This window comes from Streptomyces sp. NBC_00249 (genome assembly GCF_026342355.1).
Taxonomy (GTDB): Bacteria; Actinomycetota; Actinomycetes; order Streptomycetales; family Streptomycetaceae; genus Streptomyces.
Window position 1 is genome coordinate 1 of record NZ_JAPEMV010000009.1, and the last position, 57,671, is coordinate 57,671.

General features: G+C 73.3%; 27 protein-coding genes and 1 pseudogene (1 of these 28 running past the window's edge). 17 read left to right on the top strand and 11 right to left on the bottom strand.

What is annotated here, in order from left to right; translation table 11 throughout:
* Positions 1–73 precede the first annotated feature (73 nt).
* From OOK31_RS31935 to OOK31_RS31945, 3 genes are read left to right on the top strand one after another with little or no spacing between them, the layout of a single operon-like run.
* Complete coding sequence (locus tag OOK31_RS31935; RefSeq protein WP_323188283.1) at positions 74–12,949, top strand: SDR family NAD(P)-dependent oxidoreductase; 12,876 nt, start codon at positions 74–76, stop codon at positions 12,947–12,949.
* 60 nt (positions 12,950–13,009) lie between these two features.
* A complete protein-coding gene (locus tag OOK31_RS31940; RefSeq protein ID WP_267090882.1) occupies positions 13,010–23,659 on the top strand; it encodes a type I polyketide synthase in 10,650 nt (3,549 codons plus the stop codon).
* A 41-nt stretch (positions 23,660–23,700) separates the two neighbouring features.
* Positions 23,701–30,225, top strand: coding sequence for a type I polyketide synthase (locus tag OOK31_RS31945; RefSeq protein WP_267090883.1), 6,525 nt, complete (start codon positions 23,701–23,703; stop codon positions 30,223–30,225).
* An 84-nt stretch (positions 30,226–30,309) separates the two neighbouring features.
* Here the strand turns inward: OOK31_RS31945 and OOK31_RS31950 are convergent, their stop codons facing one another.
* Complete coding sequence (locus OOK31_RS31950; protein WP_267090884.1) at positions 30,310–31,962, bottom strand: FAD-binding oxidoreductase; 1,653 nt, start codon at positions 31,960–31,962, stop codon at positions 30,310–30,312.
* A 258-nt stretch (positions 31,963–32,220) separates the two neighbouring features.
* On the opposite strand from OOK31_RS31950, the gene OOK31_RS31955 reads away from it, so the two are divergent.
* Genes OOK31_RS31955 through OOK31_RS31965 form a run of 3 tightly spaced genes read left to right on the top strand, consistent with a single transcriptional unit; the run spans position 32,221 to position 36,922 of the window.
* Positions 32,221–33,990 carry a biotin carboxylase N-terminal domain-containing protein gene (locus tag OOK31_RS31955; RefSeq protein ID WP_267090885.1) on the top strand — a complete coding sequence of 590 codons (1,770 nt, stop codon included), beginning with the start codon at positions 32,221–32,223 and terminating at the stop codon, positions 33,988–33,990.
* A 3-nt stretch (positions 33,991–33,993) separates the two neighbouring features.
* Entirely contained in the window at positions 33,994–35,880 is a 1,887-nt protein-coding gene (locus OOK31_RS31960) for a 2-oxoacid:acceptor oxidoreductase subunit alpha (RefSeq protein WP_267090886.1), read from the top strand.
* Positions 35,870–36,922 carry a 2-oxoacid:ferredoxin oxidoreductase subunit beta gene (locus tag OOK31_RS31965; protein ID WP_267090887.1) on the top strand — a complete coding sequence of 351 codons (1,053 nt, stop codon included), beginning with the start codon at positions 35,870–35,872 and terminating at the stop codon, positions 36,920–36,922. Before OOK31_RS31960 ends, OOK31_RS31965 begins: the two co-directional genes overlap by 11 nt.
* 31 nt (positions 36,923–36,953) lie before the next feature.
* Here OOK31_RS31965 and OOK31_RS31970 read toward each other — a convergent pair whose 3' ends face one another.
* Entirely contained in the window at positions 36,954–37,343 is a 390-nt protein-coding gene (locus OOK31_RS31970) for a helix-turn-helix domain-containing protein (protein ID WP_267090888.1), read from the bottom strand.
* Between the two features lie 133 nt (positions 37,344–37,476).
* On the opposite strand from OOK31_RS31970, the gene OOK31_RS31975 reads away from it, so the two are divergent.
* The 4 genes from OOK31_RS31975 (at position 37,477) to OOK31_RS31990 (ending at position 41,495) form a co-directional block, all read left to right on the top strand.
* Positions 37,477–38,331: an SDR family oxidoreductase gene (locus OOK31_RS31975; RefSeq protein WP_267090889.1), complete on the top strand. Its 855-nt coding sequence runs from the start codon at positions 37,477–37,479 to the stop codon at positions 38,329–38,331.
* A gap of 168 nt (positions 38,332–38,499) precedes the next feature.
* Positions 38,500–39,480 carry an EamA family transporter RarD gene (gene rarD, locus OOK31_RS31980; RefSeq protein ID WP_267090890.1) on the top strand — a complete coding sequence of 327 codons (981 nt, stop codon included), beginning with the start codon at positions 38,500–38,502 and terminating at the stop codon, positions 39,478–39,480.
* Between the two features lie 213 nt (positions 39,481–39,693).
* Entirely contained in the window at positions 39,694–41,010 is a 1,317-nt protein-coding gene (locus tag OOK31_RS31985; protein WP_267090891.1) for a M28 family metallopeptidase, read from the top strand.
* A gap of 86 nt (positions 41,011–41,096) precedes the next feature.
* Positions 41,097–41,495: a hypothetical protein gene (locus OOK31_RS31990; RefSeq protein WP_267090892.1), complete on the top strand. Its 399-nt coding sequence runs from the start codon at positions 41,097–41,099 to the stop codon at positions 41,493–41,495.
* On the opposite strand, the gene OOK31_RS31995 is transcribed toward OOK31_RS31990, so the two are convergent.
* The 4 genes from OOK31_RS31995 to OOK31_RS32010 all read right to left on the bottom strand — a co-directional run bounded on the left by OOK31_RS31995 (position 41,469) and on the right by OOK31_RS32010 (position 44,661).
* The gene (locus OOK31_RS31995; RefSeq protein ID WP_267090893.1) at positions 41,469–41,885 is read right to left on the bottom strand and encodes a hypothetical protein; all 417 of its coding nucleotides are present in this window, start codon (positions 41,883–41,885) and stop codon (positions 41,469–41,471) included. The genes OOK31_RS31990 and OOK31_RS31995 overlap by 27 nt on opposite strands.
* Positions 41,882–42,085, bottom strand: a complete 204-nt coding sequence (locus OOK31_RS32000; RefSeq protein WP_267090894.1) for a hypothetical protein — start codon at positions 42,083–42,085, stop codon at positions 41,882–41,884. The genes OOK31_RS31995 and OOK31_RS32000 overlap by 4 nt, the downstream gene beginning before the upstream one ends.
* Before the next feature lie 116 nt (positions 42,086–42,201).
* Complete coding sequence (locus OOK31_RS32005; RefSeq protein WP_267090895.1) at positions 42,202–43,422, bottom strand: sigma-E factor regulatory protein RseB domain-containing protein; 1,221 nt, start codon at positions 43,420–43,422, stop codon at positions 42,202–42,204.
* Between the two features lie 228 nt (positions 43,423–43,650).
* Positions 43,651–44,661, bottom strand: coding sequence for a polyprenyl synthetase family protein (locus OOK31_RS32010; RefSeq protein WP_267090896.1), 1,011 nt, complete (start codon positions 44,659–44,661; stop codon positions 43,651–43,653).
* Between the two features lie 211 nt (positions 44,662–44,872).
* Here OOK31_RS32010 and OOK31_RS32015 point away from each other — a divergent pair, with 211 nt between their 5' ends.
* Together OOK31_RS32015 and OOK31_RS32020 are read left to right on the top strand one after the other, a co-directional pair.
* On the top strand, positions 44,873–46,384 hold the full coding sequence (locus tag OOK31_RS32015) for a peptide MFS transporter (protein ID WP_267091222.1): 1,512 nt from the start codon (positions 44,873–44,875) through the stop codon (positions 46,382–46,384).
* A 12-nt stretch (positions 46,385–46,396) separates the two neighbouring features.
* Entirely contained in the window at positions 46,397–48,403 is a 2,007-nt protein-coding gene (locus tag OOK31_RS32020) for a CocE/NonD family hydrolase (RefSeq protein WP_267090897.1), read from the top strand.
* An 81-nt stretch (positions 48,404–48,484) separates the two neighbouring features.
* Here the strand turns inward: OOK31_RS32020 and OOK31_RS32025 are convergent.
* Positions 48,485–48,667: pseudogene (locus OOK31_RS32025) on the bottom strand (XRE family transcriptional regulator); the annotation flags it as partial.
* Between OOK31_RS32025 and OOK31_RS32030 the strand changes: the two are divergent.
* Positions 48,644–48,769: a hypothetical protein gene (locus tag OOK31_RS32030; protein WP_267090898.1), complete on the top strand. Its 126-nt coding sequence runs from the start codon at positions 48,644–48,646 to the stop codon at positions 48,767–48,769. The pseudogene OOK31_RS32025 and the gene OOK31_RS32030 sit on opposite strands and share 24 nt — an antisense overlap.
* Before the next feature lie 118 nt (positions 48,770–48,887).
* Here the strand turns inward: OOK31_RS32030 and OOK31_RS32035 are convergent, their stop codons facing one another.
* Positions 48,888–49,856, bottom strand: coding sequence for a DUF5937 family protein (locus OOK31_RS32035; RefSeq protein ID WP_267090899.1), 969 nt, complete (start codon positions 49,854–49,856; stop codon positions 48,888–48,890).
* Between the two features lie 102 nt (positions 49,857–49,958).
* On the opposite strand from OOK31_RS32035, the gene OOK31_RS32040 reads away from it, so the two are divergent.
* A complete protein-coding gene (locus tag OOK31_RS32040) occupies positions 49,959–51,350 on the top strand; it encodes an MFS transporter (protein ID WP_267090900.1) in 1,392 nt (463 codons plus the stop codon).
* Here the strand turns inward: OOK31_RS32040 and OOK31_RS32045 are convergent.
* On the bottom strand, positions 51,347–52,153 hold the full coding sequence (locus OOK31_RS32045; protein ID WP_267090901.1) for a Cof-type HAD-IIB family hydrolase: 807 nt from the start codon (positions 52,151–52,153) through the stop codon (positions 51,347–51,349). The two genes, OOK31_RS32040 and OOK31_RS32045, sit on opposite strands and share 4 nt — an antisense overlap.
* 141 nt (positions 52,154–52,294) lie before the next feature.
* Between OOK31_RS32045 and fahA the strand changes: the two genes are divergently transcribed.
* Positions 52,295–53,521 carry a fumarylacetoacetase gene (fahA, locus tag OOK31_RS32050; RefSeq protein ID WP_267090902.1) on the top strand — a complete coding sequence of 409 codons (1,227 nt, stop codon included), beginning with the start codon at positions 52,295–52,297 and terminating at the stop codon, positions 53,519–53,521.
* Between the two features lie 152 nt (positions 53,522–53,673).
* Positions 53,674–54,264, top strand: a complete 591-nt coding sequence (locus OOK31_RS32055; protein WP_267090903.1) for a hypothetical protein — start codon at positions 53,674–53,676, stop codon at positions 54,262–54,264.
* Between the two features lie 118 nt (positions 54,265–54,382).
* Here OOK31_RS32055 and OOK31_RS32060 read toward each other — a convergent pair whose 3' ends face one another.
* Positions 54,383–56,362 (bottom strand): zinc ribbon domain-containing protein, encoded by a 1,980-nt coding sequence (locus OOK31_RS32060; protein WP_267090904.1) that lies wholly within the window; start codon positions 56,360–56,362, stop codon positions 54,383–54,385.
* Between the two features lie 159 nt (positions 56,363–56,521).
* On the opposite strand from OOK31_RS32060, the gene OOK31_RS32065 reads away from it, so the two are divergent.
* Positions 56,522–57,124, top strand: coding sequence for a hypothetical protein (locus OOK31_RS32065; RefSeq protein WP_267090905.1), 603 nt, complete (start codon positions 56,522–56,524; stop codon positions 57,122–57,124).
* A gap of 68 nt (positions 57,125–57,192) precedes the next feature.
* Here the strand turns inward: OOK31_RS32065 and nuoN are convergent, their stop codons facing one another.
* A protein-coding gene (gene nuoN / locus OOK31_RS32070) for an NADH-quinone oxidoreductase subunit NuoN (protein WP_267090906.1) crosses the window boundary here: on the bottom strand, positions 57,193–57,671 show its end. It continues 1,177 nt past the right edge of the window; 479 of the gene's 1,656 nt are visible here — the last part of the coding sequence; the start codon falls outside the window, past its right edge; the stop codon is at positions 57,193–57,195.

The following is a 57,671-nucleotide window of genomic DNA, read 5'->3' on the forward strand; positions in this document are numbered from 1 at the left end:
TGAGGGCGCCGGAGTCCTGGTCCTCAAGCCCCTGGAGCGGGCCCTCGCCGACGGCGACCGCGTCTACGGCGTCATCCGCGCCAGCGCCGTCAACAACGACGGCACCACCGCCGGCCTGACCGTGCCCAGCCCGGCCGCGCAGGAGCAGGTGCTGCGCCTGGCCCACGAGCGGGCCGCGCTCGGCCCCGCCGAGCGGGTCCAGTACGTGGAGCTCCACGGCACCGGCACGCCCGTCGGCGACCCCATCGAGGCCGCCGCCCTGGGCGCCGCGCTCGGCGCGGACCGGGCCGGGGAGGAGCCGCTGCGCGTGGGCTCCGTCAAGACGAACATCGGGCACCTGGAGGGCGCCGCGGGCATCGCGGGCCTGATCAAGACCCTGCTGGCGATCTCCCACCGCGAGCTGCCGGCGAGCCTCAACTTCGAGACCCCGAACCCGGCCATCCCGCTCGCCGAACTGGGTCTGGCTGTGCAGAGCGAGCACTCGGCGTGGCCGCACCCCGAGCGGCCGCTCGTCGCGGGCGTCAGCTCCTTCGGCATGGGCGGCACCAACGCCCACGTCGTGGTCTCCGAGGCCCCGGCGGCCGCGCCCGTCACGCCTTCGGAGGAGCCCGCCGTCCTGCCCTGGGCGCTGTCGGCCCGCTCCGACGAGGCGCTGCGCGCGCAGGCCGCCCGGCTGGCGGAGTTCGCCGCGGCGGAGGGCGCCCCGGGCCTGGCCGACACCGGCCTCGCGCTGGCGACCACCCGTACCGCCTTCGAGCGGCGCGCCGTCGTGATCGGCTCGGGCCGCGAGGCGCTGGTCGAGGGGCTGCGGGCGCTGGCCGAGGGCCGGCCGGGCGCCGGTGTGGTGCGCGGCGAGCCCGCCACCGGCACCACCGCGTTCCTGTTCACCGGCCAGGGCGCCCAGCGCCAGGGCATGGGCCAGGAGCTGTACGCCGCCTTCCCGGTGTTCGCGGAGGCCTTCGACGCCGTCGCCGCCGAGCTGGACCCGCTGCTGGAGCGCCCGCTGTGGGAGGTCATCGCCTCGGGCGAGGGCCTGGACGACACGGGCAACACGCAGCCCGCCCTGTTCGCCGTCGAGGTCGCCCTCTACCGGCTGGTCGAGTCCTGGGGGATCACCCCGGACCACGTGGCCGGGCACTCCATCGGTGAGCTGGCCGCCGCCCACGTCGCCGGGATCCTCGGCCTCGCCGACGCCGCCAGGCTGGTGGCGGCCCGGGCGAAGCTGATGCAGGCCCTGCCGACCGGCGGCGCCATGATCGCCGTACAGGCCACCGAGGAGGAAGTCCTCCCGCTCCTCGAAGGCCTGACGGACCGCCTGGCCATCGCCGCGATCAACGGCCCGACCTCCGTCGTCATCTCCGGCGACGAGGACGCGGCCGTCGACGTGGCGCTGCGGATCGCCGCGCTGGGCCGCAAGACCAAGCGCCTGAGCGTCTCGCACGCCTTCCACTCCCCCCACATGGACGGGATGCTGAAGGAGTTCCACAAGGTCGCCAAGGAGCTGACCTACGCCGAGCCGCGCATCCCCGTCGTCTCCACCCTCACGGGCAAGCCCGCCACCGGGGACGAACTGCGCACCCCCTGCTACTGGACCGACCAGGTCCGCGGCGCCGTCCGGTTCGCCGACGCCGCGAAGTCCCTGGCCGAGCTCGGCGCGACCGTCTTCCTGGAGATCGGCCCCGACGCCGTCCTCAGCGCCCTCACCGAAGGCACCCCCGCCCTGCGCGCGGGCCGCCCCGAGGTGCAGAGCCTGCTCACGGCCGTCGCCACCGCCTTCACGGCGGGCGCCGACCTCGGCTGGAGCGCCCTGTACCAGGGCCTCGGCCACGAGGGTTCCGGCGTACGGAGCGTCACCCTGCCCACGTACGCCTTCCAGCGCCGCCGGTACTGGTTCGACGCCGCCGCCCGCAAGGAGGCCCCGGCCCTGGCGGCCGCCGCCGACTCCGTGGACGCCCCGGACTCCCCGGCCGCCACCCCGCGCGGCGAGCTGGGCCGGCGTCTGGCGGGCCTGTCGCAGGCCGAGCGCCGGCGCGTGGTCTCGGAACTGGTGACCTCGCACGTCACCGCGATCCTGGAGTACGGGCCGGGCGAGGCGCTGGAGCAGCGCACCCCGTTCCAGAAGCTCGGCTTCAGCTCGATGATGACCACCGAGCTGCGCAAGGCGCTGGCCGAGGCGACGGGTCTGCGGCTGCCCGGCGGGCTGCTGTTCGACCACCCGACCCCGCAGGCGCTGACCGAGTTCGTGGAGGCCGAGCTGCTGGGCGCGGCCGAGGACGCCGAGGAGTTCACCCGGCGTCCCGGCGCCGACGCCGACGAGCCCATCGCGATCGTCGGCATGGCCTGTCGCTTCCCGGGCGGCATCTCCTCCCCCGCCGAGCTGTGGGACCTGGTCGCGGCGGGCGGTGACGCCGTCTCCGGCTTCCCCGAGAACCGCGGCTGGCCCGAGGACCTCTACGACGCCGACCCCGACCGGCCCGGCAAGTCCGCCGTGCGCCGCGGTGGCTTCCTGCACGACGCGGGCGAGTTCGACGCCGCCTTCTTCGGGATCTCCCCGCGCGAGGCCCTCGCCATGGACCCGCAGCAGCGGCTGCTGCTGGAGACCGCCTGGGAGGCCGTCGAGCGTTCCGGGATCCGCCCCGGGGACCTGCACGGCACCCGGACCGGCGTGTTCGTCGGCGCGACGGCCCTGGAGTACGGGCCGCGCATGTACGAGGCCCCGGAGAGCGTCCAGGGCTCGATCCTGACCGGCAGCACCACCAGCGTGATGTCGGGCCGGATCGCCTACCAGCTGGGCCTGCTCGGCCCGGCGGTGACCACCGACACGGCCTGCTCCTCGTCCCTCGTCGCCCTGCACCTGGCGATCCGCTCGCTGCGGTCGGGCGAGACCAACCTCGCGCTGGCGGGCGGGGCGACGGTCATGTCCTCCCCCGGCATGTTCGTCGAGTTCTCCCGTCAGCGCGGGCTCGCCCCCGACGGCCGCTGCAAGTCCTTCTCGGCGGACGCGGACGGCACCGGCTGGGCGGAGGGCGTCGGCCTGCTCCTCGTGGAGCGGCTCTCCGACGCCGAGCGCAACGGCCACCAGGTCCTCGCGGTACTGCGCGGCTCCGCCATCAACCAGGACGGCGCCTCCAACGGCCTGACCGCCCCCAGCGGCCTCGCCCAGCAGCGCGTCATCCGCCAGGCCCTCGCCGACTCCGGCCTGGACACCACCGAGGTCGACGCGGTCGAGGCGCACGGCACCGGCACCAAGCTGGGCGACCCGATCGAGGCCGAGGCCGTCATGGCCACCTACGGCAGCGCCCGCGAGGGCGGCTCCCCGGTCTTCCTCGGCTCCCTCAAGTCGAACATCGGGCACGCCCAGGCCGCCGCCGGCGTCGGCGGTGTCATCAAGATGGTCGAGGCGATCCGGCACGGGGTGCTGCCCCGCACCCTGCACGCCGAGCAGCCGTCCCCGCACATCGACTGGTCGGCGGGCTCCGTGGAGCTGCTGACCGAGGAGCGGTCCTGGCCCGAGACGGGCCGGCCGCGCCGCGCCGCCGTCTCCTCCTTCGGGATCAGCGGCACCAACGCCCACGTCGTCATCGAGCAGGCCCCCGAGCAGGCCGCCCCGGCCCCGGCCGAGGAACCGGCGGCCCCCGCGCTGCCCGCCCCCTGGCCGCTGTCGGCCCGTACCCCCGAGGCGCTGCGCGCCCAGGCCGGGCGGCTGCGGGAGCTGGCCGCGGACGCCGACCCGGCCGCCGTCGGGCGGGCGCTGGCCCGTACCCGTACCTCCTTCGAGGAGCGGGCCGTCGTCCTCGCGGAGGACCGGGCCGCGCTGCTGGCCGGGCTCGACGCGCTGGCCGCCGGTGCCGCCTCGCCGTCGGTGGTCACCGGCAGCGCCGCGGGAGCCGGGCGCACCGCGTTCCTCTTCACCGGCCAGGGCGCCCAGCGCCTGGGCATGGGCCGTGAGCTGTACGAGCGCCACCCCGTCTTCGCCGAGGCGCTCGACGCGGTGTTCGCCGCGCTCGACGCCCACCTGGAGCGGCCGCTGCGCGAGGTGGTCTTCGCCGCGGAGGGCAGCCCCGAGGCGGCCCTGCTGGACGAGACCACGTACACCCAGCCCGCGCTGTTCGCCGTCGAGGTGGCCCTCTTCCGGCTGCTGGAGCACCACGGGGTCACCCCGGACCTGCTGGCCGGGCACTCGATCGGCGAGCTGTCCGCCGCGCACGCGGCCGGGGTGCTGACCCTGGAGGACGCCGCCCGGCTGGTGGCCGCGCGCGGCCGGCTGATGCAGTCGGCCCGCTCCGGCGGCGCGATGATCGCCGTGCAGGGCACGGAGGCGGAGATCGCCGCCTCCCTCGCCGGCCACGAGGACGCGGTGTCGGTCGCGGCCGTCAACGGCCCGGCCTCCGTGGTGATCTCGGGCGACGAGTCCGTCGCCGAGGAGATCGCCGCGCACTGGCGGGAGCAGGGCCGCAAGACGAAGCGCCTCACCGTCTCGCACGCCTTCCACTCCCCGCACATGGCGGAGATCCTGGACGAGTTCCGCGAGGTCGCGGCCTCGCTGACCTTCTCGGCGCCCACGGTCCCGGTGGTCTCCACCGTCACCGGCAAGATCGCCACGGACGCCGAACTGACCTCCCCCGACTACTGGGCGGGCCAGATCCGGGCCGCCGTCCGCTTCCTCGACGCCACCCTGGAGCTGGCCGCGCAGGGCGCGACCGTCCTCGTCGAGGTCGGCCCCGACGCGGTGCTGACCGCGCTGGCCCAGGGCGCCCTGGAGGACGCGGCCGTCGTGGCCGTGCCGCTGCTGCGCGCCGGACGCCCCGAGGCGGAGACCTTCACCACGGGCCTCGCCCGCGCCCACACCGCCGGCGCCTCCCTGGACGCGGCGACGTTCTTCCCGGGCGCCGTCCCGGCCGAGCTTCCGACGTACGCCTTCCAGCGGGAGCTGTACTGGCTCTCGCCGACCGTCCCGACCGACGCCCGCAGCCTGGGCCTGGATGCCTCCGACCACCCGCTGCTGTCCACCACCGTGGAGTTCGCGGACCGCGAGGACGCCCTGTTCACCAGCCGGATCTCGGTCGGCGCCCACCCGTGGATGACCGACCACACCATCGGCACGACCGTGCTGGTGCCGGCCACCGGCTTCCTGGAGCTGGCCGTCGCCGCCGGCGACCACCTCGGCGCCACCCGCGTCGAGGAGCTGACCCTGGAGGCCCCGCTCGCCCTGACGGGCCGTGAGCCGGTCCGCGTGCAGGTGGCGGTGGGCGCCCCGGACGCCTCCGGTGTCCGCCCGTTCTCCATCCACGCCCGCCCCGACACCGGCGAGGACCAGGCGCAGCCGTGGACCCGGCACGCGACGGGCGCCCTCGCCGAGGCCACCGCCCCGGACGCGGACGGCGAGCTCACCGCCTGGCCGCCGGCCGGCGCGGAGGCCGAGCCGCTGGACGGCGTGTACGAGCGCCTCGCCGGGCTCGGGTACGCGTACGGCCCCGCCTTCCAGGGGCTGAGCGCACTGTGGCGCGACGGCCGCGACCTGTACGCCGAGGTCCGGCTGCCGGAGGAGCACCGCGAGAGCGCCGCCCGCTTCGGGGTGCACCCCGCGCTCTTCGACTCCGTCCTGCACCCGCTGGTGCTGGACGCCGCCGACCCGGCGGACGGCGACCGGATCCGGCTGCCGTTCGCCTGGGCGGGCATCTCCCTGCACGCGGCGGGCGCCGCCGAGCTGCGCGTACGGATCTCCCCGACCGGCACCGACACCTACCGGCTGACCCTGGCCGACGCGGCGGGCGCGCCCGTCGCGGAGGTCGAGGCGCTGACCCTGCGCCCCGTCGCCAAGGAGCAGCTCACCTCCGCCTCCGCCGCCGAGGGCGGGCACGACTCGCTGTACGCGGTGGACTGGACGGCCGTGGCCGCCGCCGAGGGCGCGGAAGCCGACTGGTCCGAGACGGCCGGGGACCTGGCCGCCGCCGAGGCCGGCAAGGACGTCCTCGTACGCCTGTCCGGTGCGGCCGGTTCCACCGTCGAGGGTGCGCACCTGACGACCCTGAAGGCGCTGGCCCTGGTCAAGGAGTGGCTGGCGGACGAGCGGTTCGCCGACTCCCGGCTGGTGTTCGTCACCACCGGCGCGGTGGCCGCGCGGGACGGCGAGGACGTCGCCGACCTGGACGCCGCCCCCGTCTGGGGTCTGGTGCGCTCGGTGCAGTCCGAGCACCCCGACCGGCTCGTGCTGGTCGACGCCGAGGACGGGACGCCCGACACGGTCCTGGCCGCCGCGCTCGCCTCCGGCGAGCCCCAGCTCGCGGTCCGCGCGGGCGAGCTGTACGCCCCCCGGCTCGCCCGCGCGGCCGCGGAACCCGCCCCGGCGGAGCCGGTCCTCGGCTCCGAGGGCACCGTCCTGGTCACCGGTGGTACCGGCGGCCTGGGCGCGCTGTTCGCCCGCCACCTGGTCACCCGGCACGGGGTGCGGCACCTGCTGCTCTCCAGCCGGCGCGGCCCGGCCACCCCGGGCGCGGACACCCTCGCCGCCGAACTCTCCGCCCTGGGCGCCGAGGTCCGCGTGGTCGCGGCCGACGCCGCCGACCGGGCGTCGGTGGCGGAGCTGCTGGCGGCCGTGGACCCGGCGCACCCGCTGACGGCCGTGGTGCACACGGCCGGCGTGCTGGACGACGCGACGGTGGAGTCCCTCACCCCGGAGCAGGTGTCCGCGGTGCTGCGCCCGAAGGTGGACGCGGCCTGGAACCTGCACGAGCTGACCCGTGCGCTGCCGCTGAAGGCCTTCGTGCTGTTCTCGTCGGTGTCCGGTCTCACCGGCACCGCCGGACAGGCCAACTACGCGGCCGCCAACACCTACCTGGACGCCCTCGCGGCCCACCGCCGCGCCTCCGGCCTGGCGGCGACCTCGCTGGCCTGGGGCCTGTGGGACAGCAGCCACGGCATGGGCGCCGGCCTCACCGAGGCCGACCTGGCCCGCTGGGACCGGGCGGGCATGACCCCGCTCACCCCGGAGCAGGGCCTGGCCCTGTTCGATGCGGCGGTGGAGGGCGTACGCCCGCTGCTGGTGCCGGTGGGGCTGAACCTCGCCCGGTTCCGCGGCGCGGCCGAACTGCCGCCCGCCCTCTACCGGGGCCTGGTCCGTACCCGTACCCGCCGCGCCGCACAGGCCGGCGCGGGCGCCGCCGGCGAGTCGGGCTGGATCCGGCAGATCGCCGGTCTCGCCGAGGACAAGCGCGGGGAAGCCGTACTGGACCTCGTACGCTCCACCGTGGCCTCGGTGCTCGGCCACGCGGGCGCCACCTCCATCGACCCGCAGCGGGCCTTCAGCGACATCGGCTTCGACTCGATGGCCGGCGTGGACCTGCGCAACCGGCTCGGCGCGGCCACCGGTCTGCGGCTCCCGGCGACGGCGGTCTTCGACCACCCGACCCCGGGCGCGCTGGCGGCGTACGTCCTGTCGAAGGTCTCCGCGGACGCGGGCGGCGCCCCGGCCAAGGCCGTCAAGGCGCGCGCCAAGGGCGCCACGGACGAGCCGATCGCCATCGTCGGCATGGCCTGCCGCTTCCCGGGCGGGGTCAGCTCCCCGCAGGACCTGTGGCGGCTCGTCGCCGACGGGGTCGACGCGGTGACCGGCTTCCCGGTCAACCGCGGCTGGGACCTGGACGGCCTCTACGACCCGGACCCGGAGCGCACGGGCACCTCGTACGTCCGTGAGGGCGGCTTCCTGCACGAGGCGGACCTCTTCGACCGGGAGTTCTTCGGGATCTCCCCGCGCGAGGCGACCGCGACCGACCCCCAGCAGCGCCTGCTGCTGGAGACGGCGTGGGAGACCTTCGAGAGCGCGGGCATCGACCCGGCGCTGGTGCGCGGCACCAACACCGGTGTGTTCACGGGCGCGATGTACGACGACTACGCGTCCCGGCTGAGCTCGACGCCGGAGGAGTTCGAGGGCTTCCTGCTCGCGGGCAACCTGTCCAGCGTCATCTCCGGCCGGCTGTCGTACACGTACGGCCTGGAGGGCCCGTCGCTCACCGTCGACACGGCCTGCTCCTCCTCTCTGGTGGCCATGCACCTCGCGGCGAACGCGCTGCGCTCCGGCGAGTGCGACCTCGCGCTCGCGGGCGGTGTCACGGTGATGAACAGCCCGCACACCTTCGTGGAGTTCTCCCGCCAGCGGGGCCTGTCCCCCGACGGCCGCTGCAAGTCCTTCTCGGCGAGCGCGGACGGCACCGGCTGGAGCGAGGGCGTCGGCCTGCTCCTCGTGGAGCGGCTCTCCGACGCCAAGCGCAACGGCCACCAGATCCTGGCCGTGATCCGGGGCACCGCCGTCAACCAGGACGGCGCCTCCAACGGCCTCACCGCCCCCAACGGCCCGGCCCAGGAGCGGGTCATCCGCCAGGCCCTGGCCAACGCCGGTCTGAACCCGGCGGACGTGGACGCGGTCGAGGCGCACGGCACCGGCACCACCCTCGGCGACCCCATCGAGGCGCAGGCCCTGCTGGCCACCTACGGCCAGGACCGGCCCGAGGACCAGCCCCTGTACCTGGGCTCCCTCAAGTCGAACATCGGGCACAGCCAGGCGGCGGCCGGTGTCGGCGGCGTCATCAAGATGATCGAGGCCATGCGCCACGGCACCCTGCCGCGCACCCTGCACGTGGACCGGCCGTCCCCGCACGTGGACTGGGACGCGGGCGCGCTGACGCTGCTGACCGAGGAGACCGCCTGGCCCGAGCAGGGCCGGCCGCGCCGTGCGGGCGTGTCCTCCTTCGGCATCAGCGGCACCAACGCCCACGTCATCCTCGAGCAGCCCCCGGCCGCCCCCGCCGCCCGCAAGCCCGCCCCCGAGGCGCAGCCCGCCGGTGCGGTGCTGCCGTGGCTGGTGTCCGGCAAGGACGAGAAGGCCGTCCAGGCCCAGGCGGCCCGGCTGCACCGGTTCGTCCTGGACAACCCGGCGCTGTCCGCGACCGACATCGGCTTCTCGCTGGCGACGGGCCGCGCGGTACTGGAGCACAGCGCGGCCGTCGTCGGCGGCGACCGGGAGTCCCTGATCCGGGGCCTGTCGTCGCTGGCGCACGGCGAGTCCGCGAGCAACGTCGTACGGGGCCGCTCGGCGCGGCCCGGCAAGACGGCGTTCCTCTTCACCGGGCAGGGCAGCCAGCGCCTGGGCATGGGCCGTGAGCTGTACGCCTCGAACCCGGTGTTCGCGAAGGCGCTGGACGAGATCTGCGCCCGCTTCGACGCCGAACTGGCCCGGCCGATCAAGGAGGTGCTGTTCGCCCCCGAGCACTCGGCGGACTCGGCGCTGATCGACCAGACCTCCTTCACGCAGGCCGCGCTGTTCGCCATCGAGGTGGCCCTGTACCGGCTGTTCGAGCACCACGGCTTCACCCCGGACTACCTGCTGGGCCACTCCATCGGCGAGGTCACCGCCGCCTACCTGGCGGGCGTCCTCGAACTGGGCGACGCCTGCTGCCTGGTCGCCGAGCGCGGCCGGCTGATGCAGGCCGCCCGTGAGGGCGGGGCGATGGCCGCGGTCCAGGCCACCGAGGAGGAGGTGCGCGCCGCGCTCGCCCCGTACGGCGACAAGGTCGCCATCGCCGGGGTCAACGGCCCCACCTCCATGGTGATCTCGGGTGACGCGGACGTCGTGGACGAGCTGTGCGACGCCTTCCGCGCGAAGGGTGCGCGCACCAAGCGGCTGCCGGTCTCGCACGCCTTCCACTCCCCGCACATGGACGAGGTGCTGGAGGAGTTCCGCGAGGTCGCCTCGGGTCTGAACTTCCGCGCACCGCGCATCCCGGTGGTCTCCAACGTCACCGGCACCCTGGCCACCGAGGAGCAGCTGACCTCGCCGGAGTACTGGGCCACCCACATCCGGGAGGCCGTGCGCTTCGCCGACGGGGTCCGCTACCTGGAGGCGCAGGGCGTCACCGACTTCCTGGAGCTGGGCCCGGACGGGGTCCTCACCGCCCTCGCCCAGGGTTCCCTGGAGCAGGAGGCGGGCGCGCTCGCCCCGGCCCTGCGCCGGGACCGGCCCGAGGCGGAGACGGTGGCCGGGGCGATGGCCGTACTGCGGATGCGCGGTGCCCGGCCGGACTTCGCCAAGCTGTTCCCGGGCGGGCGGACCGTCGCCCTGCCGACGTACGCCTTCCAGCACGAGCGGTACTGGCTGGAGGACCCGCGGACGCCGGCCGACGCGGCCGGGCTGGGTCTGGCGGCGACCGGTCACCCGCTGCTGGGTGCGGCGGTCGGTTCGGCGCACCGTGACGAGTACCTGTTCACGGGCCGCCTGTCGCGCCGTACGCACGCCTGGCTGACCGAGCACGCCGTGCACGGCACGGTGCTGGTGCCCGGTACCGGTCTGGTGGAGCTGGCGGCCCGGGCGGGCGAGCAGCTCGGCGTGGAGCGGGTCGAGGAGCTGATGCTGTCGGCGCCGCTGGTGCTGCCCGAGCAGGGCGGTGTCCAGGTCCAGGTGGTCGTCGGCGAGGCCGACGGCGCGGGCCGCCGCACCGTCGAGGTGTTCTCCCGGCCCGACGACGGGGACGTGGCCACCGACCGGCCGTGGACCCTGAACGCGAACGGTTCCCTCTCGCCCGCCGGTGAGCCCGGTGAGGCGCTGACGGTGTGGCCGCCGGCCGGGGCCACGGAGGTCTCCCTGGACGGGGCGTACGAGCGCCTGGAGCTGCAGGGCTACTCCTACGGGCCGGCCTTCCAGGGCCTGTCGCGGCTGTGGACGGTGGGCGAGGACGAGATCCTCGCCGAGGTGCGGCTGCCCGACGCCCAGCGCGCCGAGGCGGGCAGTTTCCTGCTGCACCCGGCGCTGCTGGACGCGGCCCTGCACCCGCTGCTGCCGGGCGTGGCCTTCGACTCGGGCCTGGCACGGCTGCCGTTCTCCTGGTCCGGGGTGAGCGTCCACGCGGTGGGCGCCCAGGTCCTGCGGGTGCGGCTCGCGCTGTCCGGGCGGGACTCGGACACCCTGCAGGCCGCGCTGACGGTGGCGGACGGCAGCGGCGCCCCGGTGGCGACCGTGGAGTCGCTGCTGCTGCGGCCGGTGTCGAAGGAGGCGCTGCGCGAGGCCGCGTCGACGGCCCGGGACGGCCTGTTCAAGGTCGCCTGGAACGCGCTGCCGACGGGCTCTTCGGTGACGGGTACGACTGTGGCGGGCTCCGGGTGGGCCGTCGTCGGGGACGTCACGGTTGAGGGCGGCCGTGCGTACGCCTCGCTGGAGGAGGTGGCCTCGGCGGAGAACGTGCCCGCCACGGTGGTGCTGGCTCCGGCCGCCGTCACCGGTGAGGTCGCCGGGGCCGCGCGGCAGGCGCTGCGCGAGGCCCTCGCGACGGCGCAGGCCTGGCTGGCCGACGAGCGCTTCGAGGACTCCACCCTCGTGGTGGTGACCCGGGGTGCCATCGCCACCGGCGGGGAGCCCGTCACCGACCTGGCGCACGCCGGTGTCTGGGGCCTGCTGCGCGTGGCGCAGACGGAGAACCCGGGCCGGATCGTCCTGGTCGACGTAGACGCCGACGGCGCCGCCACGCTGCCCGGCTCGGTCCTGGCCTCCGGCGAGCCGCAGCTCGCGGTGCGCGGCGGCGAGCTGCTGGTGCCGCGCCTGGCCCGCACCGCGCAGGACCCCGAGGCCCGCACGGCCCGCTGGGACCAGGGCACCACCCTGATCACCGGCGCGACCGGCGCACTGGGCGGCGTACTCGCCCGGCACCTGGTCACCGAACACGGCGCCAGGCACCTGCTGCTGCTCAGCCGCCGCGGCCTGGACGCCCCGGGTGCCGAGGAGCTGCGTGCGGAGCTCACGGCGCTCGGCGCGGCCGTGACCGTCGCCGCCTGCGACGTGACGGACCGGGAGTCCCTGGCCGGGGTGCTGGCGGCGATCCCCGCGGAGCAGCCGCTGACCGGGGTGGTCCACACGGCCGGTGTGCTGGACGACACCGTCCTGTCGGACCTGACGCCGGAGCGCCTGGAGCAGGTGCTGCTGCCGAAGGTGGACGCGGCCTGGAACCTGCACGAGCTCACCAAGGACCTGGACCTGTCGGCCTTCGTCCTCTACTCCTCGATCGCCGGTCTGATCGGCAACGCCGGCCAGGCCAACTACGCGGCGGGCAACACCTTCCTCGACGCCCTCGCCCAGTACCGCCAGGCGAACGGCCTCCCGGCCACCTCGCTCGCCTGGGGCCTGTGGGCGCAGGCCTCCACCATCAGCGGCTCGCTGGAGGAGGCGGACCTGCGCCGCCTGGCCCGGCTCGGCCTGCTGCCGCTGTCGTCGGCCGACGCGATGGACCTCTTCGACGCGGCCCCCGGCACCGGCGATGCGGTCCTGGCCGTCACCCGGCTCGCCGTGGAGGCCCTGCGCAAGCAGGGCGACCGGCTGCTGCCGCTGCTGCGGGACCTGGCTCCGGCCGGTCCGCGCCGGGCGGTCGCGGGCGGCGGCGCACAGTCCGGGGCGGACGGCCCCTCCTTCGCCGAGCGCCTCGGCGCCCTGCCGGAGGAGGAGCGCGTCGCGGCGCTGACGGACCTCGTACGGGCCCAGGTGGCCTCGGTGCTCGGTCACGCCGACCACAGCGGCATCGACGCCGACCGTGCCTTCCAGGAGCTGGGCTTCGACTCGCTGACCGCCGTGGAGCTGCGCAACCAGCTCAACGCCGCGACCGGTCTGCGACTGCCGAGCACCCTCGTCTTCGACTACCCGAACCCGGCCGCGCTCGCCGCGTACCTGCGCCAGCAGATCACGGTGGAGGACGTGTCGGCGGCGGCGCCGGTCCTGTCGGACCTCGACAAGCTGAAGTCCGCCATCCAGGCGGCCTCTTCGGACCGGGAGGCCTTCGACCAGATCACCGGCCGGCTGCGGGAGCTGCTGGACATCGCCGACACGGCGAGCGGTGCCAAGGCCGAGGACGGCAACGCCGACCTGGAAGAGGCGAGCGACGAGGAGCTGTTCGCGCTCCTCGACGACCTGGACTGACCTGTGCGAACCCTCCATTCATCAATACCCAGCCACATCACGTCGGGGAGCTGAGATCACGTGGCGAACGAGCAAGAACTCCGGGAGTACCTCAAGCGGGCCATCGCCGATGCCCGGGACGCGAAGAAGCGTCTGCGCGAGGTAGAGGACAAGGCACAGGAGCCCATCGCGATCGTCGGGATGGCGTGCCGGTACCCCGGCGGGGTCGCCACCCCCGAAGACCTCTGGCAGCTGGTCACCGACGGGGTGGACGCGGTCAGCGGCTTCCCCGTCAACCGTGGCTGGGACCTGGAGCGGCTGTACGACACCGACCCCGACGCGGCGGGCACCTCGTACACCGCCGAGGGCGGCTTCCTGCACGAGGCGGACCGTTTCGACCCCGAGTTCTTCGGGATGTCGCCGCGCGAGGCCCTCGCCGTGGACCCCCAGCAGCGACTGCTGCTGGAGACCACGTGGGAGGCCTTCGAGCGGGCCGGGATCGACCCGGCCTCGCTGCGCGGCAGCCGTACGGGTGTCTTCACCGGTCTGATGTACAACGACTACGGCTCCCGGTCGGGCCTGCCCGCCGAGGGCAACGAGGGCTACCTGTTCAGCGGCAGCGCCGGCTCCATCGCCTCGGGCCGTCTCGCGTACACCTTCGGTCTGGAGGGGCCGACGGTGACCGTGGACACGGCCTGTTCCTCCTCGCTGGTGGCCATGCACATGGCGGCGAACGCGCTGCGGGCCGGTGAGTGCGACCTCGCGCTCGCCGGCGGCGCGGCCGTCATGTCGACGCCGACCGCCTTCATCGAGTTCTCCCGGCTGCGCGGCCTGTCGGCCGACGGCCGCTGCAAGTCCTTCTCCGAGCACGCCGACGGCACGGGCTGGGCCGAGGGCGTGGGCCTGCTGCTGGTCGAGCGGCTCTCGGACGCCCGGCGCAACGGTCACCAGGTCCTCGCGGTGATCCGGGGCACCGCCGTCAACCAGGACGGTGCCTCCAACGGCCTGACCGCCCCGAACGGCCCCTCGCAGGAGCGGGTCATCCGCCAGGCGCTCGCCAACGCCGGTCTGACCACGGCCGATGTGGATCTGGTCGAGGCGCACGGCACCGGCACCTCGCTGGGCGACCCGATCGAGGCGCAGGCCCTGCTGGCGACCTACGGCCAGGACCGTCCGGCGGACCAGCCCCTGTACCTCGGCTCCCTCAAGTCGAACATCGGGCACAGCCAGGCCGCGGCGGGCGTCGGCGGCATCATCAAGATGGTGCAGGCGATCCGGCACGGGTTCATGCCGAAGACCCTGCACGCCGAGGAGCCCTCGACGCGGATCGACTGGGAGGCGGGCGCCGTCTCGCTGCTCCAGGAGGCCCGCCAGTGGCCCGAGACGGGGGCGCCGCGCCGTGCGGGCGTGTCCTCCTTCGGTTTCGGCGGCACCAACGCGCACGTGGTCATCGAGCAGGCCCCGGCCGCCGAGGAGCCCGAGGGCGAGGCCGCCGAGGCGGCCCCGGCCCCGGCGGCGGTGCCGTTCGTACCGTGGGTGCTGTCCGGGAAGACCCCGGAGGCCGTGACGGCGCAGGCCGCGCGGCTGCTGGCCTGGGCCGAGGACCGTGCGGACCTCGACCTGGCCGGGGTGGGCCGTGCGCTGGTCGGCCTGCGGGCGCTGTTCGACCACCGTGCGGTGGTGGCGGGCGGCGACCGGGACGCGCTGCTGGCGGGTCTGCGGGCGCTGGCCTCGGGCGAGGCCTCGCCGGCCGTGGCCCAGGGGGCGAAGACCGCCGGGAAGACGGCGTTCCTGTTCACCGGCCAGGGCGCGCAGCGCGCGGGGATGGGCGAGGAGCTGTACGCCGCCTTCCCCGCCTACGCCACCGCCTTCGACGCCGTCGCCGCCGAACTGGACAAGCACCTCGACCGGCCCATCCGCGAGGTCATCGCCTCCGGTGAGGGCCTCGACGACACGGGCAACACCCAGCCCGCGCTGTTCGCCGTCGAGGTCGCCCTCTACCGGCTCGTCGAATCCTGGGGCATCAAGCCCGACCAGCTCGCCGGACACTCCATCGGCGAACTCGCCGCCGCCCACGTCGCCGGAGTCCTCGACCTCGCCGACGCCGCCAAGCTCGTCGCGGCCCGCGCGAAGCTCATGCAGGCCCTCCCGGCCGGCGGCGCCATGATCGCCGTACAGGCCACCGAGGAGGAAGTCCTCCCGCTCCTCGACGGGCTGACGGACCGCCTGGCCATCGCCGCGATCAACGGCCCCAACTCGGTCGTCGTCTCCGGCGACGAGGACGCGGCCCTCGAGGTCGCCGCGAAGATCGCCGGACTGGGCCGCAAGACGAAGCGGCTCACCGTCTCGCACGCCTTCCACTCCCCCCACATGGACGGGATGCTGAAGGAGTTCACCGAGGTCGCGGCCGGTCTCACCTACCACGCCCCGAAGATCCCCGTCGTCTCCACCCTCACCGGCGAACTCGCCACCGGGGACGACCTGCGCACCGCGAAGTACTGGGCCGACCAGGTCCGCGGCGCCGTCCGCTTCACGCACGCCGTCCGCACCCTGGAGACCCTCGGCGCGAGCACCTTCACCGAGATCGGCCCGGACGCCGTCCTGACCGCGCTGGCCGCGGGCTCCGTCGAGGGCGCCGGAACCGCCCTCGCCACCCTGCGCGCGGGCCGGCCCGAAGTGCAGCAGGCCGTCCTCGCGGCCGGGCAGCTGCACGCCCGGACCGGGAAGGCCGACTGGGCGGCGTATTTCGGGGGCGGGGCCTTCGGCGGCCCGGCGGACTCCGCCGTGGACCTGCCGACGTATGCCTTCCAGCGCGAGCGGTACTGGCTGGACGTCGCGGAGGCCGCCGCCGACGCGACGGGCCTGGGCCTGAGCGCGACCGACCACCCGATCCTCGGCGCCACCCTGGACCTCGCCGACGGCGACCAGACCCTCTTCACCAGCCGGCTGTCGCTGCGCTCGCACCCCTGGCTCGCCGACCACGCCGTCCTCGGCACGGTCCTGCTGCCCGGTACCGGCTTCGTCGAGCTGGCCGTCCTCGCGGGCGGACAGCTGGGCTGCCCGCAGATCGAGGAGCTGACCCTGTCGGCGCCGCTGGTGCTGCCCGCGCAGGGCGGCGTCCAGCTCCAGCTGGTCGTCGGGGACGCCGACGGCTCGGGCCGGCGCAGCGTCGACGTGTACTCGCGCCACGACGGGGACGCGGCCGACGCGCCCGCCGAGGCCCGCCCGTGGACCCTCAACGCCAAGGGCGTCCTGGCCCCCGCCTCCGACACCGCCACCGGTGAGGCCCTGATGGTCTGGCCCCCGGCCGGGGCCACCGAGGTCTCCCTCGACGGGGTCTACGAGCGGCTCGCCGCCCAGGACTACGCGTACGGCCCGGCCTTCCAGGGCCTGCGCCGCGCCTGGAAGGGCAACGGCGAGATCTTCGCCGAACTGACCCTGCCCGACGCCCAGCGCGCCGACGCCGGCCGGTTCCAGCTGCACCCGGCGCTGCTGGACTCGGCGCTGCACCCGCTGCTGCCGGGCGTCGTCGACGACGACCGGGTGGCGCTGCTGCCGTTCTCCTGGTCCGGGGTGAGCGTGCACGCCACGGGCGCCGCCACGCTGCGCGTCCGGATCACGCTGACCGGCCCCGAGGTGGCCTCGCTGACGGTGGCGGACGGTACGGGAGCCCCGGTGGCGACCGTGGAGTCGCTGCTGCTGCGCCCGCTGTCGAAGGAGGCGCTGCGCGAGGCGAACTCCGCCGCCCGGGACGGCCTGTTCAAGGTGTCCTGGAACGCGTCGACCGCTTCGGGCTCCGCGGTGGACACCTCCGGGTGGGCCGTCGTCGGGGATCTCACCGTCGAGGGCGCCCGTGGCTACGCCTCGCTCGAGGCGGTGGCCTCGGCGCCGTCCGTGCCCGCCACCGTCCTGCTGGCCCTCGCCCCGACGGGTGCGGCGGACTCCGCCGAGGTGCCCGCCCTGACGCACGGCGCGGTCCGGGAGCTGCTGGGCACGGCCCAGTCCTGGCTGGCGGACGACCGGTTCGCCGACTCCACCCTCGTGGTGGTGACCCGGGGCGCCCTCGCCACCACCGTCGGCGCTCCCGTCACCGACCTGGCGCACGCCGCCGCCTGGGGTCTGCTGCGCGTCGCGCAGAGCGAGAACCCGGGCCGGATCGTCCTGGTCGACCTGGACGCCGACGGCGACGGCGCCCCGCCGGTCGCCGCCGTGGCCTCCGGCGAGCCGCAGGTCGCGGTGCGCGGCACCGAGCTGCTGGTGCCGCGCCTGGCCCGCACCGCGCAGGACCCCGAGGCCCGGACGGCCCGCTGGGACCAGGGCACCACCCTGATCACCGGCGCGACCGGCGCACTGGGCGGCGTACTCGCCCGGCACCTGGTCACCGAGCACGGCGCCAGGCACCTGCTGCTGCTCAGCCGCCGCGGCATCGAGGCGGCGGGCGCGGCCGAGCTGGAGGCGGAGCTGACCGGGCTCGGCGCCCAGGTCACCGTCGCCGCCTGTGACGTCGCCGACCGGGAGGCCCTCGCCGCGGTGCTGGCCGCGATCCCGGCGGAGCGCCCGCTCGGCGCGGTCGTGCACACGGCCGGCGTGCTGGACGACGGCCTGCTGTCCTCGCTGACCCCGGAGCGGCTGGAGAAGGTACTCCAGCCGAAGGTGGACGCGGCCTGGAACCTGCACGAGCTCACCAAGGACCTGGACCTGTCGGCCTTCGTCCTCTACTCGTCCATCGCGGGCCTCATCGGCAACGCCGGCCAGGCCAACTACGCGGCGGGCAACACCTTCCTCGACGCCCTCGCCCAGTACCGCCAGGCCAGTGGCCTGCCGGCCACCTCGCTGGCCTGGGGCCTGTGGGCGCAGGCCTCCACCATCAGCGGGCAGCTCGACGAGGCCGACCTCAAGCGCATCGAGCGCACCGGCCTGCTGCCGCTGTCCTCCGCCGACGCGATGGACCTGTTCGACGCGGCTCCCGGTACGGGCGAGGCGGTGCTCGCCGCGACCCGGCTGAACACGGCCGCGCTGCGCAAGCAGGCCGACGGCCCGCACCTGCTCTTCCGCGGGCTGGTCACGGCCGCCCCGCGCCGGGCGGCGGCCTCCGGCCAGGCGGGCGGCGGCTCCTCGCTGGCCGACCGGCTGGGCGGGCTGTCCCCGGCCGAGCGGGACCAGGCCCTGACGGACCTGGTGCGGGCGCAGGTGGCGGCGGTGCTCGGGCACTCCGACCACAGCAGCATCGACGCCGAACGCGCCTTCCAGGAGCTGGGCTTCGACTCGCTGACCGCGGTGGAGCTGCGCAACCAGCTCAACTCCACGACGGGCATGCGGCTGCCGAGCACGCTGGTCTTCGACTACCCGAACCCGGCCGCGCTGGCCGCACACCTGTCGTCCGAGCTGTTCGGCGCCGAGCAGGGCGCGGCGCCCGTGGTGGTGGCCGCCGACTCGGCGTCGCTGGAGCCGATCGCCATCGTCGGCATGGCCTGCCGCTACCCGGGCGGGGTCTCCTCGCCGGCGGACCTGTGGCGGCTGGTCTCCGAGGGCACGGACGCGATCACCCCGTTCCCGTCGAACCGCGGCTGGGACCTGGAGAACCTGTACCACCCGGACCCGGACCACACGGGCACCACGTACGCCCAGGGCGGCGGCTTCCTGCACGACGCGGACCTGTTCGACCCGGAGTTCTTCGGGATGTCCCCGCGCGAGGCGCTGGCCACCGACCCGCAGCAGCGGCTCCTGCTGGAGACCGCCTGGGAGACCGTGGAGAACGCGGGGCTGGTCCCGGCGGCGCTGCGCGGCAGCCGTACCGGTGTGTTCGCCGGTGTGATGTACCACGACTACGGCTCCGCCCTCACGACCATCCCCGAGGACCTGGAGGGTTACCTGGCCAGCGGCAACGCGGGCAGTGTGGCCTCGGGCCGGGTCTCGTACACCCTCGGTCTGGAGGGCCCGGCGGTCACCGTCGACACGGCCTGCTCCTCCTCGCTCGTCGCCCTGCACATGGCGGCGAACGCCCTGCGCTCCGGTGAGTGCGACCTGGCGCTGGCGGGCGGTGTCACGGTGATGTCGAGCCCGACCACCTTCGTGGAGTTCTCCCGGCAGCGCGGTCTGTCGCCCGACGGCCGCTGCAAGCCCTTCGCCGCCGGTTCCGACGGCACCGGCTGGTCGGAGGGTGTGGGCCTGCTGCTGGTGGAGCGGCTCTCGGACGCCGAGCGCAACGGGCACAACGTGCTCGCCGTGATCCGGGGTTCGGCCATCAACCAGGACGGTGCCTCCAACGGCCTGACCGCCCCGAACGGCCCTTCGCAGGAGCGGGTCATCCGCCAGGCCCTCGCCAACGCGGGCCTGAGCCCGGCCGATGTGGACGTGGTCGAGGCGCACGGCACCGGGACGACCCTCGGCGACCCGATCGAGGCGCAGGCGCTGCTGGCGACGTACGGGCAGAACCGTCCGGCGGACCGGCCGCTGTGGCTGGGCTCGCTGAAGTCGAACATCGGGCACACGCAGGCCGCCGCCGGCGTGGGCAGCGTCATCAAGATGATCGAGGCCATGCGCCACGAGGTGCTGCCGCAGACCCTGCACGTGGACGCGCCGTCCGGGCACGTCGACTGGGAGGCGGGCGCCGTCTCGCTGCTGACCGAGGCGCGCGGCTGGGAGGAGTACGGGCGTCCGCGTCGTGCGGGCGTGTCCTCCTTCGGCATCAGCGGGACCAACGCGCACGTGGTCATCGAGGCGCCCGCGGTCCGGCCCGAGCCGGCGCGGGAGCCGGCTGCGCCGCTGCCGGTGGTGCCGTGGGTGCTGTCCGGGAAGACCCCGCAGGCCGTGACGGCGCAGGCCGCGCGGCTGCTGGAGTCGGGTGCGGAGGCCGACCCGCGGGACCTGGGTCTGACGCTGGCCACGGGCCGTTCGCTGTTCGAGCACCGTGCGGTGGTGGCGGGCGGCGACCGGGACGCGCTGCTGGCGGGTCTGCAGGTACTGGCCTCGGGTGCTTCGGCGCCGAACGCGGTCCGTGACAGCCGTACGTCCGGGAAGACGGCGTTCCTGTTCACCGGCCAGGGCGCGCAGCGCGCCGGGATGGGCGAGGAGCTGTACGCCGCCTTCCCCGCCTACGCCACCGCCTTCGACGCCGTCGCCGCCGAACTGGACAAGCACCTCGACCGGCCCATCCGCGAGGTCATCGCCTCCGGTGAGGGCCTCGACGACACGGGCAACACCCAGCCCGCGCTGTTCGCCGTCGAGGTCGCCCTCTACCGGCTCGTCGAGTCCTGGGGCATCAAGCCCGACCAGCTCGCCGGACACTCCATCGGCGAACTCGCCGCCGCCCACGTGGCCGGGGTCCTCGACCTCGCCGACGCCGCCAAGCTCGTGGCCGCCCGCGCGAAGCTCATGCAGGCCCTCCCGGCCGGCGGCGCCATGATCGCCGTACAGGCCACCGAGGAGGAGGTCCTCCCGCTGCTGGCCGGGCGTGAGGGCGAGCTGGCCATCGCCGCGATCAACGGCCCCAACTCGGTGGTCGTCTCCGGCGACGAGGACACCGCGCTGCACGTGGCGGAGCGGTTCCAGGCGCAGGGCCGCAAGACGAAGCGGCTGACCGTCTCGCACGCCTTCCACTCTCCCCACATGGACGGGATGCTGAAGGAGTTCACGGCGGTCGCGGCCGGTCTCACCTACCACCAGCCGAAGATCCCGGTCGTCTCCACCCTCACCGGCCGGCCGGCCGCCGGGGACGACCTGGTCACCGCGGAGTACTGGGCCGACCAGGTCCGCGGCGCGGTCCGGTTCGCCGACGCGGTCGCCGCTCTCGAGGCCCTGGGCGTCACCACCGTGGCGGAGGTCGGCCCGGACGCCGTCCTGACGGCCCTCGCCCAGGACACCCTGTCCGCCGCGGCCGCCGTGCCGCTGGTGCGCCGGGGCCGGCCCGAGGGCGAGACGCTCGTCGCGGGCGTCGGCCGGCTGCACAGCCGGGGGGTGCGCGTCGACTGGGCGGCGTACTTCGCCGGTTCGGGCGCCCGTCCGGTGGCCCTGCCGACGTACGCCTTCCAGCACGAGGCCTTCTGGCTGAAGGGCTCGGGCGCCGCCGCGGACGCCGGGTACGGACTGAACCCGACCGGGCACCCGCTGCTCGGCGCCGCGGTCACCATCGCGGGCGCCGACCAGGTGCTCTTCACCAGCCGGCTGTCGGTGCGCACCCACCCGTGGCTCGCCGAGCACGCCGTCTTCGACTCGGCCGTACTGCCCGGCTCCGCCCTGGTGGAGCTGGCCGTACGGGCGGCCGACGAGCTGGGTCTGGCCGGGCTCGCCGAGCTGGACCTCGACAAGCCCGTGGTGCTGCCCGAGCAGGGCGCCGTCCAGCTCCAGCTGGGCGTGGGCCCGGCGGACGAGGCGGGCCGGCGGCCGTTCACGGTGCACACCCGCGCCGACGAGGCGGAGGCCCGCTGGACGGTGCACGCCGCCGGTGTCTTCGATACGCAGACAGCGCAGACCGCGCAGACCGCGCCCGCCGTCCTGGGCGGTGAGGCCGCCGAGCTCGCGCTGCCGGAGGAACTGCTGCCCGACGCCGCCGCGTACGAGCTGCACCCGGCGCTGCTGGAGGCGGCCGTGGCCGCCGCCGGGGGCACCGGGGCCGCGGGGACGACGCGGATCCCGGCGCGGTGGCAGGACGTACGGCTGCACGCGAGCGGGGCCACGGCGGTGCGGGTGCGGATCGCCCCGCTTGACGGGGACCCGGAGGGCGCCGTGACCGTACGGCTGTCCGACGCGCAGGACCAGGCCGTCGCCACGGTCGGCCGGCTCGTCTTCCGGGACGTGCCGGACACCGAGTTCACCGTGTCGCAGGGCGGCAGCCGGCCGCTGTTCCAGGTGGACTGGGTGGCCACCGCGCTGCCCGAGCCCGCCGAGCGGGTCCGCTGGGGCGTCCTCGGTGACGCCGCCGCCGGCTTCGACGGCCCGGCCTTCGAGGACGTGGCGGCCGTCGGGAAGGCGGCCGAGGCCGGGGCGGCCGTGGACGCCGTCCTGGTGTGGGCCGTCACGGACGGCGCCGCCGACGTGGTGGGCGCCTCCCACTCCGCCGCGCGCGGAGCGCTGGCCCTGCTCCAGGACTGGCTGGCCGACGACCGGCTGGAGGCCACCCGTCTGGTGGTCGTCACCCGGGGCGCGGTGGACGCCGGTCCGGCCGGTGTTCCCGAGCCCGCCTCGGCGACCGTGTGGGGGCTGCTGCGTTCGGCGCAGGCCGAGGCCCCGGACCGGATCGTACTCGTCGACCTGGACCACCCGGGCGACGGCCCCGTCCCGGCCGCGGCCCTGTCGGCGGTGCTCGCCTCCGGTGAGCCGCAGGCGGCGGTGCGCGGCGGTGAGGTGCTGCTGCCGAGGCTGCGCCGGCTCACCGAGGCCGACTCGGGCGAGCGGACCGTGGTCTGGGACCCCGAGGGCACGGTGCTGGTCACCGGCGGTACCGGCGCGCTGGGCAGCCTGTTCGCCCGGCACCTGGTCGCCGAGCACGGCGTACGCCACCTGGTGCTGGCCGGGCGTCGCGGCGACGCGGCCCCCGGGGCCGGGGAGCTGCGCGCCGAACTCACCGCGCTGGGCGCGGAGGTCACCCTCGCGGCCGTGGACGTGTCCGACCGGGAGGCCCTGGCGGCCGTCCTGGCGGCGATCCCGGCGGAGCACCCCCTGAAGGGTGTGGTGCACACGGCGGGCGTCCTCGACAACGGTCTGGTGGCGGCGCTGAGCCCGGACAGCCTGGACGCCGTACTGCGGCCGAAGGCGGACGCGGCCTGGCACCTGCACGAGCTGACGAAGGACCTGGAGCTGACGGCGTTCGTGCTGTTCTCCTCCAGCGTCGGTGTCATCGGCGGCCCCGGGCAGTCCAACTACGCGGCGGCCAACGCCTTCCTGGACGGGCTCGCCGCCCACCGGGCGGGCCTGGGTCTCGCGGCGACCTCCCTGGCCTGGGGCCTGTGGGGCCTGAGCTACGGGATCAACGCCGGTCTGGACGAGAACGACCTCAAGCGGTTCGGCCGCGAGGGCTTCAAGCCGGTCTCGCCGCAGGAGGGCACCGCGCTCTTCGACTCGGCGCTGGCGATGAGCACCTCGGCGGTCGTGGCGCTCCCGGTCGACCTGTCCGCGATGCGGGCGCACGGTCTGGTGCCGCCGGTGTTCCGCTCGCTGGTGCGGGCGGTGAACCGGCGCGCGGCGCAGTCCGGCGGGGGTTCCGTCGAACTGCTCGCGACGCGGCTGGCGGGGCTGTCCCCGCTGGAGCAGCAGCAGGCGGTGCTGGACCTCGTACGGGCCGAGGTGGCCACGGTCCTGGGCCACACCGGGCAGGACGCGGTGCAGGCCGACCGCGCCTTCCAGGAGATGGGCTTCGACTCGATGACGGCGGTGGAGCTGCGCAACCGGCTCAACGCCGCGACGGGGGTGCGGCTGTCCGCGACCGTGGTCTTCGACCACCCGAACCCGACGGCGCTGGCCGAGCACGTGCTCGGCGAGGTCGCGCCGGACGGTGCGGCGGCCGAGGAGCCGGCGCTCGCGGAGCTGGACCGGCTGGAGGCGGCGCTCGCCGCCCTCGCCGAGGACAGTCAGACGCGCTCCACCGTCTCTGTACGCCTGCAGACGATCCTGTCCCGGCTGAACGAGGCTGCGGGACCGGCCGGAGGACCGGACCTGGCCGAAACGATCGAATCCGCCTCTGCGGACGACCTCTTCGACTTCATCGACAACCAGCTCGGCCGTTCCGCGAACTGACGGTCCCGACGTACGCAGCTCTGAGGAGAAGTTGATCTCTCATGTCCAATGAGACCCAGCACAACGGACCGGCAGCGTCTTCGGATCCGGCCGCGTCCAAAGAACAGAAGATGGTCGAGTACCTGAAGTGGGTCACCACCGACCTGCAGAAGGCGCGCAAGCGGCTGGCGGAGCTGGAGGCCGGCAACGACGAGCCGGTCGCCATCGTCGGTATGGCCTGCCGCTTCCCGGGCGGGGTGACCTCGCCCGAGACCCTGTGGAAGCTCGTCACGGACGAGGCCGACGGGATCACCGAGTGGCCCGGCGACCGCGGCTGGGACATCGACGCCATCTACGACCCCGAGCGCGGCAAGCCCGGCAAGTCGTACACGAAGAAGGGCGGGTTCCTGGAGGGCGCGGCCCTCTTCGACCCCGGTTTCTTCGGCATCTCCCCGCGCGAGGCCCTCGCCATGGACCCGCAGCAGCGAGTGCTGCTGGAGACGGCCTGGGAGACCTTCGAGCAGGCCGGGATCGACCCGACCACGCTGCGCGGCACGCCGGTCGGTGTGTTCGCGGGTGTCGTGGAGCAGAGCTACCTGGGCCTGGAGGGCCCGGAGGAGCTCGAGGGTTACCTGATGACCAGCAAGCTCAGCGCGGTGGCCTCCGGCCGCATCTCGTACACCTTCGGTTTCGAGGGCCCGGCCGTGTCCGTGGACACGGCGTGCTCCTCGTCGCTGGTGGCGCTGCACCTGGCCGTGCAGTCGGTCCGCAAGGGCGAGTCCTCGATGGCGCTGGCCGGCGGGTCGACGGTCTCCGGCCACCCGAGCGGCTTCGTCGACTTCTCCCGGCAGAACGGCCTGGCCGAGGACGGCCGGATCAAGTCCTTCGCGGCGGCCGCCGACGGCACCGCCTGGTCGGAGGGCGTGGGCCTGCTCCTCGTCGAGAAGCTGTCGGACGCCCGGCGCAACGGCCACGAGGTGCTCGCGGTGATCCGCGGCAGCGCCGTCAACCAGGACGGCGCCTCCAACGGCCTGACCGCCCCCAACGGCCCCTCCCAGGAGCGGGTCATCCACCAGGCGCTGGCCAGCGCCAAGCTGTTCGCCTCCGACGTGGACGTGGTCGAGGCGCACGGCACCGGCACCCGGCTCGGCGACCCGATCGAGGCGCAGGCGCTGCTGGCGACGTACGGGCAGAACCGTCCGGCCGACCAGCCGCTGTACCTCGGCTCGCTGAAGTCGAACATCGGGCACAGCGTCGCGGCGGCCGGTGCGGGCGGCGTGATCAAGATGATCATGTCGATGCGGCACGGGGTGCTGCCCAAGACCCTGAACATCGACGAGCCCACCCCCATGGTCGACTGGGAGTCGGGCGCGGTCTCGCTGCTCACCGAGGCCCGCGAGTGGCCCTCGTACGGGCACCCGCGCCGGGCGGGCATCTCCGCCTTCGGCGTCAGCGGCACCAACGCGCACGTGATCCTCGAGGAGCCGCCGGCCCTGGAGGCCCCGGAGGGTGCCGAGGCGCCGGAGGGCGCCGAGGACGGTCCCGCGCACGTGCTGCCCGTACTGCCCTGGGCGCTGTCGGCGAAGACCCCCGACGCCCTCGCCGGGCAGGCGGCGCGGCTGCTGGAGCGCGTCGAGGCCGAGCCGTCCACCTCCCCGCTGGACGTGGCGTTCTCGCTGGCCACCGGCCGCGCGGCGCTGGAGCAGCGCGCGGTGGTCGTCGGCGCGGACCGTGACGCGCTGCTGGAGGGCCTGCGTTCGCTGGCCGCCGGCGAGCCCGCCGCCGGGATCGTGCGCGGGACGAAGGCGGGCGGCCACAACGCCTTCGTCTTCACCGGGCAGGGCGCGCAGCGCACCGGGATGGGCGAGGAGCTGTACGCCGCCTTCCCCGTGTACGCGGAGGCCTTCGACGCGGTCGCGGCCGAGCTGGACAAGCACCTGGAGCGCCCGATCCGTGAGGTCATCGCCTCCGGCGAGGGCCTGGACGAGACGGCGTACACCCAGCCCGCGCTGTTCGCGGTCGAGGTGGCGCTGTACCGGCTCGTGGAGTCCTGGGGCATCAAGCCCGACCACCTGGCGGGCCACTCCATCGGCGAGCTGACGGCCGCCCACATCGCGGGCGTCCTGGACCTCGCGGACACGGCGAAGCTGGTCGCGGCCCGCGCGAAGCTGATGCAGGCGCTGCCCAAGGGCGGCGCGATGATCTCCCTCCAGGCCACCGAGGAGGAGGTCCTCCCCCTCATCGCGGGTCTGGAGGACCGGCTCGCGATCGCCGCGGTCAACGGCCCGACCTCGGTGGTCGTGTCCGGGGACGAGGAGGCGGCCCTGTCCGTCGCCGCGAAGATCACCGACCTGGGCCGCAAGACGAAGCGCCTGACCGTCTCGCACGCCTTCCACTCCCCCCACATGAACCCGATGCTGGAGGAGTTCCGGCAGGTCGCGGCCACGCTCACCTACAACAAGCCGCAGCTGCCGGTCATCTCCACCCTCACCGGCAAGCTCGCCACCGGCGACGACCTGCGCACCCCGGCCTACTGGACCGACCAGGTCCGCGGCGCCGTCCGCTTCACGGACGCGGTGCGCACCATGGAGGGCTTCGGCGCCACCACCTTCACCGAGATCGGCCCGGACGCGGTCCTGTCGACGCTGGTCCGCGACACCCTCTCCGATGTGGCGGCCGTCCCGCTGCTGCGCCGGGGCCGGCCGGACGCCGAGACCCTGGTGAGCGCGCTCAGCCTGCTGCACGCCTCGGGCGTCGCGGTCCGCTGGGACGCCTTCTACGCCGGTACGGGCGCCGCCCGCACCGACCTGCCCACGTACGCCTTCCAGCACGAGCGCTACTGGGTCGAGCAGACCGGGATCTTCGCGGACGCCTCCGACCTGGGCCTGGAGTCGGCGGACCACCCGCTGCTCGGTGCCTCGGTCACCATCGCGGGCGCCGACCAGGTGCTGTTCACCAGCCGGCTGTCGGTGCGCACGCACCCGTGGCTCGCCGACCACGTCGTCCTCGACCAGACCCTGGTGCCGGCCACCGCCCTGGTGGAGATGGCCATCCGGGCCGGCGACGAGCTGGGCCTGAACGTCCTGGACGACCTGTCGATCCTGGGCCCGCTCGCGCTGCCCGCGAAGGGCGGCGTGCACGTCCAGGTCAGCGTGGGCTCCCCGGACGGCTCCGGCCGCCGTGAGGTCGCCGTCTACTCGCGGCCCGACAACGCCGACGTGCCGTGGACCCTCAACGCCCGCGGCCACCTCAGCTTCCAGGGCGCCGAGGAGCCGTTCGAGCTGACCGAGTGGCCGCCGGCCGGCGCGCAGGAGGTCCCGCTCGGGGACGCGTACGAGAAGCTCGCGACGCAGGGCTACGTGTACGGCCCGGTCTACAAGGGCCTGGACGCCGTCTGGTCCGTCGGCGACTCCGAGGTGTACGCGGAGGTCAGCCTGCCCGAGGGCTCCCGTACGGGCCCGGCGGGCTTCGGACTGCACCCGGCCCTGCTGGAGGTCGCCCTCGCGGCGTCCTGCCTGGCCAGCTACGGGACCGTGCCGGAGGGCGCGGTCTGGATCTCCACCGACTGGAAGGGCGTACGGCTCCACGCGACCGGCGCCTCCAAGCTGCGGGTGCGGCTGTCCGTCGACGCCGACGGCGCGCTGAAGGTGCAGCTGGCCGACCGGACGGGGCAGCCCGTCGCCACGGTCGGCGCGGTGGCCTGCCGCGCGATCGCGGTCGGCGAGGTCTCCAACGCCCTGGCCCGCAACCGTGACTCCCTCTTCCACGTGGACTGGGCCCCGTACCCGGTCGTGGCCGCCGGGGACACCACGCACTGGGCGACCCTGGGCAAGGACGGCTTCGGCGACCGCCGCTTCACCGACGTGGCGCGGGCCGCGCGGGTGGTCGGCTCGGGCGAGCGCGTGGACGTGGTGCTGGCCCGGCAGGAGACCCCGGACACCGGGGACGCGGCCGCCGACGTGCACACGGCGGCGCACACCGCCCTGGCGCTCGTCCAGAACTGGCTGGCCGAGGAGCGGCTGACCGACACCCGGCTGGTGTTCCTCACCCGGGGCGGCGTCGCCGTCTCCGACGAGGACGTCACCGACCTGGGCGCGGCCACCGTCTGGGGTCTGCTGCGCTCCGCGCAGTCGGAGAACCCGGGCCGGATCATGCTCGTCGACCACGACCTCGACCTGGACGACCCGGCCGCCGACCCGTTCGCGGTGCTGGCCCAGGTCGTCGCCTCGGGCGAGCCGCAGTCGGCGGTACGGGCGGGGCGGGTGCTGATCCCGCGCCTGGGCCGGATCTCCGACACGGACGCGGAGCCGACCGGGACCTGGAACCCGGAGGGCACCGTCCTGATCACGGGCGGCACCGGCAGCCTGGGCGGCCTGTTCGCCCGGCACCTGGTCGCCGAGCACGGCGTGCGGAACCTGCTGCTCACCAGCCGGCGCGGGCTCGCCGCGGACGGCGCGGGCGAGCTGGCCGCCGAACTGACGGCCCTCGGTGCGCGGGTGACGATAGCGGCCTGCGACGTCTCCGACCGGGAGGCGCTCGCCGCCGTCCTGGCGGAGATCCCGGAGCAGCACCCGCTGACCGGCGTCCTGCACACCGCCGGTGTGCTCGACGACGGCCTGATCGGCTCGCAGACCCCGGAGCGGCTCTCGGCGGTGCTGCGGCCCAAGGTCGACGCCTCGTGGAACCTGCACGAGCTGACGAAGGACCTGGACCTGTCCGCCTTCGTGCTGTTCTCCTCGATCGCGGCGGTCGTCGGCGGCCCCGGCCAGTCGACGTACTCGGCGGCCAACCACTACCTCGACGGTCTGGCCCAGCACCGCCGGGCCCACGGCCTGGCGGCGACCTCGCTCGCCTGGGGCCTGTGGTCGCAGACCAGCGGCATGACCGGCCACCTCGACCAGGCGGACCTGCAGCGCATCGCCCGGAGCGGTTTCCGCCCGGTCGAGTCGGAGCAGGGCCCGGCCCTGCTGGACATCGCGCTGACCATCGGTCACGCGGCCCTGGTCGCCACCCCGATGGACCTGTCGACCCTGCGCGAGCAGGTGCAGGTGCCGGTGCTGCTGAGCAAGCTGGTGCGTACGCCGGTCCGCAGGGCCGCGCAGAACACCGAGGCGAGCACGGAGAGCCTGGCCGACCGGCTCGCCGGGCTGGAGCCCGAGGAGCAGGAGCGGGCGGTCCTGGAGGTCGTCCTCGCGCAGGTCGCGGCGGTCCTCGGACACGCGGACACCTCGGGGATCGTCGTCGACCAGGCCTTCTCGGCCCTCGGCTTCGACTCGCTGACCTCGGTGGAGCTCCGCAACCAGCTGGGCACGGCCACCGGGCTGAAGCTGCCGCCGACGCTGGTCTTCGACCACCCGACGCCGGTCGCGCTCGCCGCGTTCCTGCACGGGGAGGTGGCCAGCTCCTCCACCGGCCGCAAGGGCACCGACTTCGCGGCGGAGGTCCACCTCGCGGACGACATCCAGCCGGCGGCGGAGGTGGTCCTGACGGCCTCCGACCCGAAGGAGATCCTGCTGACGGGGGCCAGCGGCTTCCTCGGCGCGTTCCTCCTGCGCGACCTGATGCGCACGACCACGGGCCGGGTGCACACCCTGGTCCGCGGTGAGGACGAGGCGAGCGCGCTGGAGCGGCTGAAGGCCAACGCCCAGTGGTACCGGGTGTGGGACGAGATCGACGAGGACCGGCTCACGATCGTCCTCGGCGACCTGGCGGAGCCCCGCCTGGGCCTGACCGAGGAGGCCTTCGACCAGCTCGCCCGGACCGTCGACGTGGTCTACCACAACGGCGCCCGCGTGCACTGGCTGCACCCGTACGAGACCCTCAAGGCCTCGAACGTCACGGGCACCGAGGAGGTGCTGCGGCTCGCCGCGCGCCACCGTACGGTCCCGGTGCACTACGTCTCGACCGTCGGTGTCTTCGACGGGGTGCGCGAGCCCGGCGTCCCGCTGAAGGTGACGGACCCGACGGGTCCGGCGGAGAACCTGCCGAGCGGCTACCTGCGCTCGAAGTGGGTCGCGGAGCAGATCATCGGACTGGCCCGGGACCGCGGTCTGCCGGTGTCGGTGTACCGCGTCGACGTGATCTCCGGCGACCAGGTGAACGGCGCCTGCCAGACCCGCGACTTCGTCTGGCTGACCCTCAAGGGGCTGGTGCAGTCCCGCAGCGTGCCCAAGGGCACCGAGGGCCGTTTCCACCTGCTGCCGGTCGACTACGTCAGCGCGGCCATCACCGGCATCTCGCGCCGGCCGAACACGGTCGGACGTACCTTCCACCTCTTCAACCAGAGCTCGCTCTCGCTCAGCCAGTGCGCGGAGTTCCTGCGCGGCGTCGGCTACGAGCTGGACGAGGTGGACCGGGACACGTGGGACGCCACGGTCAAGGCGGGCGACAACGCCCTGCTGCCGCTGCTGGACGCCTTCGAGATGATGACGTCGGACACCGACGGCTTCTACCCGCCGATCGACACCACGGAGACGGCGGCGGCGCTCCAGGGCACGGGCATCGAGATCCCGGTGCTGACGAAGGAACTGTTCGAGCTGTACGTCGGCTTCTTCGTCCAGGAAGGCCACTTCCCGGCGGCCCCGTGACGGGGGCGGCCATGAGAAAGCCCCGCCGGCCCGGAAGGGCCGGCGGGGCTTTCCCCTTGTCCTGAGCGCCGTGCGGCGCGCCCGTTACGGGAGCTGGATGCTCAGGCGGTGCGAGAAGACGTTCCTGGGGTCCCAGCGGGACTTGACCTGCTGCAGGCGCGGGTAGTTGCCCTTGAAGTACAGCTGGTGCCAGGGGATGCCGGAGGTGTTGAAGGACGGGTCGGCGATGTCGGCGTCGGCGTAGTTGATGTAGCAGCCGTCGTTGACGCCGCCGGTGCGCGGGACGCCGCCGGTGGAGGCGTAGACGTCGGCGTAGGCCTCGCGGACCCAGCGCTTGTTGGCCTCGTCCTGCGTCGGGTCGGTCCACAGCGCGCAGTAGAGCATCTTGGCGACGGAGTCGCGCTGGGCGGTGGCGGTGTCCGAGGTGCCCACCTCGTTGATCTTGCCGCCGAAGCTGACGATGGCGGCCATCCCGTACGGGCCGGCGTAGTCGTCGCGGGTCAGCTGCCGGTACAGGGCGCTGAGCTGGTCCTGCGGCATGGTCCTGCGGACGTACGCCGCCTTGGACTTCCAGCGCGGGACGGCGGCCTCGACGAAGCCGGACCACTCGGTGACGGCGTACATCCACGGCGCGCGGTAGCGGTCGCCGACGGTGTAGCGGACGCCGGTGCCCTCGGAGACGGCGGCGAGGAAGCCGTCGAGCAGGCCCTCGGGGTCCGGGGCGCCGGCGTCGACCTGGGTGCTCATCCGGAAGTAGCCGGCGGCCTTGTGCATGGCCTTGAACTGGCTGTAGAGGAAGCGGCCCGGGGAGTCGGGGGCCGAGTTGGCCTCGTGCCAGGCGGTGAAGTTGCGGGCGAGGCGGGTGAAGGAGGCCTCGTTCAGGTCGGCCCAGGACCAGCTGACGTCCGAGAGGAGCACCTCGGAGGGGGCCTTCGGCAGCAGCTTCGAGGGGTCGTCGCCGGTGGCGCCCGGCGAGCGGAGCCAGTAGCGGGTGACGACGCCGAAGTTGCCGCCGCCCGCGCCGGTGTGGGCCCACCACAGGTCGCGGTTGGGGTCGTTGGCCTCGCGGGTGGCGACCACCTTGCGGGCCCGGCCGGCGCGGTCGACGTGCACGACCTCGACGGCGTACAGGTGGTCGACGGTCAGGCCGCGGGAGCGGGACAGGGCGCCGTAGCCGCCGCCCTGGATGTGGCCGCCGGCGCCGACGGTGGGGCAGGTGCCGCCGGGCAGGACGACGCCCCAGCGCTTGTAGAGGGTGCGGTAGACGGTGCCGAGGAGGGCGCCGGGCTCGACGGAGATGGCGCGGCGCTCGGCGTCGTAGGCGATGTTGTTGAGGCCGGACATCTCGATGACGACCTTCACCTCGGAGTTCGTGGTGAAGTCCTCGTCGCAGTGGCCGCCGCTGCGGACGACGACCTTGAGGCCCTTGTCGACGGCCTCCTGCACGGCGCGCACGACCTGGTCGGTGGAGCTGACGATGCGCACGTAGTCGGGGGTGCCGACCCAGCGCTGGTTGGAGCCCGATATGAGCCCCTTGTAGCGGGGGTCGGCGGGGGTGACGGTGATCGGGGCGGCGACCGCGCGGGCCGCGGCGTCCGCCGCGACCTCCTCGGTGCCTTCGACGACGGCCGCCTGGGCGGTGCCGGCAGCCGAAGCGACGCCGAGCGCGGGCAGGGCGAGGGCCCCGCCGGTCAGCGCGGCGCCTTTCATGAGACCCCGACGGGACACATCGGTCATGACCGCTTACCTCCATGAGACGCGAACGAAGAGCCGTAGAGAAACCCAGGGCCGGGCCACCCGATCACGGCCCGGTCACCAGGCGTTCTCTGGCGGTCCTCGTCCGCTGATTACCTGCCGGTGGACCGCTCGCGGGGATCCGGCGTTACGTTCTGTCCGTCGATGGTTCGAATGTGGCGACGGAGGATCCGGCTGGATCCCGTCGGTCGGACCGGGTCCGGAGAAACGGTTCTGTCAACCGAGTTGAGGAGAGCGTTCGTGCGTAAGGTGCTCATTGCGAACCGCGGCGAGATCGCTGTCCGCGTTGCTCGGGCCTGCCGGGATGCCGGGATCGCGAGCGTAGCCGTCTACGCCGATCCGGACCGGGACGCCCTGCACGTCCGCGCGGCAGACGAAGCTTTCGCGTTGGGCGGTGACACCCCGGCAGCCAGCTACCTCGACATCGGCAAGGTCCTCCAGGCAGCGGCCGACTCCGGAGCCGACGCCATCCACCCCGGATACGGATTCCTGTCCGAGAACGCCGACTTCGCCCAGGCCGTCCTCGACGCCGGCCTCACCTGGATCGGCCCGCCCCCGCAGGCCATCCGCGACCTCGGCGACAAGGTCGCCGCCCGCCACATCGCCCAGCGGGCCGGCGCACCCCTCGTCGCGGGCACCCCCGACCCCGTCTCCGGGGCCGACGAGGTCGTCGCCTTCGCCAAGGAACACGGCCTGCCCATCGCCATCAAGGCAGCCTTCGGCGGCGGCGGCCGCGGCCTCAAGGTCGCCCGCACCCTCGAAGAAGTCCCCGAGCTCTACGACTCCGCCGTCCGCGAAGCCGTCGCCGCCTTCGGCCGCGGCGAATGCTTCGTCGAGCGCTACCTCGACAAGCCCCGCCACGTCGAGACCCAGTGCCTCGCCGACAGCCACGGCAACGTCGTCGTCGTCTCCACCCGCGACTGCTCCCTCCAGCGCCGCCACCAGAAACTGGTGGAGGAAGCCCCCGCGCCCTTCCTGACCCAGGCCCAGAACGAGGAGCTCTACGCCGCCTCCAAGGCCATCCTCAAGGAAGCCGGATACGTAGGCGCCGGCACCGTCGAGTTCCTCGTCTCCGCCGACGGCCTCATCTCCTTCCTCGAGGTCAACACCCGCCTCCAGGTCGAACACCCCGTCACCGAGGAGGTCGCCGGAATCGACCTCGTCCGCGAGATGTTCCGCATCGCCGACGGCGAGGAACTCGGCTACGGCGACCCCGTCCTGCGCGGCCACTCCATCGAGTTCCGCATCAACGGCGAAGACCCCGGCCGCGGCTTCCTCCCCGCCCCCGGCACCGTCACCAGGTTCAGCCCGCCCACCGGCCCGGGCGTCCGCCTCGACGCCGGCGTCGAGTCCGGCTCCGTCATCGGACCCGCCTGGGACTCCCTCCTCGCCAAGCTCATCGTCACCGGCGCCACCCGCGAACAGGCCCTCCAGCGCGCCGCCCGCGCCCTGGACGAGTTCGAGATCGAAGGCATGGCCACCGCCATCCCCTTCCACCGCGCCGTCGTCACCGACCCCGCCTTCGCCCCCACCGACGGCACCCCCTTCACCGTCTTCACCCGCTGGATCGAGACCGAGTTCGTCAACGACATCAAGGCCTTCAACGCGCCCGGCGCCGCGGAGGACGCCGAGGACGAGGCGGGCCGCGAATCGCTGGTGGTGGAGGTCGGCGGCCGTCGCCTGGAGGTGACGCTCCCGTCGTCGCTGGGCGCGCTGGCCAAGGGCGCGCCGGCCGGTGGCGGCTCGGGCCCCAAGGCGAAGCGCCGGAACAAGAAGAACGTCAAGCTCGTCTCCGGCGACACCCTCGCGTCCCCGATGCAGGGCACGATCGTCAAGATCGCGGTCGAGGAGGGCCAGCAGGTCAACGAGGGCGACCTGATCGTCGTCCTGGAGGCCATGAAGATGGAGCAGCCGCTCAACGCGCACCGCTCCGGCACGATCACCGGGCTCAAGGCGGAGGTCGGTGCCTCCCTCACCTCGGGCGCCACCATCTGCGAGATCAAGGCCTGAGCCATGACCGAAGTAGCCCTGCCGCCCACGGGCGAGAAGGAAGTCCGTCGCGTCGATCATGTGATCATCCGCTTCGCGGGTGACTCGGGTGACGGTATGCAGCTGACGGGTGACCGTTTCACTTCGGAGACGGCCTCCTTCGGCAACGACCTCTCGACGCTGCCGAACTTCCCGGCCGAGATCCGCGCCCCCGCCGGCACCCTGCCGGGCGTGTCCTCGTTCCAGCTGCACTTCGCGGACCACGACATCCTCACCCCGGGCGACGCCCCGGACGTGCTGGTCGCGATGAACCCGGCCGCGCTGAAGGCGAACATCGCCGACGTGCCGCGCGGCGCGGAGATCATCGTGAACACGGACGAGTTCACGAAGCGCCCGATGGCCAAGGTGGGCTATGCGACGTCGCCGCTGGAGGACGGCTCGCTGGACGCCTACCGGGTCCACGGGGTGCCGCTGACCACCCTCACGGTGGAGGCCCTGAAGGACTTCGACCTCTCCCGCAAGGAGGCCGAGCGCAGCAAGAACATGTTCGCGCTCGGCCTGCTCTCCTGGATGTACCACCGTCCGACGGAGGGTACGGAGAGCTTCCTGCGGCAGAAGTTCGCGAAGAAGCCCACGATCGCCGAGGCGAACATCGTCGCCTTCCGGGCCGGCTGGAACTTCGGCGAGACCACGGAGGACTTCGCCGTCTCCTACGAGGTGGCACCGGCCTCCAGCGCGTTCCCCAACGGGGTCTACCGCAACATCTCGGGGAACCTGGCCCTGTCGTACGGGCTGATCGCGGCCGCCCAGCAGGCGGAGCTGCCGCTCTACCTGGGCTCGTACCCGATCACCCCCGCCTCGGACATCCTGCACGAGCTGTCGAAGCACAAGAACTTCGGCGTCCGCACCTTCCAGGCCGAGGACGAGATCGCCGGGATCGGCGCCGCGCTCGGCGCGGCCTTCGGCGGGGCGCTGGGGGTGACGACCACTTCCGGGCCGGGTGTGGCGCTGAAGTCGGAGACGATCGGCCTGGCCGTCTCCCTCGAACTCCCGCTGCTGATCGTGGACATCCAGCGCGGCGGCCCGTCGACGGGTCTGCCGACGAAGACGGAGCAGGCGGACCTGCTCCAGGCCATGTACGGCCGCAACGGCGAGGCCCCGGTGCCGATCGTCGCGCCGAGGACGGCGGCGGACTGCTTCGACGCCGCCATCGACGCCGCTCGGATCGCCCTCACCTACCGCACCCCGGTGTTCCTGCTCTCCGACGGCTACCTCGCCAACGGCTCCGAGCCCTGGAAGGTCCCGGACGTGGCCGGCCTGCCGGATCTGCGCACCCGCTTCGCCACCGGCCCGAACCACGAGCTGGCCGACGGCACCGAGGTCTTCTGGCCGTACAAGCGCGACCCGGAAACCCTCGCCCGCCCGTGGGCGGTGCCCGGCACGCCCGGCCTCGAACACCGCATCGGCGGCATCGAGAAGCAGGACGGCACCGGCAACATCTCCTACGACCCCGCGAACCACGAGTTCATGGTCCGCACCCGCCAGGCCAAGATCGACGGCATCCAGGTCCCCGACCTCGACGTCGACGACCCCGACGGCGCCACCACCCTGGTCATCGGCTGGGGCTCGACGTACGGCCCGATCACCGCCGCCGTCCGCCGGCTGCGCGCCTCCGGCTTCCCGGTCGCGCAGGCCCACCTGCGCCACCTCAACCCCTTCCCGGGCAATCTGGGCGAGGTGCTGGGGCAGTACGACACGGTGGTGCTGCCGGAGATGAACCTCGGGCAGCTGGCGACCCTGCTGCGGGCGAAGTACCTGACGAACATCCATTCCGTCACCCAGGTCAACGGAATGCCCTTCAAGGCCGAGCAGCTGGCCGAGGCCGTCCAGGAGGCAAGCCGTGCCCACTGAAGCCCTGTCACTCGTCCCGAAGGCGGAGGCCGTCCAGGCGGCCAAGGACTTCAAGTCGGACCAGGAGGTCCGCTGGTGCCCCGGCTGCGGTGACTACGCCGTCCTCGCCGCCGTCCAGGGCTTCATGCCCGAACTCGGCCTGGCGAAGGAGAACATCGTCTTCGTCTCCGGCATCGGCTGCTCCTCCCGCTTCCCGTACTACATGAACACCTACGGGATGCACTCCATCCACGGCCGCGCCCCCGCCATCGCCACCGGACTCGCCTCCTCCCGCCGCGACCTCTCCGTCTGGGTCGTCACCGGCGACGGCGACGCCCTCTCCATCGGCGGCAACCACCTCATCCACGCCCTCCGCCGCAACGTCAACCTCAAGATCCTCCTCTTCAACAACAGGATCTACGGCCTTACCAAGGGCCAGTACTCCCCCACCTCAGAGGTCGGCAAGATCACCAAGTCGACCCCGATGGGATCGCTGGACGCGCCCTTCAACCCGGTCTCCCTCGCCCTCGGCGCCGAAGCATCCTTCGTCGCCCGGACCGTGGACTCCGACCGCAAGCACCTCACCGAGGTCCTGCGCCAGGCCGCCGACCACCCCGGCACCGCCCTCGTCGAGATCTACCAGAACTGCAACATCTTCAACGACGGCGCCTTCGAGGTCCTCAAGGACAAGGACCAGGCCCTCGAAGCCGTCATCCGCCTCGAGCACGGCCGGCCCATCCGCTTCGGCGCCGACGACGCCAAGGGCGTCGTGCGCAACCCGGCCACCGGGGACCTGGAGGTCGTGACGGTGACCCCGGAGAACGAGTCGGCCGTCGTCGTCCACGACGCGAACGCCGCCTCGCCCACCACCGCGTTCGCCCTCTCGCGGCTGGCCGACCCCGACACCCTGCACCACACGCCCATCGGCGTCTTCCGCAGCATCGAGCGGCCGGTCTACGACACCCTCATGGCCGACCAGCTCGACACCGCCGTCGAGCAGCAGGGCAAGGCCGATCTGGCGGCCCTGCTCGCCGGCAGCGACACGTGGACGGTCGTCGGCTAGGTCATCTCTTCCCAGGGCCCGGATTCCGTCCTTACGGGGTCCGGGCCCCGTCGTACGCGGCGCGGGCGCTCTGCACCTCGCCCGTGCGGCGTTCCGTCCAGCGGGCCAGGGCCCACACCTGTTCGGCGGCCTCCCGGCCGAGGTCGGTCAGGGAGTAGTCGACGTGCGGCGGGATCACGGGGTGCGCGTGGCGCAGGACGAAGCCGTCGCGTTCCAGGGTCTGGAGGGTCTGGGCGAGCATCTTCTCGCTGACGCCCCCCACCTCCCGGCGCAGTTCGCTGAACCGGTAGGAGCGCTCGACCAGGGTGGCGAGGACCAGGACGCCCCAGCGGCTGGTGACGTGCTCCAGGATGCCGCGCGAGGGGCACATGGGGGCTTTGACGTTCGGGGCTTGGACGCTCGGTTCGACACTTACTTCCATACCAGTACCTTACTCCAAAGTAGGTACTTACGATTAGTTAGCGCTTTCCATAAGCTGGTGTCAACGAACAGCGAGCAGCAGCAGTCAGCACTCAGCACTCAGCACTCAGCACCGAACTGGAGCGTGAACCGTCATGAGCATCGTCGTCACCGGAGCCACCGGAGCCCTCGGCCGTCTCGTCGTCGAAGAGCTGCTGGCCAAGGTGCCCGCCACCGAGGTGGCCGTGGTCGTCCGCAACAAGGAGAAGGCCGCCGGCCTCGCCGCGCAGGGTGTCGACGTACGCATCGCCGACTACAGCGACCCGGCGAGCCTCGCCGACGTCTTCCGGGCCGGCGACCGGGTCCTGCTGATCTCCGGCAGCGAGGTCGGGCAGCGCGTCCCGCAGCACCTCGCCGTGGTCAAGGCGGCGGAGGCCGCCGGCGTGGCCCAGCTCGCCTACACCGGGATCCTCGGCGGCCCCGAGGCCGACTTCGACCTGGCGGCCGAGCACAAGGCCACCGAGCAGGCGATCCTCGACTCCGGCCTGCCGCACACCTTCCTGCGCAACGGCTGGTACCACGAGAACTACACCGGCAAGCTCGCCGGCGTCCTGGCGCACGGCGCGGTCGTCGGCAGTGCGGGCGAGGGCCGGATCGCCTCGGCGTCGCGGGCCGACTACGCGGCGGCCGCCGCGGCGGTGCTGACCGGCGAGGGCCACCTCAACCAGGTCTACGAGCTGTCCGGGGACACCGCCTGGAGCCTGGCCGAGTACGCCGCCGAGGTGGCGCGGCAGTCGGGGCGCGAGGTCTCGTACGCGGCCGTTCCGGCGGACGCGCACCTGACCGTGCTGACCGGCGCCGGGGTTCCCGAGGGCTTCGCGACGCTCCTCGTCGACGTGGACGCGGCGATCTCGCGCGGCCGGCTGGCCGGGACCAGCGGTGACCTGGCCCGCCTGATCGGGCGGCCGACGACCCCGGTGTCCGAGGCCATCGCGGCCGCCCTGGTCTGAGCGGCCGGGGCCCGGGGCGCCTGAGCGCCGCTGGAGCACGGCCGGACCTTCACCGGAGCGTCTCGCAGGTGTCATGAGTATCTCCCCGTTACGGGCATGACAGCACCCCCTGTGCGGCGCTACGGTCGTGAGGTTGTGAATTTGGCCGGAAGTCGCACTGGAGGCCCCGTGAAGGCACAGACCGAGCAGCGCACGGGTCTGCTCTACGGATTCGGCGCGTACGGGATGTGGGGGCTCGTCCCCCTCTTCTGGCCGCTGCTCAAGCCCTCCGGAGCCGTCGAGATCCTCGCGCACCGCATGGTGTGGTCGCTGGCCGTCGTCGGGATCGCACTGCTCGCGCTGCGCCGCTGGAGCTGGATGGGCGAGCTGCTGCGCCAGCCGCGCAAGCTCGCGCTGACGGCCCTCGCCGCGACCGTGATCAGCGTGAACTGGGGCCTGTACATCTGGTCGGTCAACAACGGCCAGGTGGTGGAGGCCAGCCTCGGCTACTTCATCAACCCCCTCGTGACCATCGCGATCGGCGTGCTGGTCCTCAAGGAGCGGCTGCGGCGGGCGCAGTGGGCGGCCGTGGGGATCGGTTTCGCCGCGGTGGTGGTGCTGGCCGTCGGGTACGGGCGGCCGCCGTGGATCTCGCTGGTGCTGGCCTTCTCCTTCGCGACGTACGGGCTGATCAAGAAGAAGCTGGACATGGGCGGCCTGGAGTCGCTGACCGCCGAGACGGCCCTGCTCTTCCTGCCCGCCCTCGGCTACCTGCTGTGGCTGGGCGCGCGGGGGCAGTCCACCTTCACCTCGGAGGGCCTCGGGCACTCCTCGCTGCTCGCCACGACCGGTCTGGTGACCGCGATCCCGCTGGTGTGCTTCGGGGCGGCCGCGATCCGGGTGCCGCTGTCCACGCTGGGGCTGCTCCAGTACCTGGCGCCGGTGTTCCAGTTCGCCATCGGGATCCTGTACTTCCACGAGGCGATGCCGCCCGAGCGCTGGGCCGGCTTCTCCCTGGTGTGGGCCGCGCTGGCCATCCTGACCTGGGACGCGCTGCGGACCTCGCGGCGCTCCCGGGCCCGGCTCGCCGCCGCCTCGGCGGCTGCCGCGCTCACCCCGCCGACGGGCGCCCCGGCCGCGCCCGCGGCTCCGGCGCGCGAGCCGGCGTAGGACGGCCCCGGCAGCCTCCCCGCTCCCACGATCCCCGGTACGGACCATCCGTACCGGGGATCGTCCGTTTTTCGAACACCCCTGACCGAATTATGGTCTTGACGCATAGTCATACTCTCGCTGAACATCAGGCTCGCACTGACGCGCTATCGCTCACCTGCTGTATCCCCGCACGTTCCGTCGCATCCCCATACGGAATCCCGGAGCCCCCACATGAGCCTGTCCGTCTCCCGGCGCCTCGCCGCCGCGACCGCTATCGCGGTCGCGGGGCTGTTGTCCGCCACTTCTCCCGCTGCGCTGGCCGCACCCACGGCGGTCACCGCCGCGCCGACGCCGCCCGACATCCCGCTGGCCAACGTCAAGGCCCACCTCTCGCAGCTCTCCTCCATCGCCGCCGCCAACGGCGGCAACCGCGCCCACGGGCGGACCGGTTACAAGGCATCGATCGACTACGTGAAGGGCAAGCTGGACGCGGCCGGTTTCACCACCACGCTCCAGACCTTCACCAGCAGCGGCGCCACCGGCTACAACCTGATCGCCGACTGGCCGGGCGGTGACCCCAACTCGGTGCTGATGTCCGGCTCGCACCTGGACTCGGTGACCTCCGGCGCCGGCATCAACGACAACGGTTCGGGCTCGGCGGCCGTCCTGGAGACCGCCCTCGCCGTGTCCCGCGCCAACCTCCAGCCGACGAAGCACCTGCGCTTCGGCTGGTGGGGCGCGGAGGAGCTGGGCCTGATCGGCTCGAAGTACTACGTCAACAGCCTGCCGGCCGCCGAGAAGGCGAAGATCTCCGGCTACCTGAACTTCGACATGATCGGCTCGCCGAACCCGGGCTACTTCGTCTACGACGACGACCCGACGATCGAGCAGACCTTCAAGAACTACTACGCGGGCCTCGGCATCTCCACGGAGATCGAGACCGAGGGCGACGGCCGTTCGGACCACGCGCCCTTCAAGAACGCGGGCATCCCGGTCGGCGGCCTGTTCTCGGGCGCCGACTACACCAAGACGGCGGCCCAGGCCCAGAAGTGGGGCGGCACCTCCGGTCAGGCCTTCGACCGCTGCTACCACTCCTCGTGCGACAGCCTGACGAACATCAACGACACCGCCCTGGACCGCAACTCGGACGCCATCGCGTACGCGATCTGGAACCTCGGGGCGGCCACCCCGGTCCCGCCGGGCCCGTCCTTCGAGAACACGGCGGACGTCACGATCCCGGACTCCCCCGCCGCCGCGGTGACCTCGCCGATCACGGTGTCGGGCGTCACGGGCAACGCGCCGGCCACCACCAAGGTCGACGTGAACATCGTCCACACCTACCGCGGTGACCTGGTGATCAACCTGATCGCCCCGGACGGCACGGCGTACCTGCTGAAGAACTCCGGCTCGGACTCCGCCGACAACGTGATCGCCAGCTACACGGTGAACGCGTCGAGCGAGGTCGCCAACGGGGTCTGGAAGCTCCAGGTCAAGGACGTGGCGGCGCAGGACGTCGGCTACATCAACAGCTGGAAGATCACCTTCTGACAGATCTGACAGGTCTGACAGCTCTGATCGGCGAAAAACGCCTAGTGGTCTAGACCTCTAGGGCTCCGGCGTGGTCTGATCGGATCATGCCGGAGCTCATCGCCGCCCTGTTCACCCTGCTCGCGCAGGCCGCCGCCGCCGTCAACCCCGCACTCCTGGTGCGCAGACGGCGGCGGCTGCGGCGTCTCGCGGACCACGCGCAGGGCCGCGCCGTGCACGTCCCGTGCGACCTGCGGGACCGGGAACTCACCGCCGGCCAGTGGCGCGAGGGGCACCTCGCACTCCCCCCGGGCGGGGCGGGCGGGCCGGTCCGCTGGCAGGCGAAGGACACGCAGGCGGGCGGGGAGACGGACTTCCCGCCCCTGGAGCCCGTCTCCGCCGACGAGATCAGCGTCGCCTTCCGCTCCGAGGACGGCGCGACCGAGCTGCGCCTGCACCCCGACGAGGCCCCGATGGTCCTACGCGTCCTCGCCGGCCGTGCGTAGCGAGGCGGGCAGCGGGTCCTGGATCCGGGCCCGGAGTTCCCGCGCGACCGCCGCGACGTCCGCGCGGCCCAGCTTCGCGGCCTCCACCAGATCGCCGAGCTCCTCGGGCGAGGGCAGTTGCTTCGCCCCGGCCACCCGCAGGTACGAGCGGGTGGCGGCGGCCGCGTAGAACTCGTTCATCGGGGATTCCAGCGCCGGGCAGACGGCGAGCGTGTGCAGGAAGGCCGCGGCCCGCCAGGCGGTGTCGGGGGCGGGCTGCTCGGGCACGAGCACCAGGTCGTTCTGGTGCCGGGCGACGGCGGCGGCCACCCCGGAGGGGTCCCATACGGCGGGATCCGACGGCAGGTGGTGGGCGAGGGCGGTCCAGGCCCATTCCATGGTGATCTTCAATTGCCGAACCGCTCCTGGAAGTAGCTCCAGTGGTCGGCGAACTCCTCGATGCCGGACAGGAACCGCTTGCGGTCCTCGTCCAGTTCGCGTTCCGTGACCTCGGTGATCAGCGCGGTGACCGTCGTACCCAGGGCCGCCGCGCGCGCCTTGAGGCGTTCGTGGAACTCTTCGTCCAGGCGGATGGTGACGTGTCTCGACATGGCTTTCACGGTACAGCGGCCGTGCTGTACGCAGGAGGGGAACGGCAGAAGGGTGGCCCGGGACACAGGTCCCGGGCCACCCTTCGCGGTGGCGCCGCTACTTCACGCAGCCGCCGTCACTTCGCGGCGTCGGCCGTCTTGACCAGCTGGTCCTTGGTGACCGCGCCAACGTAGACCTTGCCGTCGTCCGTGATCAGGGCGTTGACCAGGCGGGTCGAGAAGACCCGCCCCTCGCCGAACTTGCCGGTGACCTTGTCCCCGAGGGAGTTCAGGAACTGCTTGGCCTCCTTCGGGGCGTTCTTGTCGTTCTCCAGGTCCTTCAGGCTCTTGCCCGAGGCGCCCGCACCGGTGTCGATGCGCGCGACCGTGGCCCAGCCCTCGCCCAGGATCTTCGTGTCGCCCTTGCCGTTTGCCCCGCCGGTCAGCGCGTCCAGGCCGGGGAAGGACTCGAGCGCCTTGAACTCCTTGCCGTGCTCCTTGGCCTTGCCCTCCGCGCCTTCGGTGCCCTCGGTGACCTTGGCACCCTTCGGCGGGGTGAAGGTGAAGGCGTCGGCGGCGGGCTTGGCGAAGTCGACCTGGGTGAAGCCCGCGTCGACGATCGGCTTGCCACCCTGGCTGGACAGCAGCTGGACCCGCAGCGGCACGCCGTTCTTGGCGTCCACCGCGATCTGCACCGAGCCGACCGTGGAGCCGGACTGCTTCGGCTTCAGCACCAGCTGGTAGGCGTCGCGTCCGGCGACCTGCGCGGTGTCGCCGACGCTGACGTCGGTGGTCGGGCCGGCGGCCTTGAGGATGTCCTGGGCGATCTGCTGCGGGGAGGTGGCGAGGCGGTCGGCGGTCTTCTTGTGGTCGCCGCCCTTCTCGCCGCCGCGCTCGGCGTCCTTCTCGTGGAAGACCTCGTTGGACTTGGAGTCGTAGCCCCACACGTCGGCGCCGTTGTGGACGAGGGTGTACTCGTCCTTCCCGTCGAGGAAGGTCAGCTTCTGGCGGTCCGGGCCGTCGGCCGCGACCCGGAAGGTGTGCGTGCCGTTGGCCAGCTGCGCGATCTTGTCCTCGGGGTTGGCCGAGCCGCCGGCCACACCGCCGCCGCCCAGCAGGCCGGTGGCCAGCTTGGGCAGGCCGAGGTCGGTGGTGAGCTTGGCGGTGCCGGAGAGCTGCTGCGCGTCGGACGCCGCGACCTTCTCGATGAGCTGCTGCGCCGTCACCTTGGGCAGGTCCGGGCCCCCGGCGTTGGCGAAGGCCGGAACCATCGCCACGGTTGCGGCGGCGACACCCGCCACCGCCACCGGTACGGCGTACCGTGCGGCCTTGCGCGAGGTCTTCGTGTTCGCTGCCATGTCAGTGCCCTGCCCTCTGTGTCGTCAATGGCGGCGGCCCCCGTGGCGCCGCGCTCACCCGATCCGGTGGGGTTGATGACTCCATCTGACCAAATTCGGGCGCACCGGGCGTCAGTCCCCGGAATCAACTCCGCGTACGACCGTGGGATGACACGGAAAGGGCCCTCCTCCCCCGACCCGTAAGGGTCGCGGGGGCAGCAGGGCCCTGTCCTGGGAAGTTCGGCCTGGTCAGCCCGCGCGGTGCACCACCGCGTCGCACAGCTCCTCCAGCGCGGACTTCGCGAAGCACTCCGGCAGCGGGGCGAGCATGGCGCGCGCGTCCTCGGCGTACTGGATGGTGTCGCGGCGCGCCAGCTCCAGCGCGGGGTGCACCCGCAGCCGGGCCAGGACCTCGGCGTGCAGGGCGTCGTCCGTGAGGTCGCCGTCCAGCATCTTCACGAGTTCCAGGTCCTCGGGGCGGCCGCCCTGGTCCGCGATCTCCCGCAGCCGCAGCACGGGCAGCGTCGGGATGCCCTCGCGGAGGTCGGTGCCGGGGGTCTTGCCGGACTCGTGGGAGTCGGAGGCGATGTCGAGGACGTCGTCGGCGAGCTGGAAGGCGGTGCCGAGGCGCTCGCCGTACTGGGTGAGGATGTCGACGACGGACTCGTCGGCGCCGGACATCAGCGCGCCGAAGCGGCCGGAGACCGCGATGAGCGAGCCGGTCTTGCCGGCGATGACGTCGAGGTAGTGGGCGACGGGGTCGCGGCCGTCGCGCGGACCGGCCGTCTCCAGGATCTGGCCCGTCACGAGCCGCTCGAAGGCCTCCGCCTGGATGCGTACGGCTTCCGGCCCGAGGTCCGCCAGGATGTGCGAGGCGCGGGCGAACAGGAAGTCACCCGTCAGGACGGCCACGGAGTTGCCCCAGCGGGCGTTGGCGCTCTCCACCCCGCGGCGGACGTCCGCCTCGTCCATGACGTCGTCGTGGTAGAGCGTGGCCAGGTGCGTGAGCTCGACGACCACCGCGGACGGCACGATGCCGGGCGCGTAGGGGTCGCCGAAGCGGGACGCGAGCATCACCAGCAGCGGGCGGAACCGCTTGCCTCCGGCCCGCACGAGGTGCTGTGCGGCCTCGGTGATGAAGGGGACTTCGCTCTTGGTGGCTTCCAGCAGACCCGCCTCGACGGCGGCCAGTCCGGCCTGGACATCGGTTTCAAGAGCCTGGTCCCGCACGCTCAGTCCGAACGGCCCGACGACGGTCACGAGGGGTACTCCTGTCTGCTGACGATCACCTTGACGATCACATGGATTGTCGATGTGTCGCTGCCATCACTCAAGCCAGCGTATCCGGTCTGTTTTCGATCACCCAGGGCGCCTTCCCGGCCGCCACGCGCGCATCGCCCGAAGCGCACCGGTATGTTCGGTGGAAGCCGAAACAACCGGAGAATACGTTTTGTCCAGATCTTCGACCGCCATAGACGAACCCAGGGATCCGGAGGCGGACCAGCCGCCGCCCGGGGACGACCACGCCTTCCTCGGGCACCCCAGGGGTCTCGCCACGCTCTCCGGGCTGGAGGTGTGGGAGCGGTTCTCCTTCCTGGGCATGCAGGCCATCCTCGTCCTCTACTTCGCGGACACCGTTGCACACGGCGGCCTGGGCATGTCCCCGGGCACCGCCGCCTCCGTGGCGGCGGCCTACGGGACCATGGTCTACCTCGTCTCGGTCGCCGGCGGATGGCTCGCCGACCGGATGCTCGGCTCGTACCGCGCCGTCCTCTTCGGCGGCATCCTCATCGCCTGCGGCCACTACGCCATGGCCGTGCCCACCGCCGCCATGACCTGGGCGGGCCTCGGCCTGATCAGCGCCGGCACCGGCCTGCTCAAGCCCAACGTGGCCAGCATGGTGGGCAAGCTGTACCGCACCGACGACGAGCGGCGCGACGCCGGCTTCGCCCTGTACTACATGGGCATCAACATCGGCGCCTTCGCCGGACCCCTGATCACCGGCTGGCTCGGCGAGCACAAGGGCTGGCACTGGGGCTTCTCCGCCGCCGCCGTCGGCATGACCGCCGGCCTGGTCCAGTACGTGCTGGGACGCCGCCACCTGGCCGGGCGCAAGCATTCGGCCACATCTGTAAATCAACCCGGCGCGCTGGCGCCCGAGGCGATGCGTTCCGCCGTCTGGAAGATCGTCGGCGGGTGTCTCCTCTTCGCCGTACTCGCCACCCTCCTGGCTGCCATCGGCTGGTTGACGATGGCCCGTTTCGTCGACCTGCTGACCCTCGTGTCGGTGATCGCGCCGGTCGTCTACTTCGCGCTGATGTTCCGCAGCCCGCGCGTCACGGACGAGGAACGCGGACGGCTGCGCCCGTACGTGGTGCTCTTCCTGGCGTCGGTGGCCTTCAACTTCATCCTCTTCCAGGCCTACTCGACGATGATGCTGCTGGCCTCGACGAACGCCCGCACCGAGATCCTCGGCTTCCACTTCCCCTCCAGCTGGTACGCCTCCGCGCTCGGCGCCTTCGAGGTGCTGCTCGCGCCGGTCGTGGCCGCGCTGTGGGTCCGGATGGGCCGCCGCCAGCCGCACGCCTCGAACAAGATCGCCATCGGGGTGATCCTGGGCGGCCTGTCCTTCCTGCTGATGGTGATCCCTACCTCCGGGCACGCGGACGACACCTATCAGATGGCCGCCTGGTGGATCGTCGGCTCGTACCTGCTGCTGGGGCTCGGCGACGTCCTGCTGGAGACCTCCGGCATGTCGGCCACCACCAAGCTCGCCCCCAAGGCGTACGCCAGCCAGACCATGGCCCTGTGGTTCCTCTCGCTGGCGCTCGCCAACGGAATCCAGGCACAGGTCGTCAAGCTCTACGGCCACGTCTCCAACCCGGCGTACTTCGGCGTCAACGGCGCCCTCGCGATCGGCGTCGGCCTGGCCGTGATCGCCCTGGCGCCCTGGCTGCGCCGCACGATGCACCCCGTTCACTGAGATGGATGCCGCATGATCATCCGCACCGAGTTCCCGTACACCGCCACCCACGAGGATGTCCGGATCCCGATGCCCGACGGCGTCGAGCTGTACGCCCGGATCTGGCGCCCGGTCACCGACGAGAAGGTCCCGGCGCTGCTGGAGTACCTCCCGTACCGGCTGACCGACTGGACCGCGCCGCGCGACTGGCAGCGCCACCCCTGGTACGCCGGGCACGGCTACGCCTCCGTACGCGTCGACGTACGCGGCCACGGCAACAGCGGGGGCCGCCCCGGCGACGAGTACGACGCCCGGGAACTCGCCGACGGGGTCGCGGTGGTGAAGTGGCTCGCGGCGCAGCCGTGGTGCACGGGCGCGGTGGGGATGTTCGGGATCTCCTGGGGCGGCTTCAACAGCCTCCAGATCGCCGCGCTCGCACCGGAGGCGCTGAAGGCGGTCGTCACGGTCTGCTCGACGGACGACCGCTACGACAACGACGTGCACTACATGGGCGGCTCGGTCCTGGCCGTGGACATGCACGCCTGGGCGGCGACCATGCTGGCCTTCGCCTCCCGCCCCCCGGACCCCCTGTACGCGGGCGAGGGCTGGCGTAAGCAATGGCTGGACCGGCTGGAGGGCGTGGAGCCGCTGATCCACACCTGGCTCTCGCACCAGACCCGCGACGCCTACTGGCGCCACGGCAGCGTCTGCGAGGACTACGGGGCGATCCGTGCGGCCGTCCTCGCGGTCGGCGGCTGGCACGACCCGTACCGGGACACCGTGCTCCGGCTGACCGCCGCGCTGCCCGCGTCCCGGGTGCGGGGGCTGATCGGGCCCTGGTCGCACCAGTACCCCGACCGGGGGCTGCCGCCGGGCCCGGCCATCGGCTTCCTCCAGGAAACCCTGCGCTGGTGGGACCACTGGCTCAAGGGCGAGGACGACGGGGTCATGGAGGAGCCGCTGCTGCGCGCCTGGATCAGCGAGTCGCACCCGCCGGCCACCGTGTACGAGCGGCTGGAGGGCCGCTGGGTCGGCGAGCGCGCGTGGCCGTCGCCGGCGGTGGTGCCGGTGTCGTACGGACTCCAGGGCCTGCCGGTGGCGGTGGCCTCGCCGCAGCACACCGGGCTCGACGCCGGGCGCTTCTTCCCCTTCGGCAACGACGCCGACCTGCCGCCGGACCAGCGGGAGGAGGACGCCAAGTCGGCGTGCTTCGAGTTCCCCGTGCCGGACGGGGAGCCCGTGGAGATCCTCGGCAGGCCCTCGGTGACGCTGCGGCTGCGGATGGACGTCCCGTACGGGCAGGTCGTGGCCCGGCTGTGCGACGTCGCCCCCGACGGGGCCTCGACGCTGATCACGCGGGGCGCGCTGAACCTGTCGGCGCGCCAGGGGCGGGAGCGGGCCGTGCCGTGGACGCCGGGCGCGGAGGAGGACGTCACCTTCGAGCTGAACGGCATCGGGCACGCCTTCCCGCCCGGGCACCGGATCCGGCTCGCGGTGTCCTCCGCGTACTGGCCGTGGATCTGGCCGCGGGCCGGCTCGGAAGCCGGCTGGACCCTGGACCCGGCGGGCAGCACCCTCGAACTCCCGGTCCGCTCCGGCTCCCCCGCCGCCGACGCGGGCATCGTCTTCGAGGCGCCCGAGCAGTCGGCACCGCTGGGGGTCGTGTACCCGGAGACCCTGGACGAGCCGCGGCCGGAGCGGGTCGTCGTACGGGACGTCGCGCGCGGGGCCTGGCGGCTGGAGGTGGACCCGCGGTACGGGGGCACCCGGATCTACCCGGACGGACTGGAGTTCAGCGAGGACGCGCAGGAGGTCTACGAGATCCGCGATGGCGACGCCCTGTCCGCGCGGACGCGGTCGGAGTGGCGGATCCGGCTGCACCGGCCGGAACTGGGCTGGGACGCGCGGGTGGAAACCCGCTCGGAGATCACGTGCGACGAGGGCGGCTTCCTCACCTCGAACGAGGTCGTCTGCCGCGAGGGCGACGAGGTCGTCTTCCACCGCACCTGGGAACGCCGCCTCCCCCGCGCGGCGGGCTAGGCCGTCCCCGTGATGCCGCTCCCCGCCCCGCCCTTCCGCCGTTCCCCGGGCTCCGCCCGGACCCGGGGTGCGACGGCCGGTTCAGGCGCCGGCGGGGCCGACCGGCACCCCGCGCTCCCACAACTCCTCGGCGTGGTCGGCGAACCTGTCGAACATCCCGCCGTCACCCTGCCGCCGCAGGTGGAGCATCGGGGAGTCGTGGCCGATCACCCGCGCGAGGTGCGGCGTCACGAGCGCGTCGTGATCGAACCGGAAGACCGACAGACGGCGTCGGACTCGGAGCTGTGGCGGCCGGCCGACCCCATGGAGCGGCTGCGGGCCGAATTCGCCCGGCGGAACGCCCTGAGCGCGGAGGGGTTGCTGTGACGCCGTCGCCGTGACCCTCGGGGCGGTCGCCTGGACCTGCTGCGTGGGGGCCGTCGCCGCCCGGGGGTGGGTCGCTGAGGCCCGTACCCGGGGTCCGAGGGGGGCCTGCCGGCCAGGGCTACCGGCCGGCTCCCGTGACGAGTTCCTCCGACACCCGTGTCCGCGCGTAGAGCACGACCCGGCCCGCCCGGTGCGCCGACACGAGGCCGGCCGCCCGCAGGGCGCCGAGGTGCTGGGACACCCCGCCGGGGGTGAGGCCGGTGCGCCGGGCCAGTTCGGTGGTCGTCGCCGGTGCGGTGAGTTCCGCGAGGAGCTGCGCCCGGGACCGTCCGAGCACTCCGGACAGGGCCTCGGAGGCCGATCCCGGCGAGGCCTCCCACAGGGCGCCGATGCCGCGCGGCGGATAGCGCAGTGTGGGCTGGTACGCCGCGTCCGTCGTCAAGAACACCCGCGGCCACACGAACGCCGACGGCACGAGGAGCAGCCCCCGTCCGTCCAGTCTGCGCACGCCCCGCAGGAAACGGTGGTCGACCTTCAAGGTCCCCGATGCCCACGCCACTTGGGGTTCGAGGTCCGCGAACAGGCTCCGCGTGCCGTCCTCGGCGAAGCGGCGGGCCCGGTAGTGGATGTCGGCTTCCAGATGCGTCTGGAAGCGGGGCCAGTACGGGGCCATCGCCAGTTCCCAGAAGGCCGCGATGAGATCGGCGAGCCTCCCGAGCCCGCGCCCGGGATCCGCCAGGAGCGCGTCGACGCCGGCCCGCGCCTCGGGCGCGGAGGCCCGCAGCCGCTCGGGCGGGGTGGCCCGCAGCGCGGCAAGCTCTACGGTGAGCGACGGGCCGGACGTGCTCGGCGGCGGGCACAGGAAGCCCGGGACGGAGGGCGCCGTCACCGGTACCAGCGCGGTCAGCGGGGTCAGATCGAGCCGTGCGGCCGCGATCCGGGCGCGTACCTGTCCGGCCCACCGCCGGTGCAGCCCCTGTTCGTCGGCGCCGTACAGCACCCGCACCCCGGCCACGACCTCCCAGAGCGGCGAGATGGCGAAGCGGGTCCGCGCGACGTCCTCGGCCGAGAACTCGATCTCCAGCACCGGGCGGCCTCCCTGGAATCCCACGGCAGCCGACCGCTCACCGGGATTTAGAAGAGGCTAAAACAATGGCCCGGAGCTGTGATGACCGGCACCGTACCGGGCATGCCCACACGCCTCCCCACCACCACCGGCACGCGGTCCCCGTGGCGATCGAGCGGTTTCCGCGTGCTCTTCTTCGCATCCACCCTGAGCGTTCTCGGTACGAACGTCTCCTACGTCGCCGTCCCGCTGGTCGCCGTGCTGGCCCTGGACGCGGGCCCCGGCCAGGTCGGGTTGCTCGCCTCCCTGAGCACGGCGGCCTTCCTGCTCATCGGCCTGCCGGCGGGGGCGTGGGTCGACCGGCTGAGGCCCGGTACGGTCCTGGCCGTCGCGGACCTGCTGCGTGGCGGACTGCTCGCCTGGGTCCCGCTGGCCTGGTGGTTCGACGTCCTGACCTTCGAAGGGCTCTGCGTCGCGGTGTTCCTGAGCGGGGTCGCCACCGTCTTCTTCGACGTGGCCTCGCAGAGCGCCCTGCCCCAGCTGGTCGGACCCGAGTCGCTGGTACCGGCCAACTCCGCCATGGTGAGCCTGATGGCCGCGGGCAACGTGGCCGGGCGGGGTGCGGGCGGCGCCCTCGTCCAGCTCGTCGGCGCGCCGGCAGCGGTGGTGTGCGCGGCGGTGGGGTACCTGGGTTCGGGACTGCGGTTGGTCCGAACGGCGCGGAGCGGTGCCCGTGGAACCACCGCGGCGCCGGGAGGCGCCGGCCGGGGCCCGGATCTGCGCGCCCTGATCTCCGAGGGCCTGCGGCACGTCCTGCGCCACGGAGAACTGCGCGCCCTCGCCCTCACCGGCGCACTGGGCAACCTCGGGACGGTCATGGTGAACACGATGCTGCCCGTGGTGTTCAGCCGCGAACTCGGCCTGTCCGCGGGTGCTCTGGGCCTGTTCTGGGCAGTCGGAGGAGTCGGCCTGTTCCTCGGGGCCCGCTGCGCCCGCCGCCTCGCCGACCGGTTCGGCCATGGGCGGGGGCTCGTCCTCGCCGACGTCTGCCTCGCCCCGACGGGCCTCTTGGTACCCCTGATGGACCGGGGGGTCTGGCTGTGGGCGGCAGGTGCCGGATGGCTCCTCTTCGCCGTCAGGACGGGGACGTCCAACGTCCTCGGAGTGAGCCTTCGCCAGCGCCTCACCCCGGGCACCCTGCTCGGCCGGATGAACGCCACCTTCCGGTTCCTCCTCACCGGGGCGATGGCCCTCGGCGCCGGCCTGGCCGGAGCCATGGGTGCGTACGCGTCCCCACGCGCGGCCCTCTGGGCGGGCGGGGCCCTGCTCTGCCTGAGCTTCGTCCCGACACTCGCCTCCCCGCTGCGCGGGCGCCGCGCGCTCCCGCCCGCAGGGACCGAAGGGAGCGCCGACCTCGCCCCCCGGCCGCCGGACGACGGAACGCAGCGTCGGGCCTCCGCGGAGCCCCTGCCCCCCGGAGGCCCGACGCGGTCCCGGCGGGACCCGGACGCCTAGGCGTAGAGCCGTTCCAGGACCACCGCGATGCCGTCCGCCTCGTTCGACAGGGTCACCTCGTCGGCGACGGCCAGCAGCTCGCGGTGCGCGGCCTCCATCGCCACCCCCCAGGCGGCCCAGCGGAACATCGGGATGTCGTTCGGCATGTCACCGAAGGCGATCGTCGAGGAGCCCGTCACCCCCAGCGCCTCCGCGGCCCGCGCCAGGCCGACGCCCTTGTCGATGCCGGGCGGCTGGAGTTCCACCGTGTGCTCCCCCGCCATCGTGACGTTCACCAGGTCCCCGACGACCGCGCGCGCCGCCCGCGTCAGTTCGTCGTCGTCCAGTCGCGGGTGCTGGAGCAGCACCTTGTTGATCGGGGCCGACCACAGGTCCTCGCGCTTCGGTACGCGGACCATCGGCAGGTGCGGGTGCCACACCCGGTAGCCCGGCGCTATCAGCATCTCGGCGTCCAGGCCCTCCTGGTTGACCGCCGCGTACACCTCGCCGATCTCCGCCTCGATCTTCCCGAGGGCGACTTCGGCCAGGCCCCGGTCCATCGAGTCGGAGTGCAGGAGCAGCCCGCGCGCCGCGTCGTACACCTGCGCGCCCTGCCCGCACACCGCGAGCCCCGTGTACCCAAGGCTGTCAAGAACATGGCGGACCTGCGGAACGGGGCGTCCGGTGACGACGATGTGCTGGGCGCCGGCCGCGCGCGCCCGCGCGAGCGCCGCGTACGAGCGGGCGGAGACGGTGTCCCCGGCGCACAGCAGAGTCCCGTCCAGGTCGGTGGCGATCAAGGCATAGGGGAGGGCGGAAGTCACGGCGCCAAGGATACGGACCCCCTTGGACAAGTCCTACAAATAGCGCAGGAATCCGGCCTCCCACAGACCCCACCCGCCACGTAACGTGTCCACCAGCTCCCGGGACACCCCCGGACCGCGCCGAAAGCGAGGCAGCATCCCATGCCCCAGCAGAGCCCCCTCGATGTCCCCGAGGGCGACCCGTTCGGGCCGCACAACCTCCCGTACGGGGTGTTCTCCACCCCCCAGGAGCCGACGCGCCGCCGTGTCGGTGTGCGGATCGGCGGGCACGTGCTCGACGCGGGCGCCGTCGCCGTCGCGCTCGGCTCCCCGTACGCCGGGCTCCTCGCCCAGGGCTCGCTGAACCCGCTGCTCGCCGCCGGCCGCACCGCCTGGCGCGACGTACGCCGCGCGCTGACCGCCTGGGTCACCGACCCCGGCCACCGCGAGACGGTGGAGCCGCACCTGCTGCCGCTCGACGACGTCACCCTGCACCTGCCGTACGAGGTCGCCGACTACGTCGACTTCTACGCGAGCGAGCACCACGCCACCAACGTCGGGAAGATCTTCCGCCCCGACGGTGACGCGCTCACCCCGAACTGGAAGCACCTCCCGATCGGCTACCACGGCCGTTCGGGGACGATCGTGGTCTCCGGGACGGACGTCGTACGCCCCTCCGGGCAGCGCAAGGCGCCCACCGACGCGGCGCCCGTCTTCGGCCCGTCCGTGAAGCTCGACATCGAGGCGGAGGTCGGCTTCGTCGTCGGCACCCCCTCCGAGCTGGGCAGCCCGGTGGCGCTCGGTGACTTCGAGGACCACGTCTTCGGGCTGTTCCTCCTCAACGACTGGTCCGCGCGCGACGTCCAGGCCTGGGAGTACGTTCCGCTCGGCCCCTTCCTCGGCAAGTCCTTCGCCACCTCCGTCTCCGCCTGGGTGACCCCCCTGGAGGCCCTGGACGCGGCCCGCGTCGCCCCGCCCGCCCGGGACTTCCCGCTCCTGCCCTACCTCGACGACGCCGACAGCGACCGCCCCGGCGGCTTCGACCTGCGCATCACCGTCTCCATCAACGGGCAGGAGGTGGCCCGGCCGCCGTTCGCCTCGATGTACTGGACCGCCGCCCAGCAGCTGGCGCACATGACCGTCAACGGCGCCTCGCTGCGCACGGGTGACGTCTACGGCTCCGGCACCGTCAGCGGCCCCGAGGTCGACCAGCGCGGCTCGCTGCTGGAGCTCACCTGGAACGGCCGCGACGCCATCGAGCTCGCCGACGGCAAGCGCACCTTCCTGGAGGACGGCGACACCGTCACCCTCACCGCCTGGGCGCCCGGCGCCGACGGCACCCGCGTGGGCCTCGGCGAGGTCACCGGCCGCATCGTGGGCACCCGCTAGGGCCTGTCGTCGCACCCCTCGGCCCGGGCCGCCTCCACGGCCCGGGCCGAGGGCCTGTCGTAGGGGGTCCGCGTACGCCGCCCGGGCGGTGTGACCACCCGTACGCGCCCCCAGCCGTGGCGGGCCGGGGCCGACGGAGCGACGCTGCTCGCATGGCCCCTCGTAACGCCAAGCTCATCCCCCTGGCCCTCGCGGCCGCCGCGACCCTGGCTGCCGCCCCACCGGCACCCGCACCCGCGCCGGCCCCCCGGCTCACGTCCGCCGCCCAACTGGCCCAGGCCTACCGGGCCACGGCCAAGTTCCACCGGCACGAGGCCGGTGTCGCCGCCGGCTACGTCCCCGACAAGTACTGCGTCGTGAACCCGTCGGGCGGCGCCGGCGCCCTCGGCTACCCGCACTTCAACCACGCCTACGACGGTTCCGTCGACCCGAAGAAGCCCACCGCCCTGCTCTACGAGGGCGACGGCGCGGGCCGCTGGCGCCTCGCGGGCCTCGAATGGATGGTCGTGGACCGCGACGGCCGCGAGGACACCGACGACGACCGGCCCTCGCTGTTCGGGGAACCGTTCCGCGGCCCGCTGCCCGCCCGCTACCCGGGGCAGAAGGTCCACTATTCGCTGCACCTGTGGCTGTGGAAGGGCAACCCCGCCGGACGGTTCGAGCCCTTCAACCCGTCCGTCGTCTGCCGCCCGGGCACCACCAGGCCGCCCCGCCCGGCCGCCGCCCCCGCCACCACCCCTTAGGGCGTGCCGGGCCCCCGTTCGGAGGTCCGCCGCGTGCGGGACCCCCGCCTCCCCGCGATGGTGGACGAAACGGCCCCACCCCACCAGGAGTTCCGATGCCCGTACGCAGCGTCTCTGATCAGCTCAGTGATCCCATGTCAGACGTGGTGTCTGGCGGTGGGATGTCCCATCGTGGTGGGGTGACGTGGGCGTGCAGGTGGAAGCCCGCACCCAGCGCTGCCCCTCTTGGCCGGTGTCGGCTGGTGGGTGTGCTGATCGTTGTCACGTCCTGGTGCCGGTGGGCTGCGCGTGGCAGCCGGGTCCGGTCCGTGTGAGCGTGTCCCTCCGGACGCTTGCCCGCCGGACCCATGGATCTGTTGGGGGAGGGTGCCCTGCGTCGCCTGGGCGCGGGGCGTGCTGTCTGTCGCCGTGTGGAGCCGGTCTTGGACCGGTCCCGTCGGCTGGTCTTGGGCGCGGTGGGTGTGATGACCGCGGCCGCTTCGATTCGGTCCACGACCGTGCGGATGACCATGGCGCCGGTGGTCCGGTCGGTGACGGTCTTGGTCTGGTGGGCCAGGCCGCGTGCTGCGATGCGCTGCCAGGCGCCCTGGTCGCGGTCGCCCTGCCAGCGGCAGTCGGGGTTTGGGCAGATGGCCCATTTCCAGCCGGGGACGGTGGGCCTGTCGGGGGCTTTGCGGTGCCGCAGCGGGGTGAGGCACTGGGGGCAGTGTCTGGAGGTGTTGCGTGCCGGGACGGTGACCACGGCGATGCCCGTCTCGGCGGCGAGGTGCCGCATCCGCTCTACGATCTGCCCTCGTACCTGCTGGGAGAGACGGGTGTTCATGGTGCGGCCCATGCCACGGGCTTCCATGGAGCGGAGGTCTTCGACGTCGATGACGCTCGCCCCGGCGGTGATGGCCTGGTCCACCGCCCAGCGGGCGGCGGCCCACGCCAGTGCGTCATTCAGGTTCGACCGGCGCGTGGAGACGCGCGCGATCTCGTCGGTCAGAACAGCGTGTTTGGCGACCAAGGCGTGCTGATCATCCCTGGCTGTCAGTCGTTGGTAGTGATCTGTCTTGGCATGGAGGCGCTCGCCTTGCCGTCGCAGCCGGTGCTGCCTGGCGAAGACTCCGGCCGACCGGAATGTCCCCCCGGCCCCGAGTGCGGTGATCCGCCCGTCGTCGTTCAGCCGGGCGGCCCCGGCGGACAGCAGGGTGTTCAGGCCCCAGTCCACACCCAAAGCGACCTTGTGCCCACTGCGGGCCGCCTTCGGCACGGCGTGCGTGTAGGCGAGATCGGCGCGGACGCGGCCCTGATGGAGGCGCAGGGTGGGCAGATGCAGCACCGCGTTCGCGGGGATGGTCGGCGGCAGGTTGACGGGGCAGGACACCCATGTCCAGTCCCGGTACGAGCGCGGGTCGGCCCGGGTGGGGAGCTGCAAGCGCAACAGCGCACGGCCCGGCTCGGTCTCGTGACGTTCAATGGTGGCCTGCTGCCCGTCGCACGCCGACAGCAACAGCAGCCGTGCCGCTCTGGGCGCACTCTCCACCTCGAACACATCGACCGGCATCCGCCCGTGCTTCTTGGCGAACGCGGCGATCTGCCGGGTGCGGGAGTTGACGACGCCGGACGGCAGATGCCGCCCATCCGGCACTGCCGCACGCACCGCATCCCACTCCCCCGGCGTGCGCTTGCCGGGATCGGCAGGCCAAGTCCTGAGGACCCCGGCGGTCACGTCGGCCCGCCAGTGCGCCGAGCGCAGCAAGCGTCCGGCCTGCTCCTGCACCATGCGGACGATCCGGTCATTGACCCGAATACCTTCGGGTGGTGCGACGCTCCAGCCCAGGCGCCGCAGAGCCATCCACGCGTTCGACGGCAGCTTCCTGCCCCCGCCGTCCTCCCCGGAGGCCAGCAGGTCCACGTCGGGGGCGTTCCAGTGGTCGGCCAGCAGCTCGGTGACCATGGAGGCCACCAGATCGGCCGCCCAGCCGACCCGCTCCGCAAGCACCGAGACCGCCAAGAGTTCGCCGGTCTCCTCGTTCACACCCGTCCGCAACAGACCACGGGCACAGGCGGTCCGGGCGGCCTGACCTGCGGCGAGCGGCACCTTGCGACTCAACGCCCACCTCCCCTGTCATCCGGTGCTGTCATCCGATCAACGACACCACGCGCGAAAGGTCACCCATTCGATCCACGAACCCACATCCGGCACCCCCTGCACGACCCGGACACCAACCCGAGAACACACCACGATCACTACGCATCCCTAAGGAACTACGTGAGCCTGAAGACCCTTCTCGCCTGCGCGGCCGCCGTGTCGCTCGGCCTGGCCGCCGTGGCCCCGGCCCACGGGGTCGAGGGGCCCGCGCCCGACCCGCTCGACCCCCAGGCCATGCGGGACATGGCGACGGCCATCGCGGTGACGGCCAAGTACACCGACGAGCGGGAGGCCCTCAAGGACGGCTACGTCCCGCACGGCCAGGAGTGCATGACCAACCCGTTCGGGGTGGGCTCCATGGGCTACCACTACGTCAAGCAGGCCAACTGGGGTTCGAAGGACCCCAGCAAGCCGACCGCGCTCCTCTACAGCACCGCGAAGGACCGCCACGGCCGCCGCAAGCTCCAGACCGTGGAGTGGATGTCCACCGACCGCGACCAGGACCTGAAGACCACCGACGACCGGCCGACGATGTTCGGCCTGCCCTTCGACGGGCCGATGCCCGGCCACTGGACGGGCATGCCCAAGCACTACGACCTGCACATGTGGGCGTACGAGGACAACCCGGCGGGCCGCTTCCACAACTGGAACCCGGCCCTGACCTGCCCCGCCACCACCCCCGCCCCGGGCGTGACGGCGCCGGCCCACACCCACCACGGGTAGCCCCGTACGCGTCAGGGCCCGGCCCCCCGAGGGGAGCCGGGCCCTGAGACGTACCCACCCGGACGGGGTCAGCGGACGAAGGTGCTCGCCTGCCCCGCCAGGTCCAGGAAGTACTGCGGCGCCAGACCCAGCACCAGGGTGACGGCGACGCCCACCGCGATGGTGGTCATCGTCAGCGGCGAGGGGACGGCCACCGTCGGGCCGTCGGCCTTCGGCTCGCTGAAGAACATCAGCACGATCACCCGGATGTAGAAGAACGCGGCGATCGCGGACGAGATCACACCGACCACGACCAGCGCCCCGGCGCCTCCCTCCGCCGCCGCCTTGAACACGGCGAACTTCCCGGCGAAGCCGGAGGTGAGCGGAATGCCGGCGAAGGCCAGCAGGAACACCGCGAACACCGCCGCCGTCAGCGGCGAACGCCGCCCGAGCCCCGCCCACTTGGACAGGTGCGTGGCCTCGCCGCCCGCGTCCCGGACCAGGGTGACCACGGCGAACGCGCCGATCGTCACGAAGGAGTAGGCCAGCAGGTAGAAGAGGACCGACT

Coding starts and splice junctions, on each gene's coding strand:
- OOK31_RS31945 (WP_267090883.1), top strand. CDS start 23,701: ATGTCCAATGAGACCCAGCACAACGGACCGGCAGCGTCTTCGGATCCG.
- OOK31_RS31950 (WP_267090884.1), bottom strand. CDS start 31,962: ATGACCGATGTGTCCCGTCGGGGTCTCATGAAAGGCGCCGCGCTGACC.
- OOK31_RS31960 (WP_267090886.1), top strand. CDS start 33,994: ATGACCGAAGTAGCCCTGCCGCCCACGGGCGAGAAGGAAGTCCGTCGC.
- OOK31_RS31970 (WP_267090888.1), bottom strand. CDS start 37,343: ATGGAAGTAAGTGTCGAACCGAGCGTCCAAGCCCCGAACGTCAAAGCC.
- OOK31_RS31975 (WP_267090889.1), top strand. CDS start 37,477: ATGAGCATCGTCGTCACCGGAGCCACCGGAGCCCTCGGCCGTCTCGTC.
- OOK31_RS31985 (WP_267090891.1), top strand. CDS start 39,694: ATGAGCCTGTCCGTCTCCCGGCGCCTCGCCGCCGCGACCGCTATCGCG.
- OOK31_RS31990 (WP_267090892.1), top strand. CDS start 41,097: ATGCCGGAGCTCATCGCCGCCCTGTTCACCCTGCTCGCGCAGGCCGCC.
- OOK31_RS32000 (WP_267090894.1), bottom strand. CDS start 42,085: ATGTCGAGACACGTCACCATCCGCCTGGACGAAGAGTTCCACGAACGC.
- OOK31_RS32005 (WP_267090895.1), bottom strand. CDS start 43,422: ATGGCAGCGAACACGAAGACCTCGCGCAAGGCCGCACGGTACGCCGTA.
- OOK31_RS32020 (WP_267090897.1), top strand. CDS start 46,397: ATGATCATCCGCACCGAGTTCCCGTACACCGCCACCCACGAGGATGTC.
- OOK31_RS32040 (WP_267090900.1), top strand. CDS start 49,959: ATGCCCACACGCCTCCCCACCACCACCGGCACGCGGTCCCCGTGGCGA.
- fahA (WP_267090902.1), top strand. CDS start 52,295: ATGCCCCAGCAGAGCCCCCTCGATGTCCCCGAGGGCGACCCGTTCGGG.
- OOK31_RS32055 (WP_267090903.1), top strand. CDS start 53,674: ATGGCCCCTCGTAACGCCAAGCTCATCCCCCTGGCCCTCGCGGCCGCC.